The following is a 46,738-nucleotide window of genomic DNA, read 5'->3' as shown; positions in this document are numbered from 1 at the left end:
GCCGAATTGCTTATGAGGCCCGGGACGTGCGGCTCTCCATCTTGGCGGCAGCCACCGTGCCGACATGCCGGATACGTTTGTGCAGACCGGTCACAGGCACCTTCATTGACGACCTTGCAGACGGGGCGGGCCATACGTTTTTAAGCAGACGGTTCTCCAGGACGAGATCAGCTACGACCTCCTTCAGCGCCCCCGCTTCGCGACGGAGATCCCGCACCTCGTCCGTGGTGGCCGCACGAGCCGTGTCGCCGGACAGGCGCTTCTTGCCAGCCTCCAGGAACTCCTTGGACCAGCCGTAGTACATCGAGGCGGCGACCCCCTCACGTCGACACAATTCGGCGATGCTGTCCTCGCCACGCAAGCCTTCCAGTACCACGCGGATCTTCTCCTCGGACGAGAACTGCCGACGTGTGGCCCGACGGATGTCCTTGATCACCGCTTCTGCCGGCTTCTTGGCCGGTCCGGATGTCTGCTTCATCTTCGTTCCTCAGGGGCTACGATGAACCAGTCATCCTCCGTTCGTGAAGACCCTCAATCTGTCCCACAGGTGCTGAAGTCGGACACGGTTACGTCAAGCTCAAGGCCAAGCTCGACGTGCCGATCATGGCGACCGAGTATCCGTAGGCGGGCTTCGAGTCCTACGCGCCTTGGATCCTGCAGCGCGCCACCGATTTCCTGCGCGGCGACGTGGCGGTCAAGGGCGGCATCACCACGCTCGTCAAGGCGGCCCATCTCGCGGAGGCCTTCGGGATGAACTTCGAGGTCCACCACGGCGGCAACTCGCTCAACAACGTCGCCAACCTCCACGTCATCATGGCGATCCGCAACACCGAGTTCTTCGAGGTTCTGCTGCCGGATGCGGCGCAGAAGTACGGGCTTTCCGCGGACATCGCGGTCGATTCTGCCGGCATGGTGCACGCGCCAACGGGGGTCGGGCTCGGCGCGGAGATCGACCGCGATCTCATCCGGGCGAAGGCCACAACCGTCCTGACGTAGGAGCATCCTCATCGCAGTCATCTTTTCCCGATCATGACGCCGCGTGCGCCCGCGGCCGGTGGCTCGCGGACGGCTCGGCGATGAGCCCGGCGGCGTCGGCGAGGCCGGCGATGTACTGGCCCGCCTCGCGGATATCCTGCCGGATCGCCGTGGCCGCTGCCTCCGCATCGCGGGCGCGCAGGGCCGAGAGCGCCGCGGTGTGCAGGTCGCTGCCCTTCTCCAGCAGCACGTAGTCCGGGATCACGTAGGTCAGGACAGGGCCGCACCTGAGCCAGATATTCTCGATCAGCCCCTCCAGGATCGGCATGCGCGCGAGGGCGTAGAGCTCGAAATGGAAGCGCCGGTGCAGGTCGAGATACGCGTCGAGGTTCCGCTGCCGGATCAGGGCCTTCATCTCGGCGAGCCGCGCGTCGAGGACGCTGAGGTCGCCCGGGGCTGCGCGTTCGGCGGCGCGGGCCGCGGCCCGACCTTCGAGGTCGCAGCGGATCGTCAGCAATTCGTCGAAACGCTCCACGTTCATGCGCGGGACCACGGCGCCGCCGCCCTGACCGGAGCTGCCGCGGTCCAGCACGTGCTCGGCGATCAGCCGGTTGACCGCATCGCGGACAGGCGTGAGGCTGATGCCGAGTTCGGCCGCGACCTCACGCAGGAGGATCCGCTCACCCGGCCCGAACCGTCCGCCGAGCATGGCGGTCCGCAGCTCCGCGTAGGCTTGGTCCCAGAGCGGCAACCGCTCGACCTGTCTCATGGTGTTGGTTCCCCCCTGCCCGCCAGCAATCCTGCGCCGCTGGATCAGGATGGATCAGCGAGACCGGCTGCGACCACACTTGACAACCTACCCACTTTCCATCGTTATAACAAACAACGAATACGCGAGGAACGCCATGCTCACCCGCCGCAGCCTCGTCGGAAGCCTTGCCCTGGGGGCACTCGGCGCCCGCGCCGCACTGGCGCAGTCGGGCTTCCCGGCGCGCGAGATCACCTTCATCGTGCCCTGGAACGCGGGGGGCTCGAACGACATCCTGGCACGCGGGCTCCAGCCGCTGCTCAAGGAGCGCGGCATCACGATGATCGTCGAGAACCAGCCCGGCGCGACCGGCACGATCGGGATGCGGCGCGTCGCGACGGCGAACCCACACGGGTACACGCTCGGCATGGGGACGAGCTCGACGCTGGCCTACATGGCCGAGGGCAAGACGCCTCTGAAGAGCGGCCAGTTCAGCCACATCGCCCGGGTCTCGATCGACCCGCTGATGCTCCTCGTCCCCGGGTCGAGCCCGTACCAAACCCTGGACGATTTCCTCGCGCACATGAAGAAGAACCCGGGCAGCGTGTCGATCGGCACGCCGGGCAACTACAACCTCAATCACATCTTCGCCTCGATGACCGCCCGGGCGGCGGGCGTCGCCTACATCAACGCTCCGTACACGGGCGGCGCCAAGGTCATCACCGACCTTGCCGGCGGGCAGATCCAGGCCGCAGTGCTCAAGCCCGCGGAATCGCTGGGCCAGCTGCAGCAGGGCCTCGTGCGCGCACTCGGCGTCTTTGCCGACGAGCGCCTCCGGCAGTTTCCCGACGTGCCGACCTTCAAGGAGCGCGGCTACGATGTGTTCCCGTTCGGCCCGGTGGTGCAGATGGCCTACGTGGTCGCCCCAGCCAAGCTCCCGCCGGAGGTGCGCACCAAGCTGATCGACGGCTTCAGCGCCGCGATCGGGGACCAGCGCTTCAAGGATTTCGCCGAGCGCAACGCCTTTCTGATCGCACCCCTGACCGGGGATGCGCTGACCGCCGAGGTCGATCGGGTCGAGCAGTCGATCAAGGTCGTGGCCGAGAAGGTCTTCAAATCCTGAGCCGACGCGCCCCTCCGAGCGCTCGAACGATCTGAACAACGACCGGGACGGATAGCGTGACCAAGATCAAGACGATCACCTGCCATGTGGTGACCACGCCGATCAAACGGCCGTTCACCTCCTCGCGCGGCTGGCTGTACAAGACCCGCGGCACCTGCCTCGTCGAGATCGAGACGGCGGACGGCATCGTCGGATGGGGCGAGTGCTACGGGCCGTCCGCAGTTGCGAAGGCGTTCATCGACACGCAACTCGCCCCCCGCGTGATCGGTCAGGACCCGTTCGACGTCGAGGTCGTCTGGGAGGACCTGTACAACCGGATCAAGGATTACGGGCCGAAGGGCATGTCGATCGCCGCGATCAGCGGCATCGACATCGCGCTCTGGGACATCATCGGCAAGAGCGTGGGCAAGCCGGTGCACAAGCTCATCGGCGGCGCCTTCCGCACCAGCGTCGACGCCTACGCGACCGGCCTGTACTTCACCGACATGGATCGGCTCGTCGAGGAGGCGGTCGAGGAGGCGCGCGGCTACGTCGAGGCCGGCTTCAAAGCTGTGAAGATGAAGATCGGTCTCGGCTCGATCGAGCGCGACATCGCCCGCGTGGCGGCGGTGCGCGAGGCGGTTGGCCCGGACATCCGCCTCATGGTCGACGCCAATCACTCGCTCACGGTGCCCACCGCCATTCGCATGGGACGGCGGCTGGAGGAGCTCGGCATTGAGTGGTTCGAGGAGCCGATCTCGCCGGAGGATCTCGACGGCTACGTCGAGGTCACCCGCGCCCTCGACATTGCGGTGGCCGGCGGCGAGAACGAGTTCACCCGCTGGGGCTTCCGCGACGCCATCACGCGCAAGGCGATGGACATCGTCCAGCCCGATGTGTGCGCGGCCGGCGGCATCACCGAGTGCAAGAAGATCGCCGCCATGGCGACGGCGCACGGCGTCGAGTGCGTGCCCCACGCCTGGGGCTCGGTGGTGGGCCTCGCCGCGACCATCCACTTCCTCGCCTCGATCCCCGATCAGCCGCCCTGCCTGTTCCCGGTCCCGCCGATGCTCGAGTTCGAGCAGGAGGAGAACCCCTTCCGGGATCACCTGGCCCTCGAGCCGATCCGGCAGGTCGGCGGCAAGGTCGCGGTCCCCACCGCGCCGGGCCTCGGCGTGGAGGTCGACCGCGCCGTGATCGACCGCTACCGCGCCGCCTGAGGCACACCGCGATGCGCTTCGTCACCTTCTCGAGCGGCGGCGCGGAACGGGCCGGTATCCTGCTGGGCGACGCCAGCGGGCCGGGCGACCTGGTCGTCGACCTCGCCCATCCCGCGCTGCAGCCGGCGCTCGCCGGCTCTCCCCCGCAGGTCCTGGACCTGATCCGCTCCGGGCTGGCCGACGCCGCAGCGCGCCTGCGCGATCATGCCATCCCGGAGGCCGCGCAGCTGCCGCTGCGATCGGTGCGCCTGCGCGCACCGCTGCCCAAACCCGGCCGGATCTTCGGGATCGCGCACAATTACGTGGACGCGTTGGCCGAGCGCGGCGCGCCCCATCCGAGCGAGCCGTTCCTTTTCATGAAGGAGCCGTGGACGGTGATCGGCCCGGGCGAGCCCGTGGTGCTGCCGCCGGGCATCGGCGGCTGCACCTACGAGGCCGAAATCGCCGCGGTGATCGGCAGTCGCGCTGAGCAAGTCGCTGCGCAAGACGCGCTGGCTCATGTCTGCGCCTACGGCGTGTTCAACGATGTCAGCGCCAGCGAGCTGATCCGCCGCGATGGCTTCGGACCCGGCAAGAACATCGCGACCTTCGGCCCGTTCGGCCCCTACCTCGCGACCAGCGACGAGGTGCCCGATCCTCAGGCCCTGCGGATCGGGCTGTCGATCGACGGGGTGAGCCTGCAGGACTCCTCCACGGCCCTGATGCTGTTCTCGGTCGCCGACCTCGTCGCCCACCTGTCGCGGAAGACGGCACTGGAGCCGGGCGACGTGATCGCCACCGGCACACCGGCGGGGATCGCGGCTCTGCGCCAGCCGCCCGCCTGGATCCGGCCCGGCACGACGATGACCGCTTGGGTCGAGGGTTTGGGCAGTCTGATCAGCCCGATCGTCGCCGAGGAAGGTCTATGACCAAGCGCCCCGTGGTCCTGTTGACCAACCCGATCCATCCGGAGGCGGAGGCTATGCTGGCAGAGTATGCCCGCCCCGTCACCGCACCCGACCCGAGCCCCGAGACACTGCGGGCGCTCGTCGCCGAGGCGGAGGGGCTCGTGGTGCGCGTCAAGCTTCCCGACGATATCCTGGACGGCGCGCCGCGGCTGCGCGGTATCGTCCGCCACGGCGTCGGCCTCGACATGATCCCCGTCGCGGTGGCGACCGCGCGCGGCATCCCGGTCGCCAATCTACCCGGCAGCAACACCCAGGCCGTGGCCGAGTACGTGTTCGCGGCGCTGTTCCACCTGCGCCGCCAGGTCTGGCGTCTCGACGGCGGCCTGCGGGCGGGGGGATGGGGCGCCGTGCGACCCATCGCCGAGGGCCTCTCTGAGATCGGCGGCAGCACCCTCGGGGTACTCGGCCTCGGCGAGATCGGCGGCCGCGTCGCGCGGATCGCCCATCACGGCTTCGGCATGCGCGTGCTCGGGACCTCCCGCAGCGGCACGACGCTCGGCGGTCTCGTCCAGGCGGTCGACCTGGAGACGCTGTTCGCGCAGAGCGACGCGGTGGTGATCGCCTGCCCGCTCACCGAGGCGACGCGCGGCCTCGTCGACGCGGCGCTGATCAGCCGGATGCGCTCGCAAGCCGTCCTCATCAACGTCGCCCGCGGGCCCGTGATCGACGCGGCCGCGCTCGCCGCCGCCCTGCAGGCGGGCAAGCTCGCCGGTGCGGCACTCGACGTGTTCGACGTGCAGCCGTTGGCCTCCGACCACCCGCTCCTGGCCTGCCCGAACCTGCTGCTGACCCCGCACGTGGCCGGCATCACGCAGACCAGTTCACGCGCGATGAGCGTCGGCGCCGTTGAGGAGATGCTGCGCATCCTGCGCGGCGAGCGACCGCGCAACCTCGTCAATCCCGAGATCCTGCCCGAGACCCAATCCAAGACTCTTTCCGCCTGAGGAAAAACCCATGCGCATCACCCGCATCCAGTCCGTCCCGATCTCGTTCCGGGTCCCCGAGGGCCAGAACGTCCGCCTCGGCATCGGGCGGGCGGTCAAGCGCGACGCCGTGCTCGTCAAGGTCGAGACCGACGAAGGCCTCGTCGGCTGGGGCGAGGCCCATCACGGCCGCTGCCCCGGCGCCATCGCCAAGCTCATCGACACGACTCTGTCCGAGCTCGTCGTCGGGATGGATCCCCTCGACGTCAACGGCGTCTGGGCCCGGGTCTACCGGATGCAGCTCGCCAGCCACGGCATGGGCGCGGCCGCCGCGATGGCGCTGTCGGGACTCGACATCGCCCTGTGGGACATCCGCGGCAAGGCGACCGGATGGCCGATCTACCGGCTGCTCGGGGGCGCCGCCCGCGCGGTGCCAGCCTATGCCGGGGGCATCTCCCTCGGCTGGCAGGAGCCGGCCTCCTTGGCCGACGAGGCACGTGCCCACGTCGCCGCCGGATACCGAGCGGTGAAACTGCGCGTCGGCGACAGCCCCCGGCGCGACATTGCCCGCGTCGAGGCGGTGCGGGAAGCTCTGGGCGCCGACGTTGAGATCCTGGTCGATGCCAACACCGGCTACACGGTTGACGACGTGCGCCGGGTGATGCCGGCGTTCGAGGCGGCGGGGGTTGCGTGGCTGGAGGAGCCGTTCCCGCCCCACGATGCCTACAGCTACGGCGAGGCGGCGCGCTTCGGCACCGTGCCGCTCGCCGCCGGTGAGAACCACTTCACGCGCTACGAGTTCGTGCAGGCGCTGCAGGCCGGTTACCTCGGCTTCGTCCAGCCCGACCTGTCGAAGACCGGCGGCATCACCGAGACGATGCGGATCGCCGCCCTCGCCTCCGCCTGGAAGATCTCGGTCAACCCGCACACCTCGGCCACCGGCATCAACATGGTGGCGACGCTCCACCTGCTCGCGGCCGTCGACAACCCCGGCTACTTCGAGGGGGACGTGGCCCGGCACAACCCCTTCCGCGACGACGTGATCGGTCTGCCCTACCGGCTCGACGCCGAGGGCAAGGTGTGCCCGCCGGACGGTCCGGGCCTCGGCGTCGAGGTCGACGAGCGCTTCCTAGCCGCCAATCCGCTGATCGACGGCCCCTGCTACGTCTGATCTCCTTTGACGGATCGCGCGGCCCCACGACGTCCGGGGGCTTCGCACGAGCAAGAACAAAAAAGCCAGGTCGACCGGAGGGACGCGTGCTTCACTCGATCCAACAGCACAGGGAGCGCTACGCCGGCGTCCTGACCGCGCTGATCGGCCTGGGGGCCATCACGGAATCGGCCACCTACGGCCTCGGCACGCTGGCGGCGATCGGGCCAGGGGCCTTTCCGCTGGCCATGGGTGTCATCCTCGTGGCCTGCGGCCTCGGCATCGGGCTGTCGAAGGCGACCGTCGCCGACGCACACGACCACGACCGCGTCGACCTCAGCCGACCCGAATGGCGCGGCTGGACCTGCATCATCGGCGGGATGCTCGCCTTCCTGCTGCTCGCCCGGACCGCCGGCCTGTTCCCGGCGACGTTCGCTTGCGTGTTCCTGTCGGCGATGGGCGACCGCACCTCGACGGTGCGGGGTGCCTCCCTCCTTGCGACCCTGATCGCGGCCTTCGGCTGCAGCCTGTTCTACTACGGCCTGCACATCCAGCTGCCGCCGTTCGCCTGGGGGCAGTCATGATCGGCACGGCGCTCACCGACCTCGCCCACGGCTTTGAGGTCGCCCTCCAGCCAACGAACTTCCTCGCCTGCTTCGCCGGGGTCCTGCTCGGCAACATCGTCGGCGTGCTGCCCGGGATGGGCGTGATGGCGGCGATCTCGATCCTGCTTCCGCTCACCTTCGCCATGCCGCCGGTGGCCGCCATTTTGATGCTGTCGGGCATCTTCTACGGGGCGCAGTACGGGGGCGCGATCTGCTCGATCCTGCTCAACCTGCCCTGCCATCCGCCGCATGCTGTGACCTGCCTTGACGGTTACCCTCTGACCCAGCAGGGCAAGGGCGGCACGGCACTCGGCATCACGATGCTTGGCGGATTCTGCGGTGCCTCGTTCGGCATCGTGATGATGATCTTCTTCGCGCCCCTCCTCGTGCGGGCGGCGCTGAAGTTCGGGCCCGCCGACGTGTGCTCGCTGATGCTGCTCGGGCTGCTCGCCGGTTCGACGCTGGCCCGCGGCTCGGCGCTGAAGGGCATCGCCATGACGACGCTCGGCCTCCTGCTCGGCATCTTCGGCACCGACGTCACGTCGGGCTATGAGCGCTTCACCTTCGGCCTGCCCGAACTCGCCGACGGGATCGAGATCGTCGCCCTCGCGCTCGGGCTGTTCGGGATCGCGGAGTTCCTCAAGAGCGTGAACAAGGTCGAGCCGCTGCGCGGCGCCGCGGGCGTGCGCCTGCGCGACATGCGGCCGAGCGGGGAGGACCTGAAGCGCTCCGCCCTGCCGATCCTGCGCGGCACGCTGATCGGCAGCCTGTGCTCGCTCATCCCGGGCACCGGCCCGACCATCGCCTCGTTCGTCGCCTACGCGGCCGAGAAGAAGATCTCGCGCACGCCCGAGCGCTTCGGGCGGGGCGCGATCGAGGGTGTGGCGGCGCCCGAGACCGCGACGCACTCCTCGGTCCAGGGCGACTTCATCCCGACCATGAGCCTCGGCATCCCGGGCGACGCGGTGATGGCGCTGCTGCTCGCCGCCCTGACCATCCAGGGTATCACGCCGGGTCCGCTCCTGATCTCGCAGCACCCGGACATCTTCTGGGGCCTGATCGCGAGCTTCTGGGTCGGGAACATCCTGCTGATGGGGCTCAACGTCCCCCTGATCGGCGTCTGGGTGAAGCTGCTGACGATCCCCTACCGCTACCTCTATCCGAGCGCGCTGTTCTTCGTGTGCATCGGCGTCTACTCGACCAGCAGCAGCCTGTTCCAGGTCGGCGAGACGCTGGTGATCGGGATCTTCGGGTACCTCCTGCTGATCCTCGGCTTCCACCCGGCCCCAATCCTCCTCGGCTTCGTGCTCGGGCCGCGCTTCGAGGAGAACTTCAGGCGCGCCATGCTGCTGTCGCAGGGCGACCTGACGGTGTTCGTGGAGCGCCCGATCAGCGCCGCCTTCCTCGCGGTCTGCGCCATCCTGATCCTCGGACAGCTCTTTCTGCGCTGGCGACGCCGGGGAGCGTTGGTGCCCGATGGCCCCGTCGTGATGGAGGGCTGAGCCTGATAAAGTTGACTGGGGGAGCGATGTCGCCCTGAACCTCGACATGGTCCGCGCATGGTCGCACGCGCTTCGCGCGCCGCATCGGCCGATTGCGGGCCGCTCGAGATGCGGGCGCGACGGGTGGGCTATAGGTGGCCGCCCAAGGTCGTGAACGATCGGGCCGCTCGGCCCGCGCACGCCGGCCCGTCACGGTGGGTGCCATTCGCTCACGGCAAGGCCTTGTTTGATCCGGCCGTCTACGGCTCGCTTTGCTCCAAAAACAGGTCGGCCGCTCAAGATGAGGATAGTCCCAGCGGGGGCTAGCGGGTTTGCAGGCTTCCCTCAGCGTCCGCTTCGGAGCGAAGGCCCTCGTCGGCTGAATGACCGGGATGGGCGCAAAGCCGATCGGCCGGTTTTGCGCGAGTCGGCGATCCGGCATGGCATAGTCTGGCCAGTTGCGACCAGTCCGCTTCCGAATCGGAAACGGAAAAAGCAGACGTCGTTGTGATGCCCGCTCGTGTCTCTATCCAGGCGCTCACGATGATCACTTTACGGTACTCTTAAACCGCCCGTTGCTGTCTCCGCAGACGCAGCTAGACGGTGTGGACGCCGTTACGCTTCACGAAGGATGTCCTTCAGCGTCGCCCACCGACACCATTATGAAAAAGATACGATCACAGGAATCCGATGGAGAACCACGGGACCAGGATGATGACGAGGAGGCCGATCAAGAGGGCGACGATGTAGCCGACGATCGGGCGCATTCCGGCATCGGGGTGGATCCGACTGATCGCGCAGGCGGCGTAGTAGCCGACGCCGAAGGGCGGGGCGAACAGCCCGATGCCCATCGCGAGGATCACCACCATCGCATAATGGACCTCATGCACGCCCACCGCCCGCGCGATCGGGAACAGCAGCGGCCCGAACAGCACGATCGCGGGGATGCCCTCCAGCACCGAGCCCAGGATGATGAAGGCGACTGCCGAGACGAACAGGAAGCCGAGCGCCCCGCCGGGCAGGCTCTTCATCACTTCGGCCAGCGTCTGCGAGAAGCCCGATTGCGTCAGCGCCCAGGCCATGCCGGTGGCCGCCCCGATGATCAGCAGGATCGCCCCCGACAGCGTCGCGGTGGTCACCAGCATCGGATAGAGCCGCCGCCAGTCGAACCGGCGGTAGATCAGGAGGCCGGCCAGCGCCGCGTAGACGATGCCGATGGTCGAGACCTCGGTGGCGGTGGCGATGCCCTCGACCACGGCAAAGCGGATCACGAACGGCAGCGCCAGCGCCGGAATCGCCACCAGAAAGGCGCGGCCGATGATCCGGCCCGAGGGCCGGGCGACGTGGCTCAGGTCCTCCCGGCGGTAGCGCCACCAGACGAGGGCGCACAGCGTCACGGCCAGTACCAGGCCCGGCAGCAGGCCGCCAGTGAACAAAGCGGTGATTGATACGCCGGTGACCGAGCCGATGGTGATCAGCACGATCGAGGGCGGGATCGTTTCGGTCTGCGCGCCGGTTGTGGCGAGCAGGGCCACGAGGTCGCCCTCCTTGGCGCCCCGCGCCTTCATCTCGGGGAACAGCACCGGAGCCACGGCCGCCATGTCGGCGGCCTTCGACCCGGAGATGCCGGAGACGAGGTACATCGCCCCGACCAGCACGTAGTGCAGGCCGCCACGGACGTGACCGAGCAGCGAGGCCAGGAAGCCCACCATCGCACGGGCCATGCCGGTCATCTCGATCAGTAGGCCAAGGAAGACGAAGAGCGGCACGGCGAGCAGGATCAGGTGGCTCATGCCCTCGTCCATGCGCCCGACCACCACCATCGACGGGGCGTTGGTGGTCAGCGTTATGTAGGCGTAGGTCGACAGACCGAACGCGAAGGCGATCGGCACTCCGGAGAAGACCAGCGCGCCGACTCCGAGGACGAAGAACAGCAGCAGGTTGAGGTTGCCGAGGTTCATCAGCCAGGGCTGGAGCGCCACGAGGCCTGCGGCGATTCCAACGCCCAGCGCGAGCGCGCCCGCCGTCAACTTCCAGTCGGCAGTCTCCAAGAGCCGGATCACCGCGACGATCAGCATAAATCCTAGGCCGACAGGCAGGGCGGCCGCGCGCCACGCGTTGTTCAGCTCCAGCGCCGGCGTCTGGACGAAGGTCTCCTCGCCGGCGAATTCCCAGGCCGGCTCCAGAAGCAGCGCGACGAAGATCAGTCCGGCCACCAGGGCGACCGTCTCCAGAAAGGCGCGCAGGCGCGGCCCGCTCATGGCGACGAAGGCGGTCATTCGCATATGCTCGGCGCGGCGGAAGGCCACCACGGCGCCCAGCATGGCGAGCCACAGGAACAGGACCGAGGCCAGTTCGTCTGACCAGACGAGGGGCTCGCGGAAGACGTAGCGGCTGACGACGCCACTGAGCAGCACGCCGATCTCGGTCAGAACCAGCAGCGCCGCGGGGATCTCCACGAGGTGGCCCAGGCCGGCGTCCAGCCGGCGCAGCCAGCCCTGTGCGCGCAGGGGCGGGTCGGTCAACGCAACCCCCGCCGTCGGCTCGACGGCCGCGATATCAATCTGCATGGCGATCGTCCCTCAAGCGAGCTTACCGAGGTCGTTCAGCAACTGCCCGTCCGCCCCATGGAGGAACGCAGAACTGGGATGTGCCGCCGAGCGCTGGCAGGTTGTGGCGGCCCTTCAAGGCCAACAAACGGGGCCGGTCTTTGAGGCAGGCTCCTGCACCCGGTCCCGTCGAGCGCGAGATGGGCACGTCACCCGTTCGCGGGCGCTTGTCCTGACGAATCTCGCTTCAGGTCAGCTTTCCGCAAGCCTCCTCCAGCAACGACCACGCGTTGTCACCATACTTCTGCTTCCATGTCTGATAGTATGACGTGCTTGCGAGTGCCCGCTGGAAGTCGGATTTCTCAACTTCGATAAATGCGAGTCCCTTGTTGGCCAGCTCGGTTCGCAATGAACGATCACGCTCGGCGACATCCTTGCGCTGATCGACCACGGATCGGTCGAGTTCGGCGGTGAGGACGGATCTGATATCCTCCGGCATGCGCGCCCAGGCCTTGCGGTTGGACAAAGGCCAGTAGCCGTCCCAGCTGTGACCGGTCAGCGAGCAGAATTTTTGAACCTCATAGAGTCGGGTCGTCGCGATAAGCGAGAGTGCGTTCTCCTGACCGTCGATGACTCCGGTCTGCAACGAGGTATAGACCTCCGCGAAGTTCATGGGCGTCGGTGACGCTCCGATCGCAGCGAAGAACGAGGTGAGCATCGGGGCCGGCGGGACGCGGATCTTGAAGCCGGACAGATCCTTCGGAGCGCGGACCTCTCGTCCGGATGATGTGATTTGACGAAAGCCGTTGTCCCAGATCCGCCCCGGCGCGATGACGCCGACCTTCTCGATCAATGCCCGGGTGTGCTGACCCAGACTCCCATCCATTGCCCGCCAAACGGCATCGTAATCCGGAAATGCGTACGCTGTGTTGGCGATGCCCGCGACGGGTACGAAAGTCGCCAATATCGATGCTGAGAGTAGCAAAAACTCGATGCTTCCGTTCCGCACCTGCGACAAGACATCGGTTTCGGTACCGAGCTGGTTGGCTGGAAACAAGCGAATGCTGAGGCGCCCGTTCGTCCGTTCACGGACGCGATCGAGCGCCACGCGCAGATGGACGTTGTTTGGATGGCTAGGGTCCTGACCCGTCGCGAATTTGAAATCGAATTCCGGCCCTGCCCTCACGATCGACGGCATCGCCATCACCAAGCCACCGGCCAGCAGGGCACGACGGCTTACGGCTTTCTGCGGTAGCGCTAACATGGACGGCCTCCCTGAATTTCTGCGTATTGATTGAACCTGACCGGTTTCTTAAGATTTTTTTTATCGAAGCTATGCCGCTGGTGTGCAGCTCTACGGATCGCATGCTGCGAGTGCGGCCCCGAGCGCGAACCGCGCCATGGCAAGCGCCTCGGCCGGAGCGACCCCGCGGGTCGCGTAATAGAGGTCGCGACCGAGAGCCAGCACGTCGGGATGTCCGGCGGTCGCTCGTTCCACGGTCTCGACGGCCCGGGGCAGCACCTCCGTCGCAGGCAATATGGCATTCACCAGGCTGCGCGCGCGTGCTTCTTCCGCACTCATCAATCTCGCTTCGTAAGCGATCTCGAACAGAAGTGCTTTCGGCAAGGCGTCGCGCACAACAGCGAGCGCCAGGAAGGGAAAAAGGCCGTGCGCCACTTCCGGCAGGCCGAGCGTCGCGTCACGCGTAGTGAAAACCATGTCGCACGCGAGGGCCAGCGCAAACCCGCCCGCATGCGCATGGCCATTGAGCGCAGCGATCAGTGGCTTGCCGAGACCAGCCATCGCGCCGAAGAGATCGATATGGGCTCGCCCGAACTCCATCCGTCCGGCAGCGGCCGGCCCAGCGCCCCGGTAGTCGCCTCCCAGGCAGAAGACGGAGCCGCTCCCCGTCAGGACGCATCCGCTGATCGCTTTGTCGCTGCGAGCGGCGTTTAGGGCGGCGATCAACTCGTCCGCCATGTCCTGCGTGATCCTGTTTCCGGCGTCGGGTCGGCTCAGCGTCAGGATCGCGACCCGACCACACGTCTCGACTTCGATCTGTCGCATCGCTGTTGCGCGCTCCCTTCGACGGACGATTCCGCTGGTTTGAGGCACATCCCTGTCGGAACGTGCCTCGCGTCAGGAGGCGTAGCGCCGCTCCTGCGCGATGAGATCTGACATACCGACAAACTCGTTGAACTCGTCGAAAGGGGTCATCAGGTCCGCCACCGCGTTCGTGGTGCATCCCTCTTCCATGAACCGCTCCATCATCGTTTTAACAGCCTTATGCATGGCGAACATCGGCTCAATTGGGCAAAGCGCGTAATCAAAACCGCACTCTTCGACCTCTTTCAGAGACAAGTAAGGACTTTTGCCCGATCTCGCCATGTTGAACAGGAGCGGTTTGCCGAGCGGTCGCAGGCGGCGACTGATCTCGCGCATCTGTTCCACGCTCTCCATCGCGTCGCAATACAGTCCGTCGGCACCGACCTCAGCGTAGCTGATGAGGCGGGCGATCGCGTCATCGAAGCCGGTCACGGCGAGCGAATCCGTGCGCGCGACGATGAAGAAATCCGGATCGCTTCGAGCCTCCAGCATGGCGCGCAGCTTCTGCTGCATCTCCTCGGCGCTGACGAGCTGCTTGCCCGAGAAGTGCCCGCACTTCTTGGGGACCGCTTGATCCTCCAGATGCAGCACCGAAGCGCCCGCCTCTTCCCAGAGTTTGATCGTGCGCTGCGCGTCGAGCACGCCGCCATACCCCGTATCTGCATCGGCGAAGACAGGGACGCTGGTAACCCTGCAGATGCGGCGGATATGCTCGAACATCTCGGTCTGCGTCAGCAAACCCATATCGGGGGCGCCTGCAACGATGGCAGAGGCCGCGAAGCCGCTAACGTAGATTGCAGGCGCCCCGACCTGCTCAGCCAGCTTGGCCGTGACGGCGTCGTGTGCGCCCATGCAAACGAACGGCGGCAACTCAAGAAGTTCGCGGAAGCGGGATGAGCGGGACAAAGCGGGGCCTCTGGGTTGCATTGGGCAGGAGGTTCGAAGCGACCTTGACCGGGCTCAAAGCTTGAACCCGAACCCCTGATGTTAGCGCAAACATAAACGCGATCGCCGCGTTCCGCAATCCATGCGGACGGGCTATGCGATAGAGTGTGGGATCAACTAGGCTACAGGCACGGCCAGGCGACTAAGATGGCAGACCTAACAGCGAGACCGCGCCGGAAGCAGAATCCCAAGCAAGGGAGGCCTGAGCCTCGTATGGAGGATGTGGCCGCCCTGGCTGCAGTTTCAGCGATGACGGTCTCGCGGGCACTGCGCGATCCGACTTCCGTGAATACCGAGACCAGACTCCGTATCGAGATGGCGATCGATGCCACCGGATACGTTCCCAATCGGATCGCCGGCAGCCTCGCTTCGCGCAGGACGAACGTCGTCGGCCTGATCGTGCCGAGCCTTCGCAACTCGCTCTTCACGGAGACGATCCAAGGCGTATCGGACGCTCTCGGCGCACATCACCCTTTGATGATCGCGGATAGCGGCTACGCGTTGGCCGGTGAAGAGGCCGCCATTCGGGCCTTCTTGGCCCAGCGCATCTGCGGGATCGTGCTGCACAACACGCAGCATACGGCGCGCAGTCGCACGATGCTCGAGGATGCAGGCATCCCCTGCGTCGAGACGGGGAACCTGACCGAGAAGCCTCTCGACATGACAGTCGGTTTCTCGAATTACGATGCAGCCTGCGCGATGACGGAGTACCTGATTGGCCGTGGGTACAAGAACATCGGATTTGTCAGCCTGCCCATTCACGACAATGATCGCGCTGCCGAGAGGCGGGCGGGATTTCTAGCCGCCCATCAACGACGTGGGTTGATCTCCGCTCCCGAGTTGCTGCTCGAAAGCCCGCCCGGACTGCGGAGCGGTGGGCGCGCACTCGCGACTTTGATTGAGCGCGTACCGGCCGTCGATGCGATCTTCCTTTCCGGCGATGTGCTGGCGACCGGAGCTTTGCTTGAAGCGAACCGCCGCGGCTTGGATGTCCCAAACAGGATCGCGATCGTCGGCTCGGATGACAACGAACTCCAGGAGGCCGTCTCCCCACCGCTGACAACGCTGCGCTTTCCTCGCTATCAGATCGGGCATCAGGCAGCGGAGATGCTCATGAAGCAATTGCGCAATCCCTCCTGCGACATCCGCAAGCTTGACCTCGGTTATGAGCTCATAGAGCGGGCAAGTGCTTAGAAGCGAAACAAACGCACCAACAACAACGACGTTTGCTGGCCGAAAGCTGTCCGTCTGGTTTCTAGCGATCGGTGACGTGAAGCAGACAGGGTAGATGGCCCGTGCATTACGTGCTGCCACGCCAAGATGGTACTGTCACGTCGCAGGAGCTCCGAGCCACTACGATGCACAGACCCAACGGTTAAGCGCGGGCGCTACAAGCGTGCAGACTGCACTGGGGAGGAGGTAAACACCCACTGCAATCAGCCCTAAGGTGCTCGCCACCAGCATGGCGATGAGCGGCGCGAAGCCGACGCGATGAACCACGCGGCCGTATCCATTGTGCCCGCACGCCGTGCTGGTAATCCAGCACAGCCTTTTCCTGCAGACCAACGATCACGCTCAACGCTTATTCTGATCAGTTCACGACGCCGTGAACACAGCGACGCCTCATTCCCACGCCCAAGAGGGATCCGAGCGCTCACGCAGGGCGCTGCCGTATCGCCGTCCCGCGCGATGCATTTCTTTTCGCTACCTCGGCTGCAGGCTCCGGGTAAAACTTAGGCGGTGTTGATGCTGTTCATCTGGTCAGGCTGGGGGATCGTGGTCATTCCCGTCGTGGTCGGCACGGCGGTTGCGGTTGAGGCGGTGGGCGGGTTGGCGCTTCGGGCCCTCGGTCACCCCGAACTTATATTTCTCGCCATCAGCCTCGGGCTGTTCGCGGCCGCAGCCGCCAATTGGATCGTCGGCCGGCGCCTGAACGGCAGGGCGCCGCGCGAACTCATCGACCCGGCCACGAGCGAACGCGTTCTTCTCCGCCGTCGACACGCGCTGTTCTGGGTACCGGTGCAGTACTGGTCCGTGCCAGTCGCGCTTGCCGCGCTCGTCCCATTGCTTGCCCTGCGCAATCTCTGAATCTGACGCCCCCAACCAGCCATACAGTTAAGGAGATGAGCATGCCGCGTGGCAGCTGTGAGCGTGCGGAGAGACCCCGTCGGTTCTTCGTTACCTGTCTCGTTCTAGTGATGGCTACGCCCGCCACGGCCGTGACACCAGTGACGCCTATGGGTGTTGAGAGCTGTGACGCCTTTCTGGATGCCTACGCTCAGTGTGCAGCAAGCCCTGGCGTGCCGGAGGCCGCCCGCCCCAATATCCGGCAAGGCATCGGCACGCTGCGCGAGAGCTTCCGCGACGCCATCAGCCGCAACACGGCCGCCCGCCCGACGGTCGCCTACCAGTGCGCCCAGGCCCATGAGGCCGTGCGTAAGAGCATGGTCGACGCCTTCAGGTGCGACTTCCCCGCTCCGCCGCCGGCCTCCCAGGCTCTGCTGCAGGCCGCGCCACCCGCGGCCTCGGCACAAGCGCTGGCCCGGGGGGCCGTGCGCGCCACCCCACCCCCGCCAAGCCCCGAGATGCAGGAGGTGGCGAAGGTGAACGCCTACACCGAGGTGCAGAACCACCTCGTGCGGTCCCATCCCCTGGAACGGCAGCTCGCCGAATACCGACGCGACAACGAGCGCGTGCTCAAGCTCGGCACGAAGCTGGGTGCCAACGCCTGGTACCATTTCGGCATCGTCGACTTCGACGGGGTAATCGACGAACTGGACAAGGCCACCGCCCTGCCGGGGACCATTCCCGAGGTCGACTCCCAGGCCACCCGGCTGCTCGCAGCCTTGCGCGAGCTCAACCCGTTACTGAAGGCGCTGACCCGCTATCAGACCACGCGAGAGTTCAAGGAGGACGGCTACAAGTTCGCCCGCGAACAGCATCCGATCCTCGTGCCCAAGGTCGAAGCCGCCGCGAAGGCGATGGACGCCTACGGCACCGCCCTGTTCGAGCGCGAGCTCGCCCGGGACGAGCGGTGGATGGCGTCGCTGGCGGAGGACGCCCCAGCACGCCGACTGCTCGCCACCAGCTTGGCGCTACGTCGGGCAGTGCAGCGCTTCGAGGCCCTGGCGCCAAGGTCCGATACCGCCCCGTTCCTGGCCGCTCTCAGCGACGTGTCGACCGCGAATCGACAGCTCGGGGTGACGTTCGACGGCATGAACCCAAAAGCGAATTCGTCGTGCACCGGATACGCGGACACGGTGGCGAGCGTGATCGGTCACGGCCGCGACGTCGCGCGAGACATCAAGGCGAAAGGTGACCCGAGTCAGCCGGCGCGGCTGTTCAACGATGCCTACAACCGCTCGGTGCGCGATCTCGAATCCTGCCAGCGGTACGAGGATAGGGTGCGGCCGAGCTGACCGGCGCTGGCATAGCGCAGGCTGGCAGCCTCCGACAATCGATCGCCGAGGGGCAGATGATCATACCGCTTCATCAGGACGGCAGCGGCAGTCGCCGGCTTCCTCCCGTCGTCTGGCTCGTCGCCTGGGTCGTCGGCGTTCCGGCATTGCTCGGCGGGCTCGGGGCTTGGGAGGTCGAGCGCGGGCTGGCGAGCGCCGAGAGCTATACGCGGCGCCAAGTTGAGCTGCCGGTCTCCGTCGTCCAGCTGCGGCTGCTGGCGGCGACAGATCCCTACGCCTCGGTCCGTTTCGAAGGCGGGCGCACCGCCTACGGGGCGGCATTGGCCGCCGACAAAGCTCAGGAGGCGCTGGCCGTGGTCACACGCGACCTGCCGCTGGCCCGGGCTCGCACGTGGGTGCCGTACGCGACGCTCGGCGGCGCGCTGCTCGCACTGCTGGCCGGTCTCGTCGCGCTGGCCGGCGGCGGAGCCGCGGGCCTGTGGGCGCGGCGTTCGCGCGACGCCTTGCTCGCCAGTTTTGGCCTCGTGCGCCGCGTGCTGCCGGTGCTGCTTGGACTGCAGATCGTGGGCTTGAGCCTCGCGGTGCTCGCGGCCGCGCTGTTCGAGGCCACCGGGCTGTGGTTCACTCAGCGGTTCTCGGCTGGCGAAGCCAAGCTGCTGCTCGGCGCGCTGGTCATCGCCGCCTTGGCGGCCTGGGCCGCGGTCGCGGCGGTACGCGGCCTGCGCGGGGTGTTCGCGCTGTTCACCCCCGAGCCTATCGACGTACGCGGCCGCGTCCTCGACGAGGCCGATGCACCGGGTCTGTGGCGCCTCGTGCGCGAGCTCGCCGGGCGCGGGGACGCGCTGGTCCCCGACGCGGTGGTCGTCGGCTTGACCGGTGGCTTCTTCGTCACAGAGTCCGCCGTGCGCCTGAGTCCAGACACGCGGACACTGACTGGGCGCACGCTGTACCTACCGGCCCCCTATCTCGGCGTGCTTGACGGGCGCGAGCTTTCCGCGGTGATCGGGCACGAACTCGCGCACTTCGCGGGCGAGGACACCGCCTATAGCCGGCGCTTCACCCCGATCTACGCCGGCCTACATCGCGCGCTGACCGCGCTGGGCAATGTCGGCCCCGGAGACCTACTCACTCGCCCAGCCGCCTATGTCGGCTATCGCAGCCTCGGCACCTTCGACGCAGCGGTGGCGCGTTGGAGCCGGGCGCGTGAGTTCGAGGCCGACCGGCGCGGTGCCCAGGTCTCTGGAGCACCACCCGCAGCCTCCGCCCTGCTGCGTGTCGGCGTCCTCGGCCCGGTGGTGGGTGAGACGCTCGCATCCTCCTACGGCAAGCCCGACGCGGCGCCCGACGATCTTGTCGCGGGCGTACTCGACGCAATCCCCGCTGCCGGCTTCCCCGAGCCGGGGGCGCACCTCGACGACCGGCAGGCGCACCCCACCGACACCCACCCGTCCGATCGGCAGCGGATCGCGGCGCTTGGCGTTCCGCTCGACGCCGAGCTGTTCGCCCGCGCCGCCCGGCCGCTCACCGTAGGGGACCGCGCCTGGCCGGTCGCCCTGGTCGCGGACTGGACCGGTCTGTGCCGCTGGCTCAGCGTGGACTTCCTGACTGGGGCACGGGAGCACCGAGCTGCCGAGCGGGTATACCTAGAGGAGACCGCAGCGGCAGTGCCGGTCGAGGAGACGCTGGTGCACGAGAACGGTGCGCCGATGGTCTGGACGATGGGCGTCCTAGCGCTCCTCTTCGCCGGCGCCGGCGCTGCCTTGCTTCTGTACCCCCGCGCCCTTGGCGTCGCGCACGATGCGCTGGCGCAGCAGATCCTCGGCGCCGCTGCCGCGGCGGGTGTCGCCTGGGCAGGGATCTACGCCGGTCTCGTGCATCGACGCGGCCGGACGCCGTTGTTGGTGCTGACGCCGGACGTGCTGCGCTCGCCGCTACTCGACAGTGCGGTCGCGTGGAAGGATGTGGCGGACTTCCAGGTCACGCACGGCAAGCGGCTCACCCTGACGCTTGCGCTCACGCCGGACGCCACGTTGCCGAGGACCAAGCGCCTGTTCTCGCAGGCCGGAGTGAGCCGACGGCGACGTCACGTCTGCGTGCAGTCTCTGGGCGCGCGCGGCCTCAAGCCCGACGCCTTCGCCGCGCTGGTCGGACGCTACCTCGCGGCCTCTCGTGCCCGCGTGCACCTGTCAGCGGCGCATACAGGGATCTGATCGCTCGGCCACCGGCAAACGTCCGTCCAAGCGCTGGTTCAACGCCGCTTGTGGCTCGTTGCCCTATTCTTCGCGGCATTCCTGACTGGGTTAAGCTGGCTCGTCGTCGGCGACCTGCACAAGGTGTTTGGTCCCAACGCCTCATCTCACGAGCAAGGATGGGTGGCGGACTGGTGCAGACGCTTCGCTCTACCCCGGGGGGACGCGTGTGAGCTCCTCGACCACCTGATGCATGTCCAAGCCGATGATCGTGGCCAGATCGAGCAACTCGACCAAGTCGATCCGCCGCTCGCCGCTCTCTATGTTCGACACGAACGGCTGGTGTCGCCCGAGCCGGCCTGCCACTTCGGCCTGGGTCAGGCCTGCCGCCTCCCGCGCACGTACGACGAGCTCGATCAGACGCGCGTGCCGAGCTGAACCGAGGGTACGCGCCATGCCGGGCCGTGCGGGTGAGAACCGCCAGCTCGGCTAGAACCGATATCTGGATATCCAAAAGTCGGATATTTCGCTGGACTACCACCCCTCACCGGAGCCACACGACGCACCGGGGCACACGCCGGTCAGGCGGCTCGCCCGGGCGCGCGACGGAAGGGCAGCTATGAGAACGCGGCGCAGGCACACCGGCGTACAGCTCGCGACGGCACTCACTCTGGCTTCGCTTGCCCCATCTGACGCCCAGGCAGGACAGAGCTTCGTCCAGACCTACATCGACGCGCAGGGTAGCTGCGCCAATGCGGCCGGTCCCCTGGCGTTCGTCCTGGCCGGGGGCGGCCTGCAGGCGCCGTTCGGCAAGCTCGCCGGCGACTGGACGGAAGCGGATCTCTCCGCCCTCCCCGCCATCTTGTCCGCGTGCGAGCGGACGGCGGCCCGGGTGAACCCATATCTCGCCGCCGAGGTCAGAGGCCAGGCACGGGAGCTCGAGACGCGCGTGCCGCAGATCGTGGCGGCCGCGCGCGCCGAGCGGGCGCGGCAGGCGGCTCAGCTCCAAGCCCGTCGAAATCTCGCGCAGGCGCGGATCGAGGCGGCACGCCGGCAGGCGGACGTGCCCGCCGCCGATCCCGAGGACGAGGTCCGACGCCTGGAGGCAGAAGCCGGACGCGCGGAAGCGCAGGCGCAGGCCGCGGCGGGGTACCGTGATCGCGCCTTGCGTGAGGCGGGCGAACGGCAGCCGCAGACCCCGCCGCCTCGACCTGAGGTGATGCCAAACAAGCCTGCAGGTGATGGAAGCCCGCCGACGATCGGTCCTACGGCGACGTTCGGCTTCGACGCGCCGAGCTTCCGTCGGATGTACGACATGCGCCTGCGCGATGATGGCGACGGCGACATCGAGGAATGCGCCGAGCAGAACATGAACTACGTCTGCCGGTTCGACGATGCCCCGTTCCGCAAGTCGGTCGAGGCGTTCCGCAAGCTCGACCTCGTGCGCGGTTCGTTTAGCTCGAAGCTCAGCCTGTCGGTGGTCAGCCAGGCCGGCAGAGCATCGCGCATCGTGCTCACCGGCGACCGAGCGGACCCGATGAACCTGTTCGGCTTCGTCGGCAAAGTCGCCAGCCTGATCAAGACGCTCGAGCCGGGGATCGCGGAGGCGGCCGTGCAGGACCTGCTGAGCGCGGGGCTTGGTCTGACGCGCGGCGACGACGATCCGACCATCGGCGCCGAGCGGACGGTGGTGCGGGTTCGGGACGTCGCCCGCTGCAAGTCCGCGCCGTCGACTGAGGACACGGCCATGACCTGCAAGTTCGAGCCACGCGCATAGCCGCCGCGACGCGACCGTCCTCTTTTGATCCCAAGATCTCGACCAGTCTGAGCACGTACGGGGTCGTCTGCTCAACAGCTCGCGCGCCATTGACCGCGGCGAGTTTGCCCCTCAATCCCGCATCACCTCCCGCCGCGTGATGTTACGACGTACGGTTCCGCGGCCGCGGGCGCTCCGCTGCGTGAGATAGTTCAACGCCTGCGAGGTCGCGTCGACCTGATCATCGTGGGCGCCGTACGGGAATGCCAGCAATTCCCTGCGGTAGCCTTCAAACCACTCGAAGTTCCGTGCCACGTGCACGCGGCCGGCCTCAAACGCCGGCGCGTGCGCCTCCAGCCGCGCAGTTTTCTCACCGCGTGGCCGGATCAGCCGCGGCCGAAGGTCGGTGGTCCGCTGGATCTCTTGGACCAGGGTGCGGCCGAGTTCGGTGTCCTCCACCAGCGTCACGTGCGGATCCCATGCCTTCGTATATTGAAGGATCAGCCGCCGCAGCTCGGGAGCCTCCAGCCGGACCCGGACGAGGTCGAGCAGGTAAGCGTGCATGCCCACCGCCCCCCACAGCTGGCCGACCGACCAGCTGCTCGTCTCGGTGACTGTGGAGGCCAAATCCCAGCTCGCCACCAAGTGCTCCAGGTCGGAGGGCTCCTCGTTGAAGTACCGCAGCCAGTCGTCGTGGATGATGTTGCCGCCGGGCGGTATCGGGTCCTGGCCGTACTGCGCGGCGAAGTTGCTCGAGCCGAGATCCGCCCGCAGTCGCTCCAGCACCTCGAGCGGCTCGCGATCGGGCAGGAGGACCTCCCCCGCCCGGCGGTGGTGCACGTCGTCCTCGCCCGGCCCAATCCGGTAGGCGGCATCCTCCGGGGCGATCGCCGGGATCACCAGCATCGCCCAGCCACGTCGGCGCATCATGCCGTGTCCTCGCGGGTGAGGTGACCGACGAGATCGTCCTCGTGAAGGCGCTGCCCCACCACGACGATCGCCCCAGTGCGCTTGTCGTTCAGGCGGCTCGGGAACTTGGTGTCCCATAGACCGAGTTCACGTCGCCTGATCGTCTCCGACAGAGCCGCCTGCGGGTTCATGGCGTCGTCGGCGATGATCAGGTCGGCGCCACGTCCGAACACCGACCCGGCGAGCGGAACGCCGAAGCGATAGCCTCCAGCGGTCGTGACCGTCTCGGTGGCGCGGTCGCCGCCGCGCGCGATTCGAAACGCCGGGAACGCGTCGCGGTACCACTCGCTGGCCACGACCGCGCGGAAGGAGGCGGCGAGCGAGCGCACGAGGCTGTCCTCGCTCGACACGCAGATGACGCGCCGCCGGGGATCGTGGCCGAGCCGCCAGGCGGCAAAGCCGATCGAGGTCATGATCCATTTGCCCGAGCGCGGCGGCACCGCGATCACCAGACGCGTCTCCCGCCCGTCGTGGACACGGGCGAGGGCCTCGGCCATCGCGTCGAGGTGCCAGCTCGGCGCGAACGGGATGCCGGGGTTCAGCGTCAGGAACACCCGATGGATGAACACCATGTAGTCGATGCGCACGAGGTGATCGATCATCCGAGGGGTGATCATGGCTCACCCCCACGCAGCTTGCGCGCCTGCTGCCGGACGAACGCCTCCAGCACTTCGCGCTCCTCGTGCGACAAGTCCGAGGCAGCCGGCTCGTCGTCGGCCGGAGCCTCAGGGTGCAGCTTGTGCAGCAGGCGGATCGCCGCGACCTGGCCCTGGGCGGAGTTGGCGAACAGAAAGTGGTCGAGGGCCTCGCGCCGGGTCACCGTGGCGGCGGTGCCGTTGAGTGAGAGCGTAATCTCCTCGTCGAGGAAGTCGACCGCGGGCTTGGGCCGACCGTTGCGGCCGTAGGGGTTGCGCACCTCCCCCGGCTTGATGCGGGTGTCCCGACCCGGGCGACGAGGCGGCGCGCTCATCGCTCATCCTCGGCGCCCGCGCACCGCATATCATCGTCGACGCTGGACCCAGCCCGCTCGGCCGCGGTCTCGGAGAAGGTGCGTCCGGTCTCGGCGTGGCGCGCCGGCTCGCCGGTGAGCTTCTCCAGCCGGCGGACGCCGAGGTCGACATAGGCGGGATCGACCTCGATGCCGACTCCGATACGTTTGACTTTGTGTGCGGCGACCAGCGTCGTCGCCGAACCGGCGCAGGGGTCGAGAACGATGTCACCGCGCAGGGTGACATCGAGGATCGCGTCCTGGATCATCGCGACGCTCTTCGGCGTCGGGTGGTCGCCGTGGTCCTTGTCCCTCCCCCGCCCGAAGGCGTTCGCCCCGGCGTAGCCCCACACGTTCGAGCGCCACCGACCGTTGGCGCCGAGCTGGACGTTGTTGATGTGCGGCGCGAGGCCATTCTTCCAGGCGAAGATCAGCTCATGTTGCGAGCGCCACAGCGAACCCTGCCCGGCCTGATTTTTATGCCAGACGATGAGGTTCTTGAGCTCGGCGTAGACGCTACGCCCGGCGCCCATGAGCTCTTCGATGTGCGCCCAGTCTATGAAGACGAGATGGATCGATCCGTCGAGGGAGAAGGCCGCGAGGTTCTCGAAGATCATCTTCAGGAACCGGGTGAACTCGGCCGGCGTCATCTCGCCCGAGGCCATCGCGAACTCCCGCAAGGCGCGCTTGGTCACGTGGCCGGCGATTTTGACGTTGTAAGGTACGTCCGCGACGATCATCCGGGCTCGGCGCGCGCCGAGCAGCCGGGCGTAGACGTCGCGCTCGCGTGCGTCCCCGCAGGCGAGCGCGTGTCCGTTCTTGAACAGCCAGATATCCCCTCGCACCGAGACCGTCGGTCGATTCCCATCCGAGGGTGCGAGGACATCGGCTTCGTCCGCCGCGTCGTCTTTGACACCGGGGTGCAAGAGCACGTCGATCTCGACCGTCGGGATCGCCGTATTCACGAGCAGATCGACATCGACTTCGGCGATGTAGGCGACCTCGTACCGGAGCGCATCGGCGTTCCAGCTCGACATCTCCTGGATCTTGTTGAGGCTGATCCGGAGCGCGGCGACCTGCACGGGGTCGAGGTCGTCGACGACGGTGACCGGCACGCGCTCGAAGCCGAGCGCCTTCAGCGCGCGATGGAGTGCATGGCCGCCGATGATCGTACCGTCACCCGTGACGAGGATCGGAGCGACGGGGCCGTTGAAGGCGAGGATGTTGCGCTGCAGATGCTGCTGCTGGTCTTTATGGTAAGTCCGCAGCTCGCGCGCGTACGGCTTAACCTGGTCGATCGGCCAGTACTGCGTCTGCAGCGTTCTGAACTGTGGGGGCGAACTCGCATTGGGGGCCGCACCGGCATGAGCGCCGACCGGCGACGAGCGGGTGCGTTTCCTCGGGACGAGAGGGTTTGGGAGAGCCATGATGTTCCACGGGGGTTACCCCGGTGGAACTCGGCACACGCGCCGAGCAGGCGACGTTCATATCCAAGCTCCTAGCGGGGCTTGTTCGCGCACGGTGACCGCAGCGATCACGCGTAGGCCGTTTGCACCTGGCGGCTCGCGCCGCGGCTCAGGAAGCTCGGGCCATCCGGTAGCCGCATCGCGCAAGCCCGGAAGCACATCCACGTTTATATATCGTCAGTCTCAAGGTCAATAGTATCGGAACTCGACGTGGTTGCGTGGCGGATCAGTTGTGAACCGACGATGGCAGACGGAATCTTGCCTCGTCCGTTGACAGGAGCACACGCCTCCGGAAGAGCTTGCTCTGCCAGCGCCCACGATTCCAATACCGAACATCGACGCGTCGAACCCCGTCGCCGCCGACCCGAGCCTGTCCGCGCAGGACGAGTCGGCCACTAGCCTGGACCTCGATCCGAGGTCGATTGTTCGACCGTCCACCCATCTCGACGTCAACGTCGGCGATCCGAAACCCGGTCCAGTGACCGGGTTCCCTGCTGGGCCGCGGCCTCCCCTCCCGTTGCGCCAGCTCGGTGATCCGGCGGGCGATAACCGGCGCAGCGGTGTCTCCGTCACCAGACAGGGCTGAGGTGACATCTGGTAGAGGTCGGCGCGTCACCGTATGGCCGAGATAGCTGCGGCCGGGGATGGTCGGACGTCGGGTCATCGCTGCGACCTCCTTTGAGTGTAGAAGCCACACCCTCGCCACGCGGATGTCAAGCGTCACCCGGTGCGTGCTCGTCGGCTCGGCGCCATCGTCGGTTTGCCATCCCAGTTAACCGAGGGCGTCTGGTCCGGGCGGCCCATTTCGCGGTGCGGCATGGGTCGTTTCGTGCCGCAGGATGGGCCTTCTCGAAGCCATTTCCGGCGGCGGCAAAGCCAGTCGATTTGGAGACCGGTTCGCACCTGACTGCGTGCACCACCAGGCCTTCCTGGTGGTTATCGAGTGTCCTGCTGGCTGCGGCGATAACGCTGCCGAGCCAGGGACTTAGCGGAGGCCCGCAGGGCCACCCGCCACCATCCTGATCGGTCTGCCGGCACGCTTCGGGCGCGAACACGCCCTCGCTGCGGGCGTTGCGCCGACGTTTCCTCCCCTGCCCGGCTGCCGCATCCTCCGTGCCCGGTTCCTGTCCCGTCCGAGACGCGCGGCGTGAAATCGCGTCCCGTCGCGGTTTCACGCCGCGCGTGATGCGGATCGGCGGACGGCGGCAGCCAGCGCGTCCTCGATCGACGGCCTTCGCCGACGGCCCCGCCGTCGTGTCCGTGCCCGGCGCCGCGGCGCCGGCTTGGTCGCGGATGTCCCGATGCCCTCGCGCGGCGGCTTGATCGCGGCGCTTCCAGTCCGCACGATGCTGCGGTCCGGTCCGGTCGCGCACGGGCAACCGCACACCGTTCACGACCGCCCGCATAGCGAGGCCCCACGATGATCGAGCTGTATGCCTGGAACACGCCCAACGGACGCAAGATCAGCGTCGCCCTGGAGGAGATGAGCCCGCCCTATCGGGTCCGGACCGTCGACATCACGCAGGGCGAGCAGTTCGATCCGGCCTTCCTGGCGATCAGCCCGAACAACCGGATCCCCGCGATCGTCGATCCGGACGGGCCCGGCGGTTCGATCTCGGTGTTCGAATCGGGCGCGATCCTGCTCTACCTCGCCGAGAAGTCGGGCCGGTTCCTGCCGGCCGATCCGCGCCGGCGCATGGCCGTGCTGGAATGGCTGATGTGGCAGATGGGCGGGTTCGGACCGATGCCGGGGCAGGTCCACCATTTCCTCGGCGTCGCGGAAAAGGACCGGGCCTACGGGTTGGAGCGCTACCTGAAGGAGACTCACCGGCTCTACGGGGTGCTGGACCGGCGCCTCGCGGCGGCGGAGTTCGTCGCCGGCGCGCTGTCGATCGCGGATTTCGCCATTCTGGGCTGGGCGTGGCGGCACGAGCGCCATCAGGTCGACCTCTCCGACTACCCGCAGGTGAAGCGCTGGTACGATACGATGATGGCCCGGCCGGCGGTGCGGCGCGGCTTCGCGGTTGCCCTGAGCTGAGCGCGCCAGGCGGCCGACGCGGCCCCACCGTCTCGCCCGTCCTGCGCGACCGAATGGCGGCAGGCCGGCCTTGCATCCGCCAGCGCGCCCGGGCTGCCCGCCCCAGGGCCGTCAGAGCACCTGCGAGAGGAACCGGCGGGTGCGCGCGTCCTGCGCGGACGCGAAGAAGGTCGCCGGCGGCCCGTGCTCGACGATGACGCCGCGGTCGGTGAAGTAGATGTGGTCGGCGACGTCCCGGGCGAAGTTCATCTCGTGGGTGACCAGCATGCAGGTCATGCCCTCCTCGGCCAGCTCGCGGATCGTGACCAGCACCTCCTTGACCGTCTCGGGGTCCAGGGCGGCCGTGACCTCGTCGAACAGCATCACGTCGGGCCGCATCGCCAGCGAGCGGGCGATGGCCACGCGCTGCTGCTGACCGCCGGAGAGCTCGCCCGGATACGCCGCCTCCTTGCCGGCCAGCCGGACCTTGGCGAGCAGGGCGCGGGCCCGGGCCTCGACCTCGCGCCTTTCCTGCCCGAGGACGTGGATCGGCGCCATCATCACGTTCTGCAGCGCGGTCTTGTGCGGGAACAGGTTGTACTGCTGGAACACCATCCCGACCTTGCGGCGCAAGGCCAGCTTGTCGAGCCGCGGATCGGTGACCTCGATCCCCTCGACCCGGATCGAGCCCGCGGTGACCGGCACCAGCGCGTTGATGCAGCGGATCAGCGTCGACTTGCCCGAGCCCGAGGGCCCGATGATGCAGACCACCTCGCCCTTGCGCACGTCGAAGCTGATCCCCTTCAGGACCTCGAAAGTCCCGAAGGACTTGTGCACGTCGACGACGCGGACGATCGGCTGGTCGGGTGTCCAGGCCGGGGACGGGCTGCTGGCGACGGTCGCTTGCATCATGCTCAACGGGTCTCGAAGCGGCGTTCCAGGTGGGCGGTCAACCGGTCGATCGGGTAGCAGTAGAGGAAGAAGCAGAGCAGGGCGAAGCCGTAGAGCGGGGCGAACAGCTCGGGCCGTCCGCCCTCGGCGGCGTGCACCTGCGCGGTCAGCGTCAGCATCTCGGTGACCCCGACGATCGACGCCTGCACGGTGGCCATCGCGATCAGCGCGTAGACGTTCATCCAGGGCGGCAGCATGCGCTTCGCGCATTGCGGCAGGATGATCCGCCACAGGGTCTGCCGCCGGGTGAAGGCCAGGGATTCGGCGGCCTCCCACTGCGTGTTCGGCACCGAGCGCACCGCGCCGCGGACGATCTCGGCGACGTTGGCCATCACGGGCAGGCTGAAGCCGAAGGTCGCCTTCACCCAGTCGGGCAGCGGCACCCGGATCCCGAACACCGTGACCTGGAACGGGACCAGGAACATCACGAAGAACAGCAGCACCAGCCAGGGCACGTTGCGGAACACCTGCGTGGCCGACCACGCGATGCGCGGCAGCACCCGGCCCTCGCCCAGCATGGCCAGGCCGAGCCCGAGGCCCGCCGCCGTGCCGATCGCCATCGCCATCAGCGAGATCGCGACGTTGAAGGCGAAGCCCGTGAGCAGGAGCGGCGCCCACTTGATCACCACCTCCAGCGGGGACAGGGCGGCGGCCCCGCCCTGCGCCCAGGCCGGGAGGGCGACGATGGCGAGGCCGCACAGCAGCCAGCCGTGGATGGGGCGCAGGCGCGCCGCCGGGCGGCCCCAGGCGGGCGCGAACGGCAGCAGGACCGGCAGGTCCGTCGGACGACCCGCCGGGCGGCCGTCGTCGCGCCGGCCGGTCCGGTCCGGAGCGCTCATCGGCCGTATCCGGGGATGCGCAGGGCGCGCTCCCAGCGGTGCATGATCCACACGAGCAATCCGACGAGGACCGCGTAGGTCGCGAGCAGCACCAGCATCATCTCCAGGACGTTCTGCGACTCGGACCAGATCTGCTTGACCGCGTAGAGCGTCTCGGGGACCGCGATGGCGTAGGCGAGCGTCGTGGTCTTGAGCAGGTTGATCAGGTTGTTGTTGAGCGCCGGCAGGCAGACCCGGAGCGCGAGCGGCAGGACGACGTGGCGATAGGCCTTCAACCGGGTGTAGCCCAGCGCCTCGGCGGCCTCGACGGTGGTCTTGGGCACCGCCTCGATGCCGGAGCGGAAGATCTCGACGTTGAACGCGCCGGCAAACAGCGAGAGCGAGACGATCGCCCATTGCACGTTGTCGAGGATGGGAACGCGCAGGCCGTCCGCCGAGCGCACGGCCGGCAGGAGCGTGCCGAGGCCGAAGTAGAAGAAGAAGATCTGCACCAGCGGCGGCGTGTTGCGGAACACCACGACGAAGCCGTTGACCAGCCCCCGCAGCAGGCGCGAGGGCCCGCTCTGCAGCAGCGCCCCGACCGCGCCGATCACCAGGCTGGCCAGGATCGTGCTGATCCCGAGCAGCAGCGTCATCCGCAGCCCGGCGACGTAGCGGTTCCAGTCATACGGGTCGTAGAAGACCGTAAAATTGAAGCCCGTGGTCTCGTAGAGACCCTGGAACCAGGCCTGGATCGCCTCGATCATCGCGGCCGATCACCTGGGCTCGCTGCACGGGCGCGCATCAGTTGGTCGCGTTCTTGTACTTCTCGTGCATCGCCTTCGAGTAGGCGGTGGGCTCGATGCCCCATTTCCGCTCGCCGGCGACGACGAAGCCGGTCTTCATCCAGTCCTTGGTCGCGTCCTCGACCATCGTCTGGAGCGTGGTGTTGCCCAGGGCCACCGCCATCATCCACGGCGCGTCGAGGATGCCCTTGAGCGGGAGGGCGTAGCCGGCCTTCCAGTCGTCGTCGAGCAGCTTACCCTGCAGCATGCTCTGGTCGTAGACGTAGCCCAGGCAGTTGCCCTGCTTGAGCGCGAAGAGCGGCTTCTCGGAGCCGTCGAAGGCGACGATCTCCGCCCCGTAGGTGCGGGCGACGTCCTTGTTGTACCAGGCCCCCGAGGTCGCGCAGAGCGGCTTGCCCTTTAGCTGCGCCCAGTCGGTGATGCCGGCGGTCTTGGGCAGCAGCACGTTGACGAAGTCGGAATAGTATTGCGGGTCGATCGCCTGCACGACGCGGCGGCGCTCCGGCTTGTCCGACAGCGTGGCGATCAGGAGATCGACCTTGCCCTGCTGGAGGAACTCGATCCGGTTGGCCGAGACCACCGGCACCAGCTCCAGCTTCACCCCGAGCCGCTTGGCGAGGTCGGCGGCGAGGTCGGGCTCCAGCCCGATGATCGCGCCGCTCGGATCGCGGAAGCCGAAGGGTTTGTAATCCGCCTTCACGCCGACGATCAGCGTCCCGCGCGCCTTGATCGCGTCGACGCCGTCCGCGGCCGAGGCCCGGCCGGGCCATGCCAGCGCCGGGATCGCCGCGAGGGCGGCCAGCGCGGCATTCGTCAGGAGGCGTCGGGACATGGGGCGCATCGGGTCGGTCCTGCTCGGGCGAACGGATCTTGGCACGGTTTCTAGCAATCCACGAGCCATCGGCCTTCGGATCAACCGAAGCGTGCGAGGGCGAACGGCGTGAGGTCGGGTCGCCCGGCGCCTCCGGCCAGGTCGGCGGCGACCGCCTCGCCGATGCCCGCAGAATGCTTGAAGCCGTGCCCCGAGCAGGCCGAGACGACGTGCACCCGGTCCATCCCGGGATGCCGGTCGATGATGAAGCCGCGGTCGGGGGTCACCGTGTAGACGCAGGCCGCGGCCCGGACGACCTCCGGGGTGGCGCCGGCCAGCCGGCCCGCGACGCGCAAGCGGTACATCGCGTCGGATTCCGCGGGGTCGACGCGCCGCGCGACGGCGTCGGCCGTGGTGGCGGTGCTGTACTGCTCGGTCGCGACCTTGATGGCGCGCTCCCCCGCCAGGGGCGGGAAGCCGTAGAGGTAATCCGTGTCGGTGGTCCCGTACATCCAGATGAACACGGGCGCGCGCGGCCCGTACGCGGATTCGTTCGCCAGGGCGTACCAGTGCAGGAGCTGGCGCCGGACCGTCAGCAGCCCGTCGAACGGGGCGCCGAGCAGCGGGGCGGTCCAGGCGCCGGCCGCAATCACGGCGCGATCGGCCAGGATCACGCCGTCGGCGGTCTCGATCCGGATGCCGGCCACGTCCTGATCCAGCGCCAGGACTTCGCAGCCGGTCCGGATCTCGGCCCCCAGGGCGGTCGCGCGGGCGAGCTGCGCCGCGATGCAGCGCTCCGGGAAGACGTAGCCGCCGCCGGGCTCGTAATAGGCCTTCTCGTCGCCCGCGAGGTTCAGGAATTGCGGGAAGCGGCGGGCGACCGCGGCCCCGTCGAGCACCTCGTGCGGGATCCCGGCCCCCTGCGCGGCGCTGATCGAGCGGCCGACGAAGTCCGGCTTGCCGTGATGGGACGAGACCCCGCGGCCGGGCGCCATGACGAGGGCGCCGCAGGCGTTCAGCAGCGTCTCGCCGGTGGCCGCCTCCAGCTCCCGCCAGATGCGATGCGAGGCGACGACGAAGGGCACGTAGTCGCGCCCTTCCCCGACGGCCTGGCGGGTGATCCGCGTCTCGCCGTGGCTCGACCCGAGGGCGTGCGGCGGCGCGTAGCGGTCGAGCCCCACCACCGCGGCCCCGCGCTTGGCCAGCTGGTAGAGGATCGCGCTCCCCATCGCGCCGAGCCCCAGGACCGCGACGTCGAACCGGCGCGTCATCGGGCCTGCCCCTGCGTGGGGGTGTGGCCGCAACGGGTATGTCCGTGACGACACGGGCGCGGAGCTGCGAGGCCGGGCATGCGATCGGGATCTCGGTCGAACGGGAAGTCGACCGTGAGCATGACGCGCTCGGGCGGTTGCGCATGACCGGGAGAGACGCTTTCTTGCACGGATGAGCCAAACCAGCGACGCGATGCCGGATCCGGGCGGCCCGGCCCCGGGGGATCGGCCGCAGGAGATCGGCTTCCTGCTGGTCCCGGGCTTCGGATTGCTGTCGTTCGCCTCGGCCTGCGAGCCCTTCCGGGCGGCCAACGATCTCGCCGGCCGGATCCTCTACCGGCTGCGCTACTTCGGCGAGGCCGGAGGCCGGGTCGCCTCGTCCTCGGGGGCGGAGGTCCCGACCGAGGAGCTGCCGCGCGAGCGCGGGCGCCTGGACACGGTCTTCGTCTGCGCGGGCGGCGACCCGACCGAGTGGGACAGGCCGGCGATCCATGCCGGGTTGCGGCGCATGGCCCGGTTCGGCGTCCGCGTCGGCGGCATATCGGGCGGCCCCTACTTGATGGCCGCGGCGGGGCTGCTGGCGGAGCGCGCCTTCACGATTCACTGGGAATACGCCGGCGCCACGGTCGAGGCGTTTCCGGACGCGCGCCTGACGCGGGCGCGCTTCGTCGCCGATGCCGACCGGCTGACCTGCGGCGGCGGGGTCGCCCCCCTCGACATGGCGCACGCGCTGATCGCCGAGCGCCTGGGGGCGGCCTTCGCGCGCCGCATCTCGGACTGGTTCCTGCACATCGCGGTGGGCGCCGCCGACGACCCGCAGCGCGCCTCCGCGGCGGAGCGGTACGGACTCCACCACCCGGCCCTGCTCGCCGTCCTCGAAACGATGGAGAAGACGGTCGAGGCGCCGCTCACCCGCCGGGCCATGGCCCGCCTCGCCGCGGTCAGCGCGCGCCACCTCGACCGCCTCTTCCGCGAGAAGTGCGGCCTGAGCTTCTCGGCCCAGTACCGCGCCATCCGCCTCGCCCACGGCCGGCGGCTGCTGCGGCAGAGCCCGCTTGCGATCGGGGAGATCGCGACCGCCTGCGGCTTCTCGAGCGCCGCCCACTTTTCCCGCAGCTACCGGGCCCAGTTCGGGTGCAGCCCGTCCTCGGACCGACGCACGGCGCCCGAGCGCGTGGCCTGAGCCCGGGCGGCGCGCCGAGCGCACCTTACAAAACGCCCGATCACCGGGCGCCCCCCTCTGCACGAGACAGCGCAGAGAGCGTTTTGCGCGGGGCTCTCAGTTCGCGCGCGCGACCTCGACGAGGTTGTCCGAGAACGACGGGGCGTGGCCCATGTCGGTGAAGGCCCCCGACGCGATGCTGTTGACCGTGCCCTCGTTGAGCTGGCGCCAGTAGCCCAGCGTCGCGACCACGATGCCGGCCCTCACGTCGTCGGTGATGCGCGCCACGCCCTTGAAGGCGCCGCGGTCGTTGCCGACCTGCACGCGGTCGCCGTCCCGGATGCCACGCGCGTCGGCATCGTGCTGGCTGATCATCACGAACTGCTCGCCCTGGCCCTTCTGCTTGTCCTCCATGTTGGCGTAGCAGGAGTTCAGGAAGTAGTGGCTCTTGGGCGAGACGATGTTCAGCGGGAAGCGCTTGGCCAGCTCCGGGTCGTTGGTGTGGGACTCGCGCGGGCCGAGGTAGTCGGGCAGCGGGTCGAGCGCCTCGCCGGGCTGGAAGCCCTCGTACATCTGCCGGAACGGCGGCGCGACGAAGTTCGTGGCGCCCTCGACCTTGAGCATGCACTTGCCGGTCGGCGTCGGGAAGTTGCCCTCCCGGTGGGGCGCCCGGTCGTCCGGCGTCCCGACCTTGAGGCGGGCGAAGCCGTGCTCGCGCATGTAGGCGAGGTCGATGCCCTCGCAGGCCGGCGACGACCAGTCGACGTAGTGCTCCAGGCACTCGCTGTCCGACCACTTGAAGTTCTCGTCCTCGTAGCCGAGGCGGGCGGCGAGCTGGCGGAAGATCTCGTTGTTCGGGATCGCCTCGCCGGGCGCGTCCGCGCACTTGGTGTTGTAGGTGAGATAAAGGTGACCCCAGGAGAGGATCATGTCCTCCATCTCGGCGCCCATCGTCGCCGGGAGAACGATGTCGGCGTAGGAGGCGGTGTCCGAGATGAAGTGCTCGGCCGAGACCATGAACAGGTCCTCGCGCATCAGCCCCTCGACGATCTTGTCGGTCTCGGGCGCCTGCGTGACCGGGTTCGAGTTCCAGCACATCATTGACATGATCGGCGGGTCGAGCTGCATCTCGCCGGTGAGCGCGCGCCCGATCTGCAGGTTCGAGACCACGCGGGTGCCCTCCGGGATCAGGTCGGGCCGGCACATCACGTCGAACTTGTAGGGATGCTCCCAGACGCCGAACTGGGTGACGCCGCCGCCAACGTGGCGCCACGCGCCGGTGAGCGCCGGGATGCAGGTCACCGCCCGGATGGTCTGGCCGCCGCCGTAATGCCGCTCCAGCGCCACGCCCATGCGGATGCCGACGGGCTGCTCGGTGGCCATCTCGTAGGCGAGCTTGCGGATGTCCTCGGCCGGGACGCCGGTGATCTCGGCAGCCCATTCCGGCGTGCGGGTGCTGGCCCGCTCCTTCAGCTCCTCGAAGCCGACCGTGTAATTGTCGACGTAATCCTGATCGACGAGGCCCTGCGCGATGATCGCATTGATCAGCGCCATGGCCAGCGCCCCGTCGGTGCCGGGCTTGGGCGCGATATGCCAGTCGGCCGCCTTGGCGGTGCGCGACGCGTAGGTGTCGATCACGACGACCTTGGCGCCCTTCTTCTGCGCGTCCTTGACGATGGCCCAGTGGTGCAGGTTCGTCGAGACCGAGTTGCAGGCCCAGATCACGATGTACTTGGAGTGGATGTAGCTGTCCGGGTCGAGGCCAGCGGTCGGCCCGACCGTGAGCAGCCACGCGGTACACGAGCCCTCGCCGCAGAAGGTGCGCTCGGTCACGGTGGCGCCCATGCGGTTGAAGAACGCGTCGCCGCCATTCAAGCCATGCACGAGGCCCTGGTTGCCGAGGTAGCTGTAGGGCGCGATGGCCTCCGGCCCGTACTGGTCGATGATCGCCTTCCAGCGGGTGACGATGGTGTCGAGGGCCTCGTCCCAGGTGATGCGCGCGAACTGCTTCGAGCCCTTCGGGCCGACCCGCTTCATCGGGTAGAGCAGCCGGTCCGGATGGTAGTGGCGCTTCTCGTAGTCCTTCAGCTTCACGCAGAGACCGCCGCGGGTCATCGGATGGTCCGGGTTGCCGCGCACGCCGAGCAGTTCCCCGTCCTTAACCTCGAAGATCATCGAGCAGGTGTCCGGGCAATCGTGGGGGCAGCCGCCGAAGAAGGTCTGGGTCAGGCTCTCCGCCTTGGCGACGAGCAGGGAGTCGGGCTTGACGATCTCGTTCATGGTTCCTCCACGGCCGAGCGTTTCGCTTTATTGTTCTAGCGAGCCGGCTCAGCGCAGAGGCAGGATGCACTGGAGTGCGAATAATTCCAAATTCTAGTCCCTGGTGAGGGCGCATCGGCGTGCGTTCGTCGTGTGGACCACGGTGTCGCGGCGCGGGCGTGCGGGGGTCGGTCGCGGAACGTCTGCTCCGGGGCGAAAAGCCGGGGGCCACTTGCCACCCCTGGCCGAGATCGCGGTGGGAACCGAGCCTCCGACTTCGACCACACGGCTGCGGCGCCGCGCGGGCAACGACGGGGGCGGGACCGTCGGCCGCTTAAAACCCCCGCCCCCGCGCCCTCAATGCAGCGTGTCGTCCAGGCAGGTTTCGCCCCCGACGTCGCGGGCCAGCGCCCGGCCGACATGCTCCACCAGCGGGCGCAGGGCGGCCAGGAGACCCGGGTCGCCGATCTCCTCGGCGGCCCGCCACATCTCGATCGCGTGGTGGCCCAGGCGCACGATCGCCGGGTCCTCGCCCTCGCGCCCGCAGGCCTCGTCCAGGATGTCCGAAATGCTCATGCGTGCAGCCTCCGCTCGGCGGGCACGGACGGGCGGATCGCCTGCGTGCGGGGGGCGTGCGGGGGCGCGGCGTCGAGGTTGAAGAACCGGTGCGACTCCGCGACCGTGTCGGGCGTCAGCCGGGCGTAGACCGCCAGGATGGAATGGCCCTGATAGGTCGTCGGCAGCCCGAGGGGCTCCACGTCCCAGCCGCAGGACATCAGCCGATTGACCAGGATCGGGTGCGTCTGCGCCAGCAAGCCGTCGAGGCCGCGCGCCCGCGCCACCTCGGCCGCCGCGATGAAGATCCCGGCGGTGGCCGGGTCGATGCGGCTGGTGCGGCCCTCGCGCCGGGACGGCAGCGTCCCGCACCGGGTCCACTCGTACACCGCCGCGCCCCGGGGCGCCGGGCCGCGCTCGGCGAGGTGCGGGTAGACCTCCGTGAGCAGATGCGGCCGGGTCGTCGGCAGCAGCCGCGTGTAGGCGGTCACGGCCGCGCCCTCCAGGTAGGCCAGGTGGATGCAGCCGGGGCCGTCGAACTGGTCGATCTCGCGGCCGTCGGGCCGGCGGCAGGCCTCCCAGTTCAGCCGCTCCACGAACAGGGCGTGCCGGAACCGGTAGATCTTGTCCATCAGATCGCCGTGCCGGGAAATATTGTCGTCGTCGATCACAACAACCATGGATCACTTCCCCCTTTGGGGGCGTGATGCCGGGTGGCGGGTCCGAAAGAGCCTCGTAAATTTACGAGGTCGGCGGCCGCCCCGGGGTCAGGCTATGATGCCCTGCCGCATGGCCTCGGCGACGCATTGGACGCGGTTGACCGCGTCGAGCTTGCGGGCGGCGTTCTTGAGGTGGAACTCCACGGTCCGCTGCGACGTGCTCAGGATCTCGGAGGCCTCCCAGCTGGTCTTGCCGGCCGCGGTCCAGCGCAGGCACTCGACCTCCCGCGCGGTGAGCCGGGGCGCCTTGCGCGCCGGGCTGCGGCCGCCCTCGCGGATCAGGGTCTCGGCCCGCTGGTAGGCGTAGATCGACACGAGGTGCAGCGCCGCCTTGGCGTCGTCCGACAGGTCGAGCCGGTCCGCCCCGAAGCTGACGCCGCCCCCTGGGCCGGACAGGTGATGGATCGGGACGCAGAACCCCTGTGTCAGCCCGAACTCGGTCGCCTCGCCCATCACCCGGGCGGCCCCGGCCTCGTCGGCCCGGTAGGGCGCCTCCCGCCACAGGAACGGCTCGGTGGTGCGCCGGACATGGTTCGCGACCGGGTCGATCCGCAGGTAGTCCCGGTCGAAATAGCGCTTCCGCCAGCCCTCCGGCCAGGCCGGCACCAGGGCGCAGCCCTGCGTGGAGATCGCGTGCTCCGCCGGCAGGTTGGTGATGATGAAGGCGTCGTAGCCGAAATACGCGCCGGCCGACCGCATCTCGCGCAGGATGTCCGGGATCCGCGCGGCCTGCTTGAGACGGCCGACGATCTCGAAGGCCTTGTGGCTATCCTGGCTCACGGAACGTCCGAATGCTTGCGGAGTAAAATTTATCCGACCTGTAGTTGTAGCAATGTCAGTCTCCCGCGAAGAAACCTATACATGAGGTTGCGCTACCGGCCAAGCGTACGGGGGCGGCCGCGACGGTCCGTGCGGTTCCACCGGGGCCGCCGGGTCTCAGGCCGGCGGCGCGCTCCCCGCGGTCCGCCGCGCCGGCCGGCTGACGAACCGGGATCCGGCGAGCAAAAAGCGCCAGGGCGTCTCGGCGCCGCGGGTGATCCCGATGCGGCGGTCCGCCGCGACCGCGACGGCCTGCGCCCGGGGCTCGAACCGGAACGGCGCCTCCGCCACCGGCAGGCCATCCAGCGCGCCGGTGACCCCGAGGGCCTGGCACAGCCGGCCGGGTCCGGCGCAGAGCAGCCGCGGATCGTCCGTGCCGCGCCGGGCCGCCATGGCGTCCTGGCCCTCGGTCGGCTCGATCGCCCGCAGCAGCACCGCGCTGCCCGGCTCGCAGACCAGGTTCAGGCACCAGTGCAGCCCGTAGGACCGGTAGACGTAGACGTGCCCGGGCGGCCCGAACATGCTGGCGTTGCGGCGGGTCGGGCCCGCGAAGCTGTGGGAGGCCGGGTCGGTCCGGTCGTAGGCTTCCGTCTCGACGATGAGCCCGCCCGCCGCGCCGACCCAGAGCCGCGCGCCGATCAGCTCCGCCGCCACCGCGGCGGCGTTCCGGGCGAAGAACAAGGCGGGCTTCGGATCGACGGGGGTCATGCTGGGCGTGTCATGCCGGAAGTGTCATCTGGATAGTGTCAGCCAGCCGGGCAAGGCCGGGCGGTCCGTTGGGTTGACGTTCGGCCGGCATCCGGGTCCGGCCCCGCAGACTTCGTGGACGTGGCGGATGGGCCGCGCGTTTCTTCGTCGATCCCCGGCCGACGGCAATGCCTTTTTCGTTCGCTTCGAAGGGACCGCGAAGTCTGTCGGGCGGCCTCCGCTCCGGTCCCGACCCGAAATTCGCCCGCACGTAGAAAGACAGCGGAGGCCGCGGACGCGGTTTGCTGGTACGACAGGCCGGCCAGACCGGGCCCGCTGCCGATCTCGTCGGACCTCCCAGCATGACGCGCACCTCGTCGATCGCGACGCTCCGAACCCCCGCCGGGGGTTTGCCGGCCGCCCCGATCCCGCTGCGCGCCCGGGTCCGGCCCGTCCTCGGCGTCCGCCGCCTGCGCCTATACAGCGGGCTGGTGCTGTTCGCCTACATCCTGACCCACCTGACCAACCATGCCCTCGGCAACGTCTCCCTCGACGCCATGGAGGACGGCCTCGATATCGCCTCCGCCCTGTGGCTCAACCCGCTGGGCCTGGCGCTGCTCTACGGCGCCCTGCTGATCCACCTGCTACTCGGGCTCCAGGGCCTCTACGTGGCCCGCTACTTCCGCTGGCGGCCCGGCGAGGTGGTCCAGATGGTCTCCGGCCTGCTGATCCCGCCGCTGCTCATCAGCCACGTCGCGGGCACCCGGATCGCCTTCGCCACCGAGGGCCTCGACAAGGGCTACGCGCAGGAACTCTACGCCTTCTGGGTCGCCGCGCCGCAGCAGGGCGCGATGCAGGCCGCGATGCTGGTCATCGCCTGGATCCACGGCTGCTCCGGCCTGTATTTCTGGCTCCGTCTGAAGCCCGCCTTCGGGCGCGCCGCCCCCTGGCTGCTGGCGGTGACGGTGCTGGTGCCGGTCCTCGCCCTGCTCGGCTTCGCGCAGGGCGGCCGGACGATCGCCGCACTCGCCCAGGACCCGGCCTGGCGCGCCGTGGCGCTCCAGCCGGTCCATGTCGGACTGCCCGACCAGGTGGCGCGGCTCGCCGCCATCCGGAACGGGATGCTGCTGACCTATGCCGGCCTGGTGGCCGCCGTGATCGCGGCCCGCGGGGTCCGGACCCTGGCGGAGATCAAGCGCGGGACGATCCGGCTGCGCTATCCCGGCGGCCGCGTGGTCCGGGTACCTCACGGCACCAGCGTGCTGGAGGCGAGCCGGCGCAACCGGATCCCGCATGCCAGCGTCTGCGGCGGCCGGGGCCGGTGCTCCACCTGCCGGATCCGCGTGCTCGACGGCAGCGACCGCACGCCCCCCGCGGGCCGGGCCGAGCGCGCCGTGCTGGAGCGGATCGCCGCCGGGCCGGGGGTGCGCCTCGCCTGCCAGTTCCGGCCCGAGGCCGACCTCGCCGTGGTGCCGCTGTTCCCGCTGCCGCCGCCGGTGCGGCAGGCGGATCTGCTCGACCGGGCGCAATCCGGCGAGGAGCGCTTCATCGTGGCGATGTTCGTCGACCTGCGCGGCTCGACCCGGCTCGCCGAGGAGCGGCTGCCCTACGACACGGTGTTCATCATCAACCGCTTCCTGGGCGCGGTCGGAGACGCGGTGCGGGAGGCCGGCGGCTCGACCAACCAGTTCCTGGGCGACGGCCTGCTGGCCCTGTTCGGCCTCGAGACCGATCCCGAGCCGGCGGCGCGCGACGCGCTCCGGGCGGTGGAGCTCGTGGCCGAGCACGTCGCCACCCTGAACGAGCTCCTGGCCGCGGACCTGGAGCACACCCTCCGGTACGGGATCGGCGTGCATGCCGGCCTGGCGATCGTCGGCGAGATGGGGGACGCCACCGACGCCCGCTTCACCGCGCTCGGCGACACCGTCAACGTCGCCTCGCGCCTGCAGGGCCTGACCAAGGTTTTAGGCTGCATCGCTGTGGTCTCGGAGGCGGTCTACTGCGCCGCCAAGGCCACGCCGACGGCGATCCGGGAGATCCCGGTGGAGGGCCGCTCCGAGCCGGTCCGGGTGAGCACGCTCGGGGTGCTCTGAGCCGCCGGGGTGTTCACGGATCGGTGCCATCTGGCACGGTGAGAAACCCCATCAGCACCGCTGGGCCGCCCTCCCCCCGGCCAGATGCCGGGACAGGGCCAGCATGAGCGGCACCACGGCGAGCGCCGTCACGGCAGCCGCCACCGCGGCCCAATGGGGGCCGGCCGCGTCCCCGAGCCGGCCATAGAGCAGCGGGGCCGCCAGCGCGCTGCCCCCGAGCGTGCAGGTGTAGAACACCGCGAACGCCCGCTCGACCCGGCCGCCCGGGGCGAGTTCCGGCACCGTGCCGTACAGGACCGACGAGGTGCCGTTCAGCATCACTCCGAGCAGCGGCAGCAGGATCAGCGCGGGCACGAGCGGCAGGGCGATCACCGCCAGGATCGTGGCCGCGGTCCCGGTCTCGGTCAGCAGCACGGTCCGGGTCACGCCGAAGCGCTCCCCGAGCCGGCCGCAGACGGCCTTGCCGAGCGCGCCGCCGATGAACACCAGCGAGAGCGCGAGCCCCACGGTGGTCAGGGCCGCGCCCTTCTCCTGCAGCAGGAACGGCAGGTAGAGCAGGAAGGCGGGGCGCGCGGCGTTGTCGAGGGTGCCGATGGCGACGAGCAACCCGAAGCCGGACCGCGCCTGCGTCCCGTCGCCCCCCCGCGCGGGGCCCGGGGCGGTTCGGGATGGCGCGCCGCGTGAGGCGGGATCACGCGGCAGCCAGCGGCCGACGCCGAGCGCGACCGCGACGCCCAATCCGGCGATCACCCAGAGCGCCGTGCGCCAGCCCGACAGGGTCAGCAGGACGCCGACCAGCGGCGGCACCGCCGCCTTCCCGAGGTCGCCGGCGAAGTTGTAGGTGCCGAGCGGCCCCCGCGCGGCGGCCCCGTAGGCCCGGGCGATCACGGTCGAGGCGAGCGGATGCTGGGTGCTGCTGCCGGCGCCGCCGAGCAGCAGGCCGGCACAGAGGCCGATCAGGCCCCCCGACGCCCCGGCGAGCGCGTAGCCGCCGGCGCTGAGCAGCGTGCCGAGGACCAGGACGGTGCGGGCACCGAGCGCTTGGGCGAGCCGGCTCGCCGGCATCTGCAGGGCGGCGAGCGCGCCGTTATAGAGCGAGCGCAGCAGCGCCAGCGCGACGTAGTCGAGGCCGAACTCCGCCTGCCAGACCGGCAGCAGCACGTAGATCAGGTCGGTGTAGCCGTCGTGGAGGGCGTGGTTGACCCCGGTGACCACGAGGGTGCGCTTGTCCTCGATGCGCTTGTCCTCGATGCGCTTGGCCGTCCGGTCCGGGGCGTCGTCCAGCGAGGCGGTGAGCTCCGATGCGCGGGCCATCTGCTTCCCTTGGTGGTTCCACCGCAGGATGCGGGTCTCGCGCCTGGCTGACAAACGACTTATGCTGACGCTCGCGTGAGGAAATCTGACAGACATGCATCGCCGCTTGCCGCCGCTCAACGCCCTCAAGGCCTTCGAGGCGGCGGCCCGTCACGCGAGCTTCACCCGCGCCGCCGAGGAGCTGCGCGTGACCCACGGAGCCGTGAGCCGGCACGTGCAGATGCTCGAAGGCTGGCTCGGCGTGCCGCTGTTCGAGCGTCACAACCGGCGCGTGGTGCTCACCGAGGCCGGGCAGAGCTACGCCGCCGAGATCGGCGCCGCCCTCGACCGCGTCGCCCTGGCCACCGCCCGCCAGGTCGAGCGCGGCCGGCCGCGCCTGCTGCACGTCAACGCGCTGGCCACCTTCACCCTGCGCTGGCTGATCCCGCGCCTGTCCGGCTTCCAGGTCGCCCACCCCGCCGTGGAAGTCCGGCTGACCACCTCCAACGTGCCCCTGGCCCACCTGGTGGACCCGTTCGACGTGGCGATCCGGGGCGGGCCGGATACGCGTCCCGGCCATATCGGGCAGCCGTTCCTGTCCGAGCGGCGCCTGCCGGTGTGCAGCCCGGCCCTGCTGCGGCGCCTGCCGCTCCACGAACCGGAGCACCTGCGCTACCATACCCTCCTGCACGCGGCGACGCTCCCGGAGGTCTGGCCGCACTGGCTGCGGGCCGCCGGGGTGCCGGACCTGACGCCGCAGGCCTCGGTGACCCTGGAGCACTTCTACCTGACGCTGCAGGCCGCCCTCGACGGCCTCGGCGTCGCGATGGGCCCGGAGCGCCTGATCGCCGACGACGTGGCCGCCGGCCGCCTGACCCGCCCGTTCGCGGGCCCGTCGCTGCCGGCACGGAGCTACTACACCTACGTGCCCGAGACCCGGGCGGACGACCCGACCGTGCGCGCCTTCTGCACCTGGCTGACCGAGGCGGCGCACGACGCCTGAACACGGGACAGGGAGCGGGATGGCATCCGGAGCTATCCTGGCGCAAGAATGCTTGTCAGGCATAGATGTTTGTCAGGCATAGATGCTTGTTAGGAATGCGTTCGACGGCGTCAGCGCCGACCGGCGGACGCCGCTGCCGAAGGTGAGTTCATGGCGCGCAAGCGTCTCCGCCCCACGATCGCGTATCTGTCCGAAGCCGTGGCGCGGCTCGGGCTCGCCCCGGATTCCGTTGATCTGGAAACCCTGCGCGCCGATCTCGAGCTGCCTGATTTCGGTGCCGAGGTGGAGGACGAGCGGGTCGCCCAGGCGTTGCGCGCCCGGCAGCGGGCCCGGGCCTTCGCCGAGACAGGGGTCCCGGCGGTCCGGAAGGCCATCCCCACCCTGAAGGCCGCGATCACCCGGGACCATCGGGTGATCTGGACTATCCGGATCGAGATCCCGCTGCTCGACAACGGCCGCATGGACCTTCGGATCGACATCGCCCCGGACCCGGCCGCCGCCGAGATCCTGTCGCGCATGGCGGCCCGGAACGATCCCGCCCACCGGGTCGAGGCGCTGCGGGCGGCCGTGGCGGAGCGGGCAGCCGAGGCCGTCCGCAGCTTGAGCAAGCCGGTCGAGCGCCTGCGTGCGCAGATCATCCAGGACCTGCGCGAGGTCGGGGCCGATGCGGCCGCCTACATCGCCCACATGGACCGGTCGCTCCGGTCCCGGGTGTTCGCCTACGGGCCGAAGCTGGCACGCGCCCTGGTCGACGCGCTCACCCCCGTGCGCCGCCACGCCAAGGCGGTGGCGAGCGAGGGCTCGCGCCTGCGCCGCCTGCGCGATCAGGTCGGCTTCGGTGCCTATATCGAGCGCTTCGCCGCCGCCCGCCGGCTGAACCGGCGGATCCTGTTCCACATGGGCCCGACCAATTCCGGTAAGACCTACGCGGCCCTGCAGATGCTGACGGCGGCGCCGACGGGCACCTACCTGGCGCCGCTGCGGCTGCTCGCCCTGGAGAATTACGAGGCCCTGCGCGAGCGCGGGCTCCGGGCCGGGATGGTCACTGGCGAGGAGGTTTTAGGCGAGCCCGAGCCGACCCACACCGCCCGCACCATCGAAACCGCCGACCTGACCCGCCCCATCGATGTCGCGGTGATCGACGAGATCCAGATGCTGTCGGATCCCGACCGCGGCTGGGCCTGGACCAACGCCCTGTTCGGCGTGGCCGCCCGGACCGTGGTCGTGTGCGGTTCCGACGACGCCTTGGCCTATGTCCGCCGCGCCGCCGAGGCCGCGGGCGAGTCGCTGGAGGTGATCCCGTTCACCCGCAAGTCGCCGCTGCTGCTGCTCGACGAGGCGGTGCCCCTGGAGAAGGTCGAGCCGGGGGACGCGGTCGTGGCGTTCTCGCGCCGAGCCGTGCACGAGAACCGCGAGATCCTGGTCGCCCGCGGGCACCGGGTGGCGACGATCTACGGCGCCCTGTCGCCGGAGGTGCGCCGGGCCGAGGCCACCCGCTTCCGCACCGGCGAGGCCAACGTCCTGGTCACCACCGACGCGATCGGCATGGGGCTCAATCTCGGGCCGCTCCGGCGGATCGTGTTCTCGACCGTGCGCAAGTGGGACGGCGTGAAGGAGCGCGGGCTGACCAATTCCGAGATCCGCCAGATCGCCGGGCGGGCGGGCCGCTACGGGCACCAGGAGGTCGGCTACGTGGCGGCGACGGACGCGATCGCCGTCGAGCCGATCCGGGTCGCGTTGTCGGGCGCTCCCACGGCGCCGGCAGCGGACTCGCGCTTCTTCGTCCGGCCGGATCTCGGCGCGATCCGCTCCGTCGCCGCGGAGATGCAGACCCACAGCCTCCACGAGGTGCTGACGCACTTCGCCCGGGCGACCTTCTACGCCGGCTCGCCGTTCCAGCCCTCGGCTCTGGAGGAGATCCTGGAGGTCGCGCGGGTGGTCGACCGGGCGCGGTTGCCGATCGAGGAAAAGTTCGCCTTCTCGGTCTGCCCGATCAACCGGCGCGACGAGATCGCCATGGGCATGCTCGAACGCTGGAGCCAGGCTCGTGCGGCCAGCACCACGGTCCCGGCCCTGCGGGCGAACCTGACCGGGGAACTCGACTACCAGGAGCGGAGCGTCCGCCTGGCCAGCGCCTATCTATGGCTGTCACGCCGCTTCCCCGACACCTTCGACGACGTCGAGGCGATCCGGCACATGCGCAGCCGCGCCAACAACGCCATCGAGCAGCACCTGCGCGAGACCGCGACCCGCAAGGCCGAGCGCCGCACCCGCCGGGCGGGCACGCGCTAATCCGACCAGCGGTAACCGAGGCTGGCGATGATGGTCCGGCCGTTGCCGTAGAAGCAGCCCCCCGCCGCGAAGCAAGACGCGACACTGGTCCGGTCGAACAGGTTGGCGGCGTTCATCGAGACCTGCCAGCCCGCAGTTCCGGATCGGCGGCGCCGAGTTCGTGGCGGACACCGATGTCCACCAGGGTCACGGGCGGCACCGAGAAGCTGTTGGCCGGGTCGCCGGCGCTCCGGCCGGTGGCGCGGATCCCGCTGGCGAGACCCGGGCCACGATCCCAGGGACCGGATCCGTTCCCGTCATCCCGCGTCGCGTCACCGTAAGCACGGGCAGCGCGATCTCCGTGTCCGTGTCGCTTCGCGGAACCGCCGTGTTCGCCGATCGACCCGACGCGCGCATCGACCGCGCCCGGATCAATGGCGCAGAGCCGGAATGACCCTGCCCGTCCGCCCGGCTACGCCTCCGTCTGGTGCCGGGACATGGACGCGTTGTTCGCAGGCGGCGACCCCTTCGTGCCGATCTATGACGGGCGCCGGCACGACGAAGCGCATGACGACCGGGTCGTGCGCGGCCTCTAGCTGAAACGGAACAAGAAAGCCCTGGGCGGGCGCTGCCGCGCATTGATCGTCGTCGAGCCAGACCCGGAGGGCCGCCACGCCCTTTTCCAGCGTGATCCGCGCGTTCGGCACGCGCCAGGCCGCATGCGCCAACGATCGCGAAGCCGTCGCACTGGCTAGGCAGACCCTGGACACGGTGGGCTGATCGGAGCCGCAGCGCGCTCAGGCCCCGGCGGTCTCGATACGCCCGAGCGCATCGAGAATCGGGCCGACGATCGCCCGGGCCGCCTCCGCCGCACCCGCTTCGTCCCGTTTCCGGATCGCATCGACCACCCGGCGATGGGCGGCGAGGTCGGGCTCGGGCAAGGCCCTGTCGGCGAGCGCCGTGCCGGTACTGCCGTGCGACGACAGGGCGAAATAGCGGTAGAGTTCCGCGAGCGCGGCGTTGTCGCCGCATTGCGCAACCGCGACATGGAAGGCGATGTCGCGTTCGATGAAGGCAGCGAGGCCCCCATCCTGGGGACGGTCTCCGCGTGCTTCCAGCAAGGTTTCGAGCCGCGTCACATCGTCGTCCGTCCGTCGCGCCGCCGCCCGGCGGGCCGCCTCGGTCTCGAGAAGCGCACGCAACTCGAAATGGTCGCGCAGACTCGCATGGGCGACCCGGCGCATGACCTCCGCCGGATCGACGTTGAGGCGGACATAAGTCCCGTCCCCCTGTCGCACCTCCAGCACCTTGGCATGAGAGAGAACCCGCACGGCCTCCCGCACCGTGTTCCGTCCGACCTGCAGCATCGCGGCGAGTTCCGCCTCCTTCGGGATGCGCGCCCCGACCTTCCAGCGGCCGGTCTCGATCTGCGTGCGGATGAGATCGATCGCCGAATCGACCAGCGAGCGGCGGGCGGCCTGAGGCAGATTCGAGGTTGAGGGCATGCGCTCAGCTTCATGCCGGGATGCGGGATCATCGTGCGCATCCGGCGAAGGCCGCCTTGTTTGGAGGTTTATCGGCGTCCAGCTTTTCGGTGATCTGATCCGGCATCGGTGCTGGCATCGGTGCTGGAGATGCTCGGATGGACGATGCGACCTACGTCC

General features: G+C 69.0%; 39 protein-coding genes and 2 pseudogenes. 18 read left to right on the top strand and 23 right to left on the bottom strand.

Features of this window, described 5'->3' with window-relative positions:
- Positions 1–139: 139 nt before the first annotated feature.
- A pseudogene (locus FV242_RS17135) lies at positions 140–478 on the bottom strand (transposase); the annotation flags it as partial.
- A 161-nt stretch (positions 479–639) separates the two neighbouring features.
- Here FV242_RS17135 and FV242_RS17130 point away from each other — a divergent pair.
- Positions 640–996, top strand: a pseudogene (locus tag FV242_RS17130) (enolase C-terminal domain-like protein); the annotation flags it as partial.
- A gap of 31 nt (positions 997–1,027) precedes the next feature.
- On the opposite strand, the gene FV242_RS17125 reads toward FV242_RS17130, so the two are convergent.
- Complete coding sequence (locus tag FV242_RS17125; RefSeq protein ID WP_147909492.1) at positions 1,028–1,744, bottom strand: GntR family transcriptional regulator; 717 nt, start codon at positions 1,742–1,744, stop codon at positions 1,028–1,030.
- Positions 1,745–1,880: 136 nt separating this feature from the next.
- On the opposite strand from FV242_RS17125, the gene FV242_RS17120 reads away from it, so the two are divergent.
- From FV242_RS17120 to FV242_RS17090, 7 genes are all read left to right on the top strand, one after another.
- The gene (locus FV242_RS17120; protein WP_147939755.1) at positions 1,881–2,846 is read left to right on the top strand and encodes a tripartite tricarboxylate transporter substrate binding protein; all 966 of its coding nucleotides are present in this window, start codon (positions 1,881–1,883) and stop codon (positions 2,844–2,846) included.
- Positions 2,847–2,902: 56 nt separating this feature from the next.
- Positions 2,903–4,045 carry a mandelate racemase/muconate lactonizing enzyme family protein gene (locus FV242_RS17115; RefSeq protein WP_147909494.1) on the top strand — a complete coding sequence of 381 codons (1,143 nt, stop codon included), beginning with the start codon at positions 2,903–2,905 and terminating at the stop codon, positions 4,043–4,045.
- A gap of 11 nt (positions 4,046–4,056) precedes the next feature.
- Positions 4,057–4,953, top strand: a complete 897-nt coding sequence (locus FV242_RS17110; RefSeq protein WP_147909495.1) for a fumarylacetoacetate hydrolase family protein — start codon at positions 4,057–4,059, stop codon at positions 4,951–4,953.
- Positions 4,950–5,936: an NAD(P)-dependent oxidoreductase gene (locus FV242_RS17105; RefSeq protein WP_147909496.1), complete on the top strand. Its 987-nt coding sequence runs from the start codon at positions 4,950–4,952 to the stop codon at positions 5,934–5,936. The genes FV242_RS17110 and FV242_RS17105 overlap by 4 nt, the downstream gene beginning before the upstream one ends.
- Before the next feature lie 10 nt (positions 5,937–5,946).
- Positions 5,947–7,086 carry a mandelate racemase/muconate lactonizing enzyme family protein gene (locus FV242_RS17100; RefSeq protein WP_147909497.1) on the top strand — a complete coding sequence of 380 codons (1,140 nt, stop codon included), beginning with the start codon at positions 5,947–5,949 and terminating at the stop codon, positions 7,084–7,086.
- An 86-nt stretch (positions 7,087–7,172) separates the two neighbouring features.
- Positions 7,173–7,649, top strand: coding sequence for a tripartite tricarboxylate transporter TctB family protein (locus FV242_RS17095; protein ID WP_187278458.1), 477 nt, complete (start codon positions 7,173–7,175; stop codon positions 7,647–7,649).
- A complete protein-coding gene (locus FV242_RS17090; protein WP_147909499.1) occupies positions 7,646–9,172 on the top strand; it encodes a tripartite tricarboxylate transporter permease in 1,527 nt (508 codons plus the stop codon). The genes FV242_RS17095 and FV242_RS17090 overlap by 4 nt, the downstream gene beginning before the upstream one ends.
- A gap of 656 nt (positions 9,173–9,828) precedes the next feature.
- Here FV242_RS17090 and FV242_RS17085 read toward each other — a convergent pair.
- From FV242_RS17085 to FV242_RS17070, 4 genes are all read right to left on the bottom strand, one after another.
- Positions 9,829–11,721: a TRAP transporter large permease subunit gene (locus FV242_RS17085; RefSeq protein ID WP_147909500.1), complete on the bottom strand. Its 1,893-nt coding sequence runs from the start codon at positions 11,719–11,721 to the stop codon at positions 9,829–9,831.
- 226 nt (positions 11,722–11,947) lie between these two features.
- Positions 11,948–12,964 carry a TRAP transporter substrate-binding protein gene (locus FV242_RS17080; RefSeq protein WP_147909501.1) on the bottom strand — a complete coding sequence of 339 codons (1,017 nt, stop codon included), beginning with the start codon at positions 12,962–12,964 and terminating at the stop codon, positions 11,948–11,950.
- A gap of 90 nt (positions 12,965–13,054) precedes the next feature.
- Positions 13,055–13,768: an enoyl-CoA hydratase/isomerase family protein gene (locus FV242_RS17075; RefSeq protein ID WP_147909502.1), complete on the bottom strand. Its 714-nt coding sequence runs from the start codon at positions 13,766–13,768 to the stop codon at positions 13,055–13,057.
- A 72-nt stretch (positions 13,769–13,840) separates the two neighbouring features.
- Entirely contained in the window at positions 13,841–14,734 is an 894-nt protein-coding gene (locus FV242_RS17070; RefSeq protein ID WP_279596573.1) for an isocitrate lyase/PEP mutase family protein, read from the bottom strand.
- A 231-nt stretch (positions 14,735–14,965) separates the two neighbouring features.
- On the opposite strand from FV242_RS17070, the gene FV242_RS17065 reads away from it, so the two are divergent.
- From FV242_RS17065 to FV242_RS17050, 4 genes are all read left to right on the top strand, one after another.
- The gene (locus tag FV242_RS17065; RefSeq protein WP_187278457.1) at positions 14,966–15,946 is read left to right on the top strand and encodes a LacI family DNA-binding transcriptional regulator; all 981 of its coding nucleotides are present in this window, start codon (positions 14,966–14,968) and stop codon (positions 15,944–15,946) included.
- Positions 15,947–16,498: 552 nt separating this feature from the next.
- A complete protein-coding gene (locus FV242_RS17060) occupies positions 16,499–16,840 on the top strand; it encodes a hypothetical protein (protein WP_147939752.1) in 342 nt (113 codons plus the stop codon).
- 212 nt (positions 16,841–17,052) lie between these two features.
- A complete protein-coding gene (locus FV242_RS17055) occupies positions 17,053–18,171 on the top strand; it encodes a DUF3829 domain-containing protein (protein WP_246692744.1) in 1,119 nt (372 codons plus the stop codon).
- 56 nt (positions 18,172–18,227) lie between these two features.
- On the top strand, positions 18,228–20,381 hold the full coding sequence (locus tag FV242_RS17050) for a M48 family metalloprotease (RefSeq protein ID WP_147939750.1): 2,154 nt from the start codon (positions 18,228–18,230) through the stop codon (positions 20,379–20,381).
- A 189-nt stretch (positions 20,382–20,570) separates the two neighbouring features.
- Here FV242_RS17050 and FV242_RS17045 read toward each other — a convergent pair whose 3' ends face one another.
- Positions 20,571–20,816, bottom strand: a complete 246-nt coding sequence (locus FV242_RS17045; RefSeq protein ID WP_147907402.1) for a helix-turn-helix domain-containing protein — start codon at positions 20,814–20,816, stop codon at positions 20,571–20,573.
- Positions 20,817–20,979: 163 nt separating this feature from the next.
- Here FV242_RS17045 and FV242_RS17040 point away from each other — a divergent pair, with 163 nt between their 5' ends.
- Positions 20,980–22,137, top strand: a complete 1,158-nt coding sequence (locus tag FV242_RS17040; protein WP_147939749.1) for a hypothetical protein — start codon at positions 20,980–20,982, stop codon at positions 22,135–22,137.
- Positions 22,138–22,248: 111 nt separating this feature from the next.
- Here the strand turns inward: FV242_RS17040 and terL are convergent, their stop codons facing one another.
- The 4 genes from terL to FV242_RS17025 are packed head-to-tail and all read right to left on the bottom strand — an operon-like array spanning position 22,249 to position 25,500.
- Entirely contained in the window at positions 22,249–23,046 is a 798-nt protein-coding gene (gene terL, locus FV242_RS17035; RefSeq protein WP_187278456.1) for a phage terminase large subunit, read from the bottom strand.
- The gene (locus tag FV242_RS34615) at positions 23,043–23,687 is read right to left on the bottom strand and encodes a hypothetical protein (protein ID WP_187278455.1); all 645 of its coding nucleotides are present in this window, start codon (positions 23,685–23,687) and stop codon (positions 23,043–23,045) included. The genes terL and FV242_RS34615 overlap by 4 nt, the downstream gene beginning before the upstream one ends.
- 11 nt (positions 23,688–23,698) lie before the next feature.
- A complete protein-coding gene (locus FV242_RS17030; protein WP_147939747.1) occupies positions 23,699–24,055 on the bottom strand; it encodes a hypothetical protein in 357 nt (118 codons plus the stop codon).
- Positions 24,052–25,500, bottom strand: coding sequence for a DNA modification methylase (locus FV242_RS17025; RefSeq protein WP_147939746.1), 1,449 nt, complete (start codon positions 25,498–25,500; stop codon positions 24,052–24,054). Before FV242_RS17025 ends, FV242_RS17030 begins: the two co-directional genes overlap by 4 nt.
- Positions 25,501–26,959: 1,459 nt before the next feature.
- Between FV242_RS17025 and FV242_RS17020 the strand changes: the two genes are divergently transcribed.
- The gene (locus FV242_RS17020) at positions 26,960–27,577 is read left to right on the top strand and encodes a glutathione S-transferase family protein (RefSeq protein WP_147939745.1); all 618 of its coding nucleotides are present in this window, start codon (positions 26,960–26,962) and stop codon (positions 27,575–27,577) included.
- Positions 27,578–27,688: 111 nt separating this feature from the next.
- Here FV242_RS17020 and FV242_RS17015 read toward each other — a convergent pair whose 3' ends face one another.
- From FV242_RS17015 to solA, 5 genes are all read right to left on the bottom strand, one after another.
- Positions 27,689–28,468 carry an amino acid ABC transporter ATP-binding protein gene (locus tag FV242_RS17015; protein ID WP_147939744.1) on the bottom strand — a complete coding sequence of 260 codons (780 nt, stop codon included), beginning with the start codon at positions 28,466–28,468 and terminating at the stop codon, positions 27,689–27,691.
- 2 nt (positions 28,469–28,470) lie between these two features.
- Positions 28,471–29,346 (bottom strand): amino acid ABC transporter permease, encoded by an 876-nt coding sequence (locus tag FV242_RS17010; RefSeq protein ID WP_147939743.1) that lies wholly within the window; start codon positions 29,344–29,346, stop codon positions 28,471–28,473.
- A complete protein-coding gene (locus FV242_RS17005; protein ID WP_147907410.1) occupies positions 29,343–30,092 on the bottom strand; it encodes an amino acid ABC transporter permease in 750 nt (249 codons plus the stop codon). The genes FV242_RS17010 and FV242_RS17005 overlap by 4 nt, the downstream gene beginning before the upstream one ends.
- 37 nt (positions 30,093–30,129) lie before the next feature.
- The gene (locus FV242_RS17000) at positions 30,130–30,972 is read right to left on the bottom strand and encodes a transporter substrate-binding domain-containing protein (RefSeq protein ID WP_147939742.1); all 843 of its coding nucleotides are present in this window, start codon (positions 30,970–30,972) and stop codon (positions 30,130–30,132) included.
- A gap of 71 nt (positions 30,973–31,043) precedes the next feature.
- Positions 31,044–32,213, bottom strand: coding sequence for an N-methyl-L-tryptophan oxidase (gene solA, locus FV242_RS16995; protein ID WP_147939741.1), 1,170 nt, complete (start codon positions 32,211–32,213; stop codon positions 31,044–31,046).
- 172 nt (positions 32,214–32,385) lie between these two features.
- Between solA and FV242_RS16990 the strand changes: the two genes are divergently transcribed.
- Positions 32,386–33,396 (top strand): GlxA family transcriptional regulator, encoded by a 1,011-nt coding sequence (locus FV242_RS16990; RefSeq protein WP_246692743.1) that lies wholly within the window; start codon positions 32,386–32,388, stop codon positions 33,394–33,396.
- A 96-nt stretch (positions 33,397–33,492) separates the two neighbouring features.
- On the opposite strand, the gene FV242_RS16985 is transcribed toward FV242_RS16990, so the two are convergent.
- The 5 genes from FV242_RS16985 to FV242_RS16965 all read right to left on the bottom strand — a co-directional run bounded on the left by FV242_RS16985 (position 33,493) and on the right by FV242_RS16965 (position 38,435).
- The gene (locus tag FV242_RS16985; RefSeq protein WP_147939740.1) at positions 33,493–35,655 is read right to left on the bottom strand and encodes a molybdopterin-dependent oxidoreductase; all 2,163 of its coding nucleotides are present in this window, start codon (positions 35,653–35,655) and stop codon (positions 33,493–33,495) included.
- A gap of 336 nt (positions 35,656–35,991) precedes the next feature.
- A complete protein-coding gene (locus tag FV242_RS16980; protein ID WP_147907414.1) occupies positions 35,992–36,210 on the bottom strand; it encodes a hypothetical protein in 219 nt (72 codons plus the stop codon).
- Positions 36,207–36,869: an acyl-homoserine-lactone synthase gene (locus tag FV242_RS16975; protein WP_147939739.1), complete on the bottom strand. Its 663-nt coding sequence runs from the start codon at positions 36,867–36,869 to the stop codon at positions 36,207–36,209. Before FV242_RS16975 ends, FV242_RS16980 begins: the two co-directional genes overlap by 4 nt.
- An 87-nt stretch (positions 36,870–36,956) precedes the next feature.
- Positions 36,957–37,688, bottom strand: a complete 732-nt coding sequence (locus FV242_RS16970; protein ID WP_147939738.1) for a LuxR family transcriptional regulator — start codon at positions 37,686–37,688, stop codon at positions 36,957–36,959.
- A gap of 156 nt (positions 37,689–37,844) precedes the next feature.
- On the bottom strand, positions 37,845–38,435 hold the full coding sequence (locus FV242_RS16965) for a DNA-3-methyladenine glycosylase (RefSeq protein ID WP_147939737.1): 591 nt from the start codon (positions 38,433–38,435) through the stop codon (positions 37,845–37,847).
- Between the two features lie 341 nt (positions 38,436–38,776).
- Between FV242_RS16965 and FV242_RS16960 the strand changes: the two genes are divergently transcribed.
- Positions 38,777–40,507 carry an adenylate/guanylate cyclase domain-containing protein gene (locus tag FV242_RS16960; RefSeq protein WP_187278454.1) on the top strand — a complete coding sequence of 577 codons (1,731 nt, stop codon included), beginning with the start codon at positions 38,777–38,779 and terminating at the stop codon, positions 40,505–40,507.
- A gap of 51 nt (positions 40,508–40,558) precedes the next feature.
- On the opposite strand, the gene FV242_RS16955 is transcribed toward FV242_RS16960, so the two are convergent.
- Complete coding sequence (locus tag FV242_RS16955) at positions 40,559–41,821, bottom strand: MFS transporter (RefSeq protein WP_147939736.1); 1,263 nt, start codon at positions 41,819–41,821, stop codon at positions 40,559–40,561.
- Positions 41,822–41,915: 94 nt separating this feature from the next.
- Here FV242_RS16955 and gcvA point away from each other — a divergent pair, with 94 nt between their 5' ends.
- Together gcvA and FV242_RS16945 are read left to right on the top strand one after the other, a co-directional pair.
- A complete protein-coding gene (gene gcvA / locus FV242_RS16950; protein ID WP_147939735.1) occupies positions 41,916–42,803 on the top strand; it encodes a transcriptional regulator GcvA in 888 nt (295 codons plus the stop codon).
- 150 nt (positions 42,804–42,953) lie between these two features.
- Entirely contained in the window at positions 42,954–45,095 is a 2,142-nt protein-coding gene (locus FV242_RS16945; RefSeq protein ID WP_147939734.1) for a helicase-related protein, read from the top strand.
- Positions 45,096–45,871: 776 nt separating this feature from the next.
- On the opposite strand, the gene FV242_RS16935 is transcribed toward FV242_RS16945, so the two are convergent.
- A complete protein-coding gene (locus tag FV242_RS16935) occupies positions 45,872–46,579 on the bottom strand; it encodes a FadR/GntR family transcriptional regulator (RefSeq protein WP_147939732.1) in 708 nt (235 codons plus the stop codon).
- Between the last annotated feature and the right edge of the window lie 159 nt (positions 46,580–46,738).

Origin of the sequence: Methylobacterium sp. WL64 (assembly GCF_008039945.1) — a bacterium.
Taxonomy (GTDB): Bacteria; Pseudomonadota; Alphaproteobacteria; order Rhizobiales; family Beijerinckiaceae; genus Methylobacterium.
The sequence above is the reverse complement of the archived record's forward strand: the minus strand, read 5'-3'. Positions and strand labels throughout refer to the sequence as shown.

Excerpts from the sequence above, each read along its gene's own strand:
- FV242_RS17125 (WP_147909492.1), bottom strand. The coding sequence starts at position 1,744 with ATGAGACAGGTCGAGCGGTTGCCGCTCTGGGACCAAGCCTACGCGGAG.
- FV242_RS17120 (WP_147939755.1), top strand. The coding sequence starts at position 1,881 with ATGCTCACCCGCCGCAGCCTCGTCGGAAGCCTTGCCCTGGGGGCACTC.
- FV242_RS17110 (WP_147909495.1), top strand. The coding sequence starts at position 4,057 with ATGCGCTTCGTCACCTTCTCGAGCGGCGGCGCGGAACGGGCCGGTATC.
- FV242_RS17105 (WP_147909496.1), top strand. The coding sequence starts at position 4,950 with ATGACCAAGCGCCCCGTGGTCCTGTTGACCAACCCGATCCATCCGGAG.
- FV242_RS17100 (WP_147909497.1), top strand. The coding sequence starts at position 5,947 with ATGCGCATCACCCGCATCCAGTCCGTCCCGATCTCGTTCCGGGTCCCC.
- FV242_RS17090 (WP_147909499.1), top strand. The coding sequence starts at position 7,646 with ATGATCGGCACGGCGCTCACCGACCTCGCCCACGGCTTTGAGGTCGCC.
- FV242_RS17085 (WP_147909500.1), bottom strand. The coding sequence starts at position 11,721 with ATGCAGATTGATATCGCGGCCGTCGAGCCGACGGCGGGGGTTGCGTTG.
- FV242_RS17080 (WP_147909501.1), bottom strand. The coding sequence starts at position 12,964 with ATGTTAGCGCTACCGCAGAAAGCCGTAAGCCGTCGTGCCCTGCTGGCC.
- FV242_RS17075 (WP_147909502.1), bottom strand. The coding sequence starts at position 13,768 with ATGCGACAGATCGAAGTCGAGACGTGTGGTCGGGTCGCGATCCTGACG.
- FV242_RS17070 (WP_279596573.1), bottom strand. The coding sequence starts at position 14,734 with ATGCAACCCAGAGGCCCCGCTTTGTCCCGCTCATCCCGCTTCCGCGAA.
- FV242_RS17065 (WP_187278457.1), top strand. The coding sequence starts at position 14,966 with ATGGAGGATGTGGCCGCCCTGGCTGCAGTTTCAGCGATGACGGTCTCG.
- FV242_RS17060 (WP_147939752.1), top strand. The coding sequence starts at position 16,499 with ATGCTGTTCATCTGGTCAGGCTGGGGGATCGTGGTCATTCCCGTCGTG.
- FV242_RS17050 (WP_147939750.1), top strand. The coding sequence starts at position 18,228 with ATGATCATACCGCTTCATCAGGACGGCAGCGGCAGTCGCCGGCTTCCT.
- FV242_RS17045 (WP_147907402.1), bottom strand. The coding sequence starts at position 20,816 with ATGGCGCGTACCCTCGGTTCAGCTCGGCACGCGCGTCTGATCGAGCTC.
- FV242_RS17040 (WP_147939749.1), top strand. The coding sequence starts at position 20,980 with ATGAGAACGCGGCGCAGGCACACCGGCGTACAGCTCGCGACGGCACTC.
- terL (WP_187278456.1), bottom strand. The coding sequence starts at position 23,046 with ATGATGCGCCGACGTGGCTGGGCGATGCTGGTGATCCCGGCGATCGCC.
- FV242_RS34615 (WP_187278455.1), bottom strand. The coding sequence starts at position 23,687 with ATGATCGATCACCTCGTGCGCATCGACTACATGGTGTTCATCCATCGG.
- FV242_RS17030 (WP_147939747.1), bottom strand. The coding sequence starts at position 24,055 with ATGAGCGCGCCGCCTCGTCGCCCGGGTCGGGACACCCGCATCAAGCCG.
- FV242_RS17025 (WP_147939746.1), bottom strand. The coding sequence starts at position 25,500 with ATGGCTCTCCCAAACCCTCTCGTCCCGAGGAAACGCACCCGCTCGTCG.
- FV242_RS17020 (WP_147939745.1), top strand. The coding sequence starts at position 26,960 with ATGATCGAGCTGTATGCCTGGAACACGCCCAACGGACGCAAGATCAGC.
- FV242_RS17015 (WP_147939744.1), bottom strand. The coding sequence starts at position 28,468 with ATGATGCAAGCGACCGTCGCCAGCAGCCCGTCCCCGGCCTGGACACCC.
- FV242_RS17010 (WP_147939743.1), bottom strand. The coding sequence starts at position 29,346 with ATGAGCGCTCCGGACCGGACCGGCCGGCGCGACGACGGCCGCCCGGCG.
- FV242_RS17005 (WP_147907410.1), bottom strand. The coding sequence starts at position 30,092 with ATGATCGAGGCGATCCAGGCCTGGTTCCAGGGTCTCTACGAGACCACG.
- FV242_RS17000 (WP_147939742.1), bottom strand. The coding sequence starts at position 30,972 with ATGCGCCCCATGTCCCGACGCCTCCTGACGAATGCCGCGCTGGCCGCC.
- solA (WP_147939741.1), bottom strand. The coding sequence starts at position 32,213 with ATGACGCGCCGGTTCGACGTCGCGGTCCTGGGGCTCGGCGCGATGGGG.
- FV242_RS16990 (WP_246692743.1), top strand. The coding sequence starts at position 32,386 with ATGAGCCAAACCAGCGACGCGATGCCGGATCCGGGCGGCCCGGCCCCG.
- FV242_RS16985 (WP_147939740.1), bottom strand. The coding sequence starts at position 35,655 with ATGAACGAGATCGTCAAGCCCGACTCCCTGCTCGTCGCCAAGGCGGAG.
- FV242_RS16980 (WP_147907414.1), bottom strand. The coding sequence starts at position 36,210 with ATGAGCATTTCGGACATCCTGGACGAGGCCTGCGGGCGCGAGGGCGAG.
- FV242_RS16975 (WP_147939739.1), bottom strand. The coding sequence starts at position 36,869 with ATGGTTGTTGTGATCGACGACGACAATATTTCCCGGCACGGCGATCTG.
- FV242_RS16965 (WP_147939737.1), bottom strand. The coding sequence starts at position 38,435 with ATGACCCCCGTCGATCCGAAGCCCGCCTTGTTCTTCGCCCGGAACGCC.
- FV242_RS16960 (WP_187278454.1), top strand. The coding sequence starts at position 38,777 with ATGACGCGCACCTCGTCGATCGCGACGCTCCGAACCCCCGCCGGGGGT.
- FV242_RS16955 (WP_147939736.1), bottom strand. The coding sequence starts at position 41,821 with ATGGCCCGCGCATCGGAGCTCACCGCCTCGCTGGACGACGCCCCGGAC.
- gcvA (WP_147939735.1), top strand. The coding sequence starts at position 41,916 with ATGCATCGCCGCTTGCCGCCGCTCAACGCCCTCAAGGCCTTCGAGGCG.
- FV242_RS16945 (WP_147939734.1), top strand. The coding sequence starts at position 42,954 with ATGGCGCGCAAGCGTCTCCGCCCCACGATCGCGTATCTGTCCGAAGCC.
- FV242_RS16935 (WP_147939732.1), bottom strand. The coding sequence starts at position 46,579 with ATGCCCTCAACCTCGAATCTGCCTCAGGCCGCCCGCCGCTCGCTGGTC.